We start from the raw sequence: 57,671 nt of genomic DNA, 5'->3' as shown, positions 1-57,671 counted from the left end.
TCCAGCGCTGCTCGATCGGCAGGCCGGCGAGATCGGGAAAGACGCCGTGCAGGACCTGTTCCAGCACCGCATAGTCCGGCGCGTGAGGGCTTTGCGCCTGCGCGGAGGAAAACGACGCGCGGCCGCCTATGACCAGACGTCCGTCGGGGCTGCGGCGGAAATAAAGCACCAGCCGGCGGCTGTCATAAACCGTCTCGCCCCCGGCCAGAATATGGCCGTGCCCGGCCTTCAAGGGGGCGGTGGCGATCTGAAAACTGTTGACCGGCAGCAGCGAGCGGGCGAGGCCGGGAACGAGCGCGTCGCTGTAGGCGTTGGTCGCGACCGCAACCTTGCGGGCCCATAGCCGACCATGCGCGGTGTCGAGGCGCCACAGGCCGCGCGCGCGCGCCAAGGCTGTGGCCGGGGAATGGGGATGGATCGCGGCGCCGGCCTCGCGGGCGGCGCGCGCCATCTCGCGGGTAAGGTCGAGCGGCTGCACGCTGGCGCCGCGCGGATCGTAAAGGCCGCCCGGATAGCGCGTCGTTCCGACCCGGCGGGCGACGTCGTCCGGCCCGAGTTCCTCGACCGCGACGCCTTCCCGTTTCAGGGTTTTGGCGGCCTGCTTCAGGGTGGCGTGCGCGGTGGCGTTGTGGGCGAGGCGGAAGAGACCGGGCTGGCGCCAACCGCAATCGAGCGCCTTGCGCGCGATCAGCGCGCCGAGAAAGTCGGGTGCCTCCTGGCCGAAACGATGCAGTGCGCGCCCAGCCTCGCCGAAGCGCGCGGCCAGCGCCTTTTCGTCGAGCTTGATGCCCGGATTGACCTGACCGCCATTGCGGCCGCTGGCGCCGTGGCCGATTTCGTGCGCCTCAAGCAGCGCCGTCGCCACGCCGCGCTCGGCCAGATGCAGGGCGATCGACAGGCCGGTGAAGCCGCCGCCGACAATGGCGACGTCGACCTCGCGCTCGCCTTCGAGCGCGGGCGCCTCGAATGGCGGGGTGGCCGCCGCGGCAGCCCATAGTCCCTGGGCCGCCGGCCGGGCTGGGGCGCCGGGCACGGCCCTAGCCCTGCCGGACGAAGAAATGTTTGCTCATGGTCTCCTCGACCTCCCAGGTGCCGCGAAATCCCGGCGCGATCAGCGCGGTCGCCCCCGGTTCCAGTGCGATATCGGTGCCGTCGTCGCCGCGAATGCGGCCGCGCCCCTCGAGCACGTTGAGAAATTCCCATTTGTCGTAGGCGATGGTCCAGCAGCCGGGCGTCGATTCCCAGCGACCGCTGGTCATGCCGCCGTCGGTGAAGAAGATCCAGCTCCGCCATTGCGGGTCGCCGTGAAGAATGCGCTCGGCAGCGGGCCTGGTTTCGCGCGGCTCGGTTTCGGCGCGGTCGAAATCGATAATGTGCTTGTTCATGCGGGCAGTACTTCTGACGGTGTTGGGACGGCCGGCGTTCAGGACGCCGGCGGGAACAGGGCACCTTCGGTCGGCGACCAGGAAATCCAGATATCATTGCCCGGCTTGAAGGCGGCGGCGGGCCCCGAGCGTCCCTTGCGCACATGGATGGGGCCGAGCGGCGTGTCCAAGGTGAACCGGATGCTGGCTCCGAGAAATTCGCGCAGCTCGATGCGGGCTTGGAGGAGATTGACATCGGTGTCCGGTCGCTCGCCGGACATCTCGATCGCTTCCGGACGCACCATCAGCACCGCCTGTTCCAGCGCGCCGTCGGTCCTGTCCAGGGCGAGCAGCTCCAATTCCGGCGCCGTACGCGCGCTGACCCTGCGGAAGCGGTCTTCGGTCGCGCCCAGCGACACCGTGATACGGTTGGAATCGCCGACGAAGCCGGCGACGAAACCGGTGTTCGGCCGCTCATAGATCTCGTCGGGCGAACCGAGCTGGCAGATCTTGCCGTCCGCCATCACCGCGATGCGGTCCGACAGCGCCAGCGCCTCTTCCTGATCGTGGGTCACGTAGATGACGGTGACGCCGAATTCGCGCTGGATGCGTTTGATCTCGGTCTGCAACTGGTCGCGCAGGCTGCGGTCGAGCGCCCCCAGCGGCTCGTCCATCAACAAGACGGGCGGCTCGAAGACCAGCGCGCGCGCGAGTGCGACGCGCTGCTGCTGGCCGCCCGACAGCGCGCTGATGCGCCGGTCGGAAAACTGCTCCAGCGACACGACTTTCAAAACGCGCTCGACGGCCTTGCTGATGTCCGCTTCGGCCCATTTGCGCATGCGCAGCGGAAACGCGATGTTGTCGAACACGTCGAGATGAGGAAACAGCGCATAGTTCTGGAACACGACACCGAGGCCGCGTTTTTCGGGCGGCAGGGAAAGAATGTCGCGCCCGTCGATGCTGATGGTGCCGGAATCGGGCTCCGTCAGCCCGGCAACCGCCATCAAAGTGGTCGTCTTGCCGGACCCGCTCAGACCCAGAAGGGTGACGAATTCACCAGGTTCGATCGACAGCGACACGTCGTCGACGGCGACGAATTCGCCGTAGCGCTTGTTCAGTCCCGCGATCTCAACGGCTGCACCGGGCATAGCGTTTCTCCGTCGTTCTACCAGTAGCGTTGCGTTGCGTCGGTCAGAAGCTCGGGCCCGTTCTCGGTGACCAGGATGGTCTCCTCGAAATCGCCGAGATAGCCGTCTTGCGAAATGGTGCGCTCGACCGAGAGCACCATGTTGGGCACGATCTCGCGGCTGACGCCGCGGGCGAGCCAGGGGGCGTCCCAGCCGAGGCCGACGCCGTGGCCCATGGCGGAAAACACGCCGGTGACGGGAAAGCCCATCGCTTCCTGCTTGCCGAGGCCGGCGGCGCCGAGATCGCCGGCGGTCGCGCCCGGGCGTACCGCGGCGATGGTGGCGTCCACGCAGGCCTTGGCCGCCTCCAGAAACTCCACCTGCCGCTTCGACACCGGGCCGATCGCCTTGGCGCGGGCAAGATCGAAGACATAGCCGTTAAGGGCGCCGGAAATGCCGAGCCTGATCCAGCCGCCCTCCTCGAGCTTCTTGTCGGAGCCCCAGGTCGGGAAGTTGTTGCGGGCAAACCGCGACGGATCGCCGCCGACGCCGGAGGCCATGAAGGAATTGTAGAGAACGCCGCCGGCCGGAACCAGCACGTCGAGCCCGGCGGCCACGACCTCGCCGTGCGAGGTGCCGGGGCGCGCGGCCTCCATCATCGCCTCGATCATGCGCGAGCCGAGGCTGGACGCCCGGCGCAGCAGCGCGATCTCGGCCGGCGACTTGATGGCGCGCAGCTCGCCGACGACATCGTCGGCGGCCAGCAGGCTCATGTCCGGCAGCGCCTCGGCAAGTCTGCCGGCCATGGCGAACGACAGCACGTCGCCGCCGACCAGCCCGACCCGCGCCTTGCCGAGCCCGGCGCGCCGCAAGGCCTCGATGGCGCCTTCGACGACGAAGTCGGTGTAGTCGACCGTGCCGTCGTCGAGCCGGATGCGGCCATCGTCGGGAACGTCGATCACCAGTTGCGGGTCGCCGTCGACCGGCAGCACCAGGAAGGTGTGGGCACGTCCCGACCAATTGTCCGCGAAGTCGGGAATGAAGGGAAAATGGGTGTAAAAATTGGTCAGGTAGAACACGTCGGCATAGCGGTCGAGCGTGCCGCCGCCGCGCGAACACACCAGCAACGCGTCGAGCCCTCGTGCTTTGGCTTCTGCCTTGGCGCGCTGCCGGCGGGCGCTGAATTCTTCGGCCGGAATGGTTGGGGTCATGGTCGGTGCCGGATGTCCAGGTTGGCGGAGGGGGCTATCTGCGCTGGACGAGCCAGAACAGTGTCAGGACGACGCAGGAGACGATCAAAAGCAGGCATGAGGCCGCCGCGACGATCGGACTGATTTCGAAACGGATGCCGCTCCACATCTGGACCGGCAAGGTGGTGGCGTCGGCGCCGGCGATGAACAGCGCCACCACGACCTCGTCGAAGCTGGTGATGAAGGCGAAGACCGCGCCGGCGGTGATGCCGGGCGCGAGGATGGGCAGGGTCACGCGCACGAAGGCGGTTGTCGGCGTCGCGCCAAGGCTACGCGCGGCGTCGACCACGCGACGATCGAGCTTTTGCAGGATGGCGGAAACATTGATGATGACGAAGGGCAATGCGAGCACGGTGTGTGCGAGCACCAGTCCGGGGATGCTCGCCACCAGCCCGGCGCGCGCGAACGGCGTATAGAGCGCGGCGGCGGTGATGATGGTCGGGACCACCATCGGCATGATGAAGAAGAAGGTGACGGCGCGGCCGGTCCGGCGCGGCAGCTGGCCGAGACCGAGGGCGATCATGGTGCCGAGCGTCGTCGACAGGGCGGCCGTCAGCACCGCGACCACCGCGCTGGTTCCCAGCGAGCCGATCCATTCCGGCCGTTCGAAGAATTCGCGATACCAGTGCAGCGTGAAGCCGCGCGGCGGGAAGGTGATGAAATTGGTCTCGGTGAAGGAGATCGGCGCCACCGCCAGTGTCGGCAGCACCAGGAACACGCAGACCGCCGCGGCAAAGGCCGTCAGCACAGCACTCGACAGACGTCCGGTCATCGTGTGCCCCACAGGCGGCCGAGGTCGAAGAAACGGTCGCCGATCCAGTAAAGCGTGATCGTGGCCACGAGCAGCACCGTCGACAAGGCGGCGGCGAAAGGCCAGTTCAGCGTGCTGTTGATGTTGAACTCGATGAGCTGGGCGAGAAGGATGTCGCGCGGACCGCCCAAAAGCGCGGGCACGACGAAGAAACCGAGACTGAGCATGAAGACCAGTAGCAGGCCGGCGAGCACGCCGGGCATGGTGAGGGGAAGATAGACGCGTGTGAAGGCGGCCAGCGGGCTGGCGCCGAGCGAGCGCGCCGCGCTCGGCAGGGTCGGGTCGAGACGGCTCATTACCGCGGCCAGCGGCAGCACCATGTAAGGCAGCATGATCTGGGTCATGCCGATCAGCACGCCCGTGGTGTTGTGGACCAGCGGAATCGCGCCGTCGATCAGGCCGATCTCACGCAGCAGGCCGTTGATGATGCCTTGCGGGTTCAACAGCACGATCCAGCCATAGGACCGCACCAGCAGGTTGGTCCAAAACGGGATCAGCACGCAGAGGAGAATGACCGCCTTGCCGAGCGGACCAGACCGGTTGAGCTGATAGGCGAGTGGGTAGCCGAGCAACAGGCACAGCACCGCCACCTGGGTGCTGAGCAGCAGCGTGCGCCCGATAACCCGGACATAGATCGGGTCGAGAAAGACACGCTGGTAATGGACGAATGCACCGGCCGAATCGCTGAAGCTGGTGGCCACCAGGCGGGCGACCGGCCAAGCGAAGAGGATCGCCAGGAAGGCGAGACCGGGCAGCAGCAGCGCGCCGGAGCGCCAGTTCATCGATTTGCCGGGCATTGCGTCCATTTCCGTCGCGTCGGGCGCGGTCGTTTACGAAAGTTTCCAGGCGTTGACCTTGTCGGTCACGGCGGCGAGGTTTTCGCCCCACCATTTCTCGCCCAGAATCACGGCCTTGTCGCGCATTTGCGGTCCGCCGGATAGGGTCTCGGCGCGCTCCTGCGGGATCATGTCGAAGGCTTCCGGCACCACCGGGCCATAGGTGTAGGCCTCGGCAATGGCGGCCTGGGCGTCCGGGGTCAGTGCGTAGGCCAGGAAGCGCATGGCGGCGTCCTTGTTGGGGGCGCCTTTGGGCACCACCATCGCCGACCAAGTGAGGAAGCTCAGCCCGTATTCGATCTCGATCGGCGCGCCGTTGTTGCGCGCATTGAGCGCGCGGCCGTCGGGCACGAGCCCGATCGCGGCCTGGCCGTCAGACAGGTACTGCTCGCCCTGGGCATTGGTCTCGTAGAACAGGATGTGGTCGCGGATCGTGCCGAGCTTGGCCAGCGCGCGGTCGATGTCGAGCGGGTAGAGATCGGCCGGCGCGACGCCGTCGGCAAGCAGCGCGGCTTCCAGATAGGCGCCGTTGGCCTTGGTGTAGAAGGCGCGCTTGCCTGGGAATTTCTCAACGTCGAACACGTCGGCGAAGGTCTTGGGGCCGGGGGCCAGATCCTTATTGTAGGCGATCAGCCGGGAAAACAGCACCTGCGGCACCGAATAATCGGTGATGAGATCCTGGCCTTCCATGATCGGGCTTTTGTCGACGACGCCGAAATCGATCGGCTCGAGCAGGTTCTTTTCCGCCCCGATCCACTGGAAGTCGGGCAGCACCTCGACGATGTCCCATTCCGTGTTGCCGGATTCCACCATGGCCTGGATGCGGCCGTAGCTGTTGCCGGGCACGGAGCGCACGGCAATCCCGGTCTTTTCGGTGAACGGGTCGAACCAGGCCTCGCGCATCGCGGCTTCCCAGGAGCCGCCCCAGGACGAAAAGACGATCTCGCCGTTCTGCTGCGCGCGCAGCACCGCGGGCGCGGCCAGCAGCGCGACACCGGCGCCGCCGAGTTTGAGAACGTCGCGGCGGGTGGGGGTGAACGATTTCGGATTGCGGGTCATGTCTGCCAGCCTCCTTTGGCTTGGAATTGGTAAGTACCATGTAGACCAATTTGAGGGTAAACATCATAAAACAGGCTTGTAAAGAGGAAAAACGAGGGAATGGTTCGCTTGATTTGTGTAAATAGGTATGATTGGTATGTTGGAAGATGGACAACCATACGGAGCACAGGGCGGCGTGACGCAAGGCTGGAGCATCGCTCGCGCGCATTCGCGCGACAATCTTCTCGAGCAGTGCCGGCAGGCGCTCGGCGACGGAAGCCTGCAGCCGGGCCAGCGGCTGCCCAATGAACGCCGGGTGGCGGAAATGTCCGGCCTGTCGCGCTCGACGGTGCGCGCGGCCTTCGACCTGTTGGAACGGGAAGGGCTGATCGTGCGCCATGTCGGGCGGGGAACCTATGTGGCGGAGGATGCGGCCAAGGCCGCGCCGAGCGCCGAGGGAGGGGATTTCAGGCCGGCCGAACTGATGGAATTCCGCCTGATGGTGGAGCCCTCGCTGGTCGAACTGATCGTGGTCACGGCCACCGACGCGCGGCTGGATGCCCTGTCCGCACTGGTGCGCGGCGGGCGCGACGTGCGGCTATGGCAGGAGGCGGAGGAGGCCGACCGGGCCTTTCATCGCGGCCTGTTCGACGCCACCGACAACCGCATCTTTTCCGATCTCGGCCAACGGCTGAGCGCGATGCGCGACAGTCGAAGCTGGATGCGGCTGAAGGAGGGCAGCTTCTCGCTGGAGAAGTGGCAAATCTACCAGCAGGAGCACGAGGTGATCGTGGCGGCGCTGCTCGACCGCAACGCCGAGAGCGCCCGCAACGCGCTCCGCCGCCATCTGGGCGGCGTGCGAGCCAACGCGCAAATGGCGACGTCGGATCTTTAAACCGCTCTCCGGGGACCGGGGTCTTGCATCGGCGGCGCGACGCGCTGCCGCGCGGCGTGCGGATGCGGCTTGCCGCGGCCGGCCCTCGCGTGTCGATGCAAGGCCGGACGCCGGGACAGTCGGGTCCCGGCGCTTTGCGACCGGGCCTCAGTAGCCGAGCGCGCAGCCGTCCTTGCGCGGGTCGGAGCCCCCGAGCAGCGTGCCGCGTTCCCAGTCGATCCAGATCGCCTGGGCGCCGCCGATCGGCCAGCTCGGCGGCTGCACGGTAAAGCCGCGTCGTTCCAGGTCCGGTCCGACCGCCTGGCGCAGGCGCGTCTCGGCCTCGACGGTCGCGGTGCCCGGCAGCGGGAACAAGCGCGGAGCGTCGATCGCGGCCTGGACGTCGAGACCGTGGTCGATCATCAGGCTGAGAAACTGGGCGTGGCCCATGGCCTGATAGTGACCGCCCATCACGCCGAACGGCATGACGGCGCGGCCGTCGCGCGACAGCATGCCGGGGATGATGGTGTGCATCGGCCGCTTGCCGGGCGCGATCGCGTTGCGGTGGCCGCGCTGAAGGCTGAAGCTCTGGCCCCGGTTGTGGAACAGCACGCCCGATCGCGGCGTCATGAGTCCGGATCCATAGGGGTGGAAGATCGAATTGATGAAGCTGACGGCGTTCCGGTCCTTGTCGACGACGCAAATATAGACCGTGTCTTTATGCTCGACCGTGTCGCCGGCGGCCTGCGGGCTCATGGCCCGGTAGCGGTCGATCCGGCGCGCCAGCCGGTCGGCGAAGGCGTCGGACAGGAGGTCGTCGAGCGGCACCGCGGCGGTGCCCATATCGGCCACGTAAAGGTCGCGGGCGGCGTAGGCGAGGCGGGTCGCCTCGACCAGCACATGCAGATTGTCGATCCCCTGCGGGGCACCCGACGGGGCGATCCGTTCCAGGATATTCAGGATCATGAGCGCGACCACGCCCTGGCCGTTGGGCGGGCATTCATGCACCGTCCAGCCGCGATAGTCGGTCTTGATCGGGGTGACATATTCGCCGGCGGCGGACGCAAAATCGTCGCGCGTGTGCAGGCCGCCGCGCGCGCGCAGAAATTCGACCATCTCCTCGGCTACCGCGCCGCGATAAAAGGCTTCGGGGCCCTCGCGCCCGATCGCGGCCAGCGTGTCGGCGAGGGCCGGCTGGCGCTGGACGGCGCCGATGGCCGGCGGCTCGCCGTCGACCAGGAAGGTGGCGCTTGCCGCCGGGTCGGCGGCGATCAGGGCCTGCTGCAACTCGGTGTCGCGGGCAACGCGCGGCGTGATCGCATAGCCGTCGCGGGCGAGGTCGATCGCCGGGGCGAGGATTTCGGCAAGCGGCATGCGGCCGTGGTCGGCGACCAGCCGCGCCCAGGCCTCGACCGCGCCGGGAATGGTGACGGCATGCGGGCTGGCGCGGTCGATGGCGGCGATGCCGGCGTTTTCGTACCAGTCGAGCGTGGCGGCCGCCGGGGCGCGCCCCGAACCGTTATAGGCGAGGGGTTCGGCGCTGCCTGCCGGCGTCATCAGCACGAAACAGTCGCCGCCGATGCCGGTCGATCCGGGCTCCACCACGCACTGTACCGCGCAAGCGGCGACGGCGGCGTCGATGGCGTGTCCGCCCGCCTTCAAAATGTCGAGCGCGGCCACTGTGGCCAGCGGGTGCGAACTTGCCGCCATGGCGTTGCGGCTCGCGGCAAGCGAGCGGCCCGGATTCTCGAAATCACGCATCGATCCTGTCCTTCAGTGCGGCCTCTTCCAGCCGGAAAATGGGTGTGTTGCGCTCGTCACCGGCGCCCTTCCGCGAGTGGCCGGTGTGTCCCGTGCAGCAGCGATTGCGCGTCGACGACCCGTTGCAGGTCGTCACGCGAACGCTGCACGTGCAGCTTGGCGGCGCGGGCGGCGCGTTTCCCGTCGCGCGCGGTGACGGCGGCGACGATCTCCTTGTGCTCGGCGCGTGTCAAATCCCAACGGTCGATCCACAAAACGTCAACCCAGATCAGCAGCGACAGGCGCCCGTAAAGGGCGTTCAGCGTGTCGATCAGGAAGCGTTGGCCGGTTTCGCGAACGATGATCTCGTGGATGCGCATGCCGGTGCGCACCTCCTCGGCGAGATCGTCGAGCGACAGGTGTTCGTGTGCCTCGAAGGCGGCGAGCCGCCGCATCACCGCGTCGAGCTCCGCGATGCCCTTCTCGGTGATCGAGTCGGCGGCCAGGGCGGCGGCGTGGGCGTCCAGAAGCATGCGCAGATCGAGAAGCTCGCCGGCCGTCTTCAGGTCGACGACGGTTACCGTGTAGCCGCGATGCGGCTGGTTTTCCACCAGCCCCTCGATCTCGAGCTTGTTGAGCGCCTCGCGCAGCGGCGTGCGGCTGAGGCCGAGCTTGTCCGACAGCTCGCGTTCGCGCAGCGGCTCGCCGGGCCGCACCTCGCCCCTGAGGATCATGGCGCGCACGCGGTCGAACGCCGTCTGCTTCAGCGTGGCCGGGTTCCTGTCGATATTGCCGGAGCCTTTCATGGTGCGCTCCAATCACGATGGTATACAATTGTCAATCGTTTGGTATTTCATCTGCCTTCCGATCGTCGTGCCTGCGGATCGGTCCGGGCGAACAGACCGGGGCACGGTTGCGAACCCGGTTCGGACAAGGGCGCGACACCGGCGGATTTCCCTTGCCGGCGCGCAGGTTCGCACGCCGCTCGGGCTGCCTCGCAAGGCCTCTTTGCCGGGGTCGCGACTTGCTGTAGAAGCGCTGTGATGTCCGATTTCGCTCAGCCAGTCCGGCAATTCGCCTTTCTGCTCGTCGACAAGTTCTCGATGTTTTCGCTGGCCGCGGCGATCGACACGTTCCGTTCGGCCAACCGGACCATCGGCCGCGATCATTACGGCTGGGTCACCGTGTCGCCGGACGGCGAATCCGTCATTGCATCCAACGGGTTGCCACTGAAGGTCGACTATTCCGTGGTCGACATGCCGCGGTCGGAAATCCTGTTCGTATGCGTGGGGCTGGCGCTCGATTTTCCGGGCAAGAGCAAGGTGCTGGGCGCCCTGCGCTCTTGGGGGCGACGCGGCGGCGCGCTCGGCGCCCTGTCGGTCGGTTCGCATCTTCTGGCCGAGGCCGGCCAGCTCGACGGTTATCGCTGCACGATCCACTGGGAAAACCGGGCCGGTTTCCAGGAGCGGTTTCGCGACATCGAATGCACGGGCAATGTGTTCGAGATCGACCGCAAGCGCTACACCTGCGCCGGCGGCACCACCTCGATCGATCTGATGCTGGAGATCGTGCGGGCCGAATTCGGCTCGAGCCTTTCGAACGAGGTCGCCAACCAGTTCCATCACGAGCGCATTCGCGGCGACACCGACCGGCAGCGCATCGGGCCCGAGCGCGACCTGACCGGCAAGTCGGAAAAGCTGAAGAAAATCGTCGCCATGATGGCGGAAAATCTCGACGAGCCGTTTTCGGCGGTCGAGCTGGCCAAAGGAGCGGGACTGTCGGTGCGCCAGGTCGAGCGGCTTTTCCTGCGCCATCTCAACATGACGCCGGGGCGGTACTATATGCGCCTGCGGCTTGAGCGCGCGCGCGAATTGCTGCGCCAGACCAATCTGCCGATCCTCGACGTGGCGATCGCGACCGGCTTTACCTCGCACTCCTATTTCGCGCAGAGCTACCGGCTGCAGTTCGGCCGGCCGCCGAGCGAGGAACGCCGCACGGCATACTGAGCCGGCCTGTCCGGCCCGTGTTCGGCGGCGCCGAGCGGCGTACGGATCGTTACAGCGACGCTTCGGACCGGCCCTGGGCGCGCTGGATGCGCTTTTGTTCCCAGATCTTTTCCTCAAGCGTCTGCCGTTCGAGATCGGCCGTGCTCGGGGCGCGGGTTTCCACGCCGTAGGGAGAGCCGGCACAGCCGGCCAGCGCGAACGGGGTCAGAAGAAGAAAAAGCATTAGGCGTCTTGTCATGGCGCGGGACACTATCGCCTGCCGGCGGCTTCGACAACGGCAATTTATCCAATGGCCCCGTGTTCGGGCGAGCCCGCGCTCGCACGACGCGCGCGGCCAGTAACGGCTTGCTAACGGTCCGGCTTCTTTCTAGCGTCGCGGTATCAACAATATTGGATTCCCGTTCATGAAGACATTGAAATTGCTGGTTGCCGCCGCTGGGTGCGTGCTGGCCGCCACAGCCGCCGGCGCGGCGGAACGCGCCGTCATCGTCCTCGATGCGTCGGGCTCGATGTGGGGCCAGATCGACGGCAAGCCCAAGCTGGAGATCGCGCGCGAGACGCTGTCCGACGTCCTGGCGACGCTGCCGGCCGAGCTCGAACTCGGGTTGATGGCCTATGGCCATCGCGAGAAGGGCAATTGCGCGGATATCGAGCTGATCGTGGAACCAGCGGCGGGCGCGGCACCGCGGATCGCCGAGGCCGCCGGAGGGCTGCGCTTCCTCGGCAAGACGCCGCTTTCGGCCGCCGTCGAGCGCGCCGCCGAGGCGCTGCGTTATACCGAGGACAAGGCGACCGTGGTTCTGATCACCGATGGGATCGAGACCTGCAACGCCGATCCGTGCGCACTGGCGACCAGTCTCGAGCAGTCGGGGGTGGACTTCACCGCCCATGTCGTCGGTTTCGGCCTGTCGCGCGAGGAAAGGCGCCAGGTCGCCTGTCTGGCGGAAAACACCGGCGGGAAATATATCCGGGCCGGCGACGCCGCCGAGCTGAAGGAGGCGCTGACCGAGACGGTGAGCGCGCGCCCGGACGAAGGCGAGAAGGCCGAGGCACCGCCGGTCGCGTTGCCGGCGGCGAGCGTCAAGGCCCCCGACGAGGCGCCGATCGGCTCCGGACTCACGGTCGAATGGAGCGGGCCGGCGGACAAGAACGATTATCTCGACATCGTGCCGGTGGGCTACGAGGAAACGCGCGGCGAACTCTCCTATGCCTATGTCAAGGCGGAGGAGGCGGCCGTTTTGCGCGCGCCCGGCACGGTCGGCGATTATGTCGTGCGGTATGTCTGGGAAGGGCCGGACAAGCGCCACGTGCTGGCGCGGGCGCCACTAAAAGTGGTCGACAGCGCCGTGGCGCTGATCGCGCCGGCGCGGGTGATGGCCGGGAAAGCCTTCACGGTCGAGTGGAAGGGCCCCGGTACGGCGGGCGACTATGTCGACATCGTGCCCGATGGGTATGACAAGACCGGCGGCGAACTCTCCTACGCCTATACGGAAACCGGCAATCCGGCCCGTCTGAAGGCGCCGGGCAATCCGGGGCGTTTCGAGCTGCGCTACGTGCTGCAGGCGCCGGAGGGCCGCCAGGTGCTGCTTGCCGTGCCGCTCGAGGTGACGGAGGCGGTGGCAAGCGTGGCCTTCCCGGCCGAAGTCGAGGCCGGCTCGGTGCTTTCGGTTTCCTGGAGCGGACCGGCCGCCGACGGCGACTATGTCGACCTGGTGCCGGAAGGGTATGAGCGGACAAGCGGCGAAATCGCCTATTTTTATATCGAGTCTTCCCAAGATGGGGAAACCGGGGAACTGGTCGTACCCGGCAAGCCGGGCCGCTATCAGGTGCGCTACGTGCTTCAGGCGCCGGACGGGCGCAAGGTGCTGGCGCGCCAGGCGCTCGCCGTGACCGGCGTCGAGGCCCGGCTGGAGGCGCCCGGGACGGCGGATGCCGGCAGCGGCTTTGCCGTGACGTGGACGGGACCGGCCCGAAGCGGTGACTACGTCGACCTGGTGCCGGCCGGCTACAAGGAGACGTCGGGCGAACTCGCCTACGCCTACACGGACGCGGCCGGCGACAAGGACGGCAAGCGGGTGAGCGAAATCACCGCGCCGGACCAAGCCGGCGACTACGAACTCCGCTACGTGATGGAAGCCAGCGACGGGCGGCACGTTCTCGCCCGTCTGCCGATCACGGTGCGATAGGCGTCCCGAACCGCGCTGGCGGGCGGCGTATTTGCCGCCCGCCGCGCTCAGAACACGGCGGCGCCCTCGTCGGCGCGCGTCGCCATCTGGCGGAACTGCGCAAAAAGCTCGCGGCCAAGCCCGTGCTGATTGCCGGAAAGGTCGGGCTGCGACACGGGGCGGCGCGCCAGTTCGGCCTCATCGACCAACAGCTCCAGCACGCCGTGCTCGGCGTCGACGCGGATCATGTCGCCGTCGACGATCCTGCCGATCGCGCCGCCGGCAAGCGCTTCGGGCGTGACGTGGATGGCCGCCGGCACCTTGCCGGACGCGCCCGACATGCGCCCGTCGGTGACGAGCGCGACCCGTTGACCCCGGTCCTGAAGCACGCCGAGCACGGTGGTCAGCCGGTGCAGTTCGGGCATGCCGTTTGCCTTCGGCCCCTGGAAGCGGACCACGGCGACGAAATCGCCCTGAAGCGTTCCGGCCTTGAAGGCGGCATTGAGCGCCTCCTGGCTCTCGAACACCCGCGCCGGCGCCTCGATCACGCGGCGCTCGGGCTTGACGGCCGAGGTCTTGATGATTGCGTGGCCGAGATTGCCCGAGAGCACCGTCAGGCCACCGCTGACCTGAAACGGCTTTTCATGCCGGGCAAGCACCTTGTCGTCGCCGCTGTCTTCGGGCGCCGGCTGCCGCGCGACCGTGCCATCGGCGCCCAGGCCGGCCTCGATCGTGTAGGCCCGCAGGCCGCTGCCCCATACGGTTTCGGCGTCTTCGTGCAACAGGCCGGCGTCGAGCAGCTCGCGGATCAGGAAGCCGAGACCGCCGGCGGCGGCGAAATGGTTCACGTCGGCAAGCCCGTTCGGATAGACGCGGGCGAGCAGGGGCACGTGGTCGGAGAGGTCGCAAATGTCCTGCCAGGTGAGCCGGATGCCGGCGGCCGCTGCCATCGCGATCAGGTGGATGGTGTGATTGGTCGAGCCGCCGGTGGCGTGCAGGCCGACGACGCCGTTGACGATCGAGCGTTCGTCGATCATGCGCCCGACCGGCCGGTAGTCGTTGCCGAGCGCGGTGATGGCGAGGGCGCGCTGCGTCGCCTCGCGGGTGAGCGCGTCGCGTAGCGGCGTACCGGGATTGACGAAGGAGGCGCCGGGCAAATGCAGGCCCATGATCTCCATCAGCATCTGGTTGGAGTTGGCCGTGCCGTAGAAGGTGCAGGTGCCCGGGCCGTGATAGGATTTCGATTCCGCTTCCAGCAATTCGTCGCGGCCGATCTTGCCTTCGGCGAAAAGCTGGCGCACGCGCGCCTTCTCGTCGTTGGGCAGGCCCGAAGTCATCGGCCCGGCCGGGATGAAGACCGCCGGCAGGTGGCCGAAGCTCAAGGCTGCGATCAAAAGCCCGGGCACGATCTTGTCGCACACGCCGAGATAGACGGCGGCGTCGAACATGTTGTGCGACAGGCCGATCGCCGCCGCCATGGCGATCACGTCGCGCGAAAACAGCGACAGTTCCATGCCGGGCTGGCCCTGGGTGACGCCGTCGCACATCGCCGGCACGCCGCCGGCGACCTGGGCAACGCCGCCGGCCTCGCGCGCGGCCTGCTTGATCAGGGCGGGAAAGCTCTCGAAGGGCTGATGCGCCGACAGCATGTCGTTATAGGCGGTGATGATCCCGAGATTGGGGACCCGGTCGCCTGAAAGATCGGCCTTGTCGCCGGCGGCGCAGGCGGCGAAACCGTGGGCGAGGTTGCCGCACGACAGCACGGACCGGTTCGGCCGCTGGCCGGCGGCCTCGTCGAGACGGGCGAGATAAAGCTCGCGCGTCGGCCGGGAGCGTTCGCGGATGCGGTCGGTGATCGTTTCGATGGCCCGTGCGGCGGTCATGGCTTCTTGTCCTCGCTGGGTGCCCAATAGACGGTTGGCGGGGTGGTGGCGCGCTCGAAGACGGCGCGAATCGGCGCGCTCGACGCCGGGTCGGCCTGCATGGCCTGCTCGAACACGATGCGCTTGGCCTCGCCCTCGATGTGGAGGGCCAGGAAACGGGCCCCGGCGACGAGCGGCAGGCTAAGCGTCAGCCTGTCTTCGCCGGCACTGGGCGCACGCACCGGCAACACGCGCGCGCTCGCGGCGGGGTCGAGCAGGGTATCGAGATTTTCGGCATCGGGAAAATAGGACGCGGTATGGCCGTCGAGCCCCATGCCGAGCACCACCGCGTCGAGCGGCAGCGGACAGTTGGCGAGGCGCTCGTCAGCCGCCGCCGCGGCCGCCGCCAAATCGGCGGTGCCGGACCAGAGCCCGACGAAGCGGGCCTGTTCCGCCCGATCGCGAAGCAGGGTTTCGCGCACCAGTCGTTCGTTGGAGCGTGCCGCGGTCGGCGGTACAAGCCGCTCGTCGACCAGCGCGACCGTGACGCGCTCCCAGTCGAGCGGCCGTTGCGACAACTGCCGGAAAAACCGTGCCGGCGTGGTGCCGCCGGAGACCGCGAGCGTGGCCCGCCGATTGCTGCCAACGGCCTTGTCCAGATGGCCGGCGATCGTGTCGGCCAACGTTTCGGCCAGCATGTCCGAGGTATCGAACGTCTCGAGACGATAAGGGGCGGGCGGGCGCATCAGTTCGGGTCGTGCCAGGTGCGGCCGTCGCGCTCGATCAGCGCCACCGAGCCGGACGGGCCCCAGGTGCCGGCGGTATAGGCCTGGGGCTCGCGGCCGGAATCTTCCCAGGCGGCCAGGATCGGATCGATCCAGGCCCAGGCCGCCTCGACCTCGTCGCGGCGCATGAACAGGGTCTGGTTGCCGCGCACGACGTCCATCAGCAGGCGCTCGTAAGCATCCGGATTGCGTACGCTGAAGGCTTCCGCAAAACTCATGTCGAGCGGCACATGGCGCAGGCGCATGCCGCCGGGACCCGGATCCTTGATCATGATCCACTGCTTGACGCCTTCGTCGGGTTGCAGGCGGATGACGAGCTGATTGGCGTGCACGCGCCCGGCACCGGATTCGAAAATCGAATGCGGGATCGGCTTGAAGGCGATGACGATTTCGGAGGCGCGCGCGCTCAGCCGCTTGCCGGTGCGCAGGTAGAACGGCACGCCGGCCCAGCGCCAGTTGGCGATGTCTGCCTTGATGGCGACGAAGGTCTCGGTCGTGCTTTGACCATTGCCGAGCTCTTCCTGGTACCCCTTGACCGCGCCGCCGGCCGAGGCGCCGGCCCGGTACTGGCCGCGCACCGTCACTTTGGAGACATTGTCGGCGCCGATCGGGGTCAGCGAACGCAAAATCTTGAGCTTCTCGTCGCGTACCGCATCGGCGTCCATCGATGCCGGCGGCTCCATCGCCGCCAGGCACAGAAGCTGCAGGATGTGATTCTGCACCATGTCGCGCAGCGCGCCGGCGCGGTCGTAGTAGCTGACCCGGTCCTCCAGCCCGACCGTTTCGGCGACGGTGATCTGGACATGGTCGATATGGGCGGAGTTCCACAACGGCTCGTAGAGCGCGTTGGCGAAACGCAGCGCCATCAGGTTCTGGACCGTTTCCTTGCCGAGATAATGGTCGATGCGGAAGATCTGGTGTTCGTCGAACACGCCGCCGATCTGGTCGTTGAGCGCGCGGGCGCTCGCCAGGTCGCGGCCGATCGGCTTTTCGACCACGATGCGCGCATCCGCGCTCACCAGGCCATGCTCCTTGAGCTTGGCGCAGATCGAACCGAACAGCGACGGTCCGACAGCCATGTAGAACACCCTGATCCGGTCGCTGTCGCCGATCTCGCGCTTCAGCGCCGCAAAGCCGTCGCCGCTCTTGGCGTCGACGGGGACATAGCTCAGCCGCTCGAGGAACCGGGCGAGTTCGTCCGGCTCGATCTCCTCGGCCCGGACATGCTCGGTGATCGCCGTACGGGCGAAATCGCGGTATTCCTGAGTGCTGAGCTTCGAGCGCGACGCGCCGATGATGCGCGTGGGCTCGGAAAACTGGCCTGCCTGCTGACGCTGGAACAGCGCCGGCAGCAATTTGCGTTCGGCTAGGTCGCCGGTTCCGCCGAAGGCGATGAAGTCGAATGGGTCGACCGGTATGATCTGGCTGGTCATGCGTCGTAATGGCCTCTCGCATGGTGTGGCGACGGATGCGGTCGCTATAATCTAATCGATTTAAGAAGGCCAGCCCCCGCCCGGCGCCGCTTGGCGCTTGACAGTGCGGGAGCAGGCGGGTTTCACCTTCGGGCGACGGCGCATGCGAGCCAGTGCATCACAAAGCGCGCGCGCCGCAAAGAGGGAGCCGAGCCGATGAACACGCATTTCTCGCGCAGCGTCGCCGAAGGCCTGGCCTTCGCGAACTTCATCGACGGCAGATCGCACGAGGCCGCGTCGGGCAGGCGCATCGAGGTCGTGTCGCCGTCCGACGGCAAGGTGTTCGCCTCGATCCCCGAAAGCGGCAAGGAGGATGTCGACTTGGCCGTGCGCGCTGCCCATCGCGCCTTCCACGACGGACCGTGGAGCCGGATGCCGGCGGTGGAGCGCGGACGCTGCCTGACACGGCTTTTCCGCCTGGTCGAGCAAAACGGCGAAGAACTGGCCGCGCTGGAATCGCGCGATACGGGCAAACCGGTGCGCCAGGGCAAGGCCGATGTGACGGCGACGATGCGCTATTACGAATTCTACGGCGGCGCGGCCGACAAGGTGCATGGCGACACGATCCCGTTCCTTGACGGGTATACCGCGCTCACCCTGCGCGAGCCGCATGGCGTGGTTGCCGGCATCATTCCCTGGAACTATCCGCTGCAGATCCTGGCCCGCGTGGCCGGCGCGGCGCTCGCCATGGGCAACACGCTGGTCGTCAAGCCGGCCGAGGACGCGTCGCTGACGGCGATCCGCATCGCCGAACTCGCGCATGAAGCCGGCGTGCCCGATGGCGTCTTCAACGTGGTTACCGGCTACGGGCACGATGCGGGAGCCGCGCTGTCAGGCCATCCGCTGGTCGACTACGTCACCTTCACCGGCTCGACCTTGACGGGAACCGCGATCCAGCAGGCCGCGGCAGTCAACAATCGCGGCGTGACGATGGAGCTCGGCGGCAAGTCGCCGCAAATCGTGTTCGACGACGCCGATCTGGAGGCCGCGCTGCCGGTGCTCGTCAACGCCATCATCCAGAACGGCGGCCAGACCTGCTCCGCCGGCAGCCGGGTCCTGGTGCAACGCCCGGTCTACGAGGCCGTGTCGCGCGCCCTGGCGGAGCGCTTTTCCAAGCTGACGGCCGGCCCGCACGATGCCGATCTCGACCTCGGCGCGTTGATCAACCCGCGCCAGAAGGAACGCGTCGCCGGCCTGGTGGCGGCGGCCGAGGAGGCGGGTGTGCCTATTCTGGCCCGCGGCTCCGTCCATGCCGATGCGCCGTCTGGCGGCTATTATTTCGCACCGGTTCTGTTCGGTTCGGCGGACCCGGACCACGCGATCGCGCGCGAGGAAGTGTTCGGGCCGGTGCTGGCGGTGATGCCGTTCGAGGACGAGGCCGACGCGGTGCGGCTTGCCAACGGCACCGATTACGGCCTGGTCGCCGGCATATGGACCCGCGACGGCGCGCGCCAGCATCGGGTCGCCAAGCGGGTGCGGGCCGGCCAGGTGTTCGTCAACGGGTATGGCGCGGGCGGCGGCATCGAGCTGCCGTTCGGCGGTTTCAAGAAATCGGGCCATGGCCGTGAAAAGGGCTTTGAAGCGCTTTACGACATGAGCGCCACCAAGACGGTTGTGTTCAATCACGGCTAAGGATGGGATAAATGCCGCGCTAAGCGGGGCGGCATCGCCCGCGACACGGCAAGGGACGCAAGTTAGGAACGGCAATGGCACGTCTGAAAGATAAGGTTGCGGTGATCACCGGCGCGGCGTCCGGCTTCGGCGAAGGCATGGCCAAACGCTTTGCCGAGGAGGGCGCGCAGGTGGTCGTGGCCGACCTCAACGCCAAGGGCGCGGAGCGCGTGGCCGGGGAGATCGGCCAGGCGGCGCTGCCGGTGACGGTCGACGTGTCGCTGAAATCCGACATCGACGCCATGGTGGCCGCGGCGATGGATGCCCATGGCCGTATCGACATCGTGGTCAACAATGCCGGCTTCACCCACACCAATCAGAGCATGCTGGATGTCGACGAGGCGACGTTCGACTTGATCGCGGCGGTGAACATGAAGGCGATCTATTTCGCCGCGCGGGCCGTCGTGCCGATCATGGAAGAGCAGGGCGGCGGCTCCATCATCACCACGGCCTCGACGGCGGGGCTCAGGCCGCGCCCGGGACTGACATGGTACAACGCCTCCAAGGGCTGGGCGGTGACGGCGACGAAATCGATGGCCGTCGAGCTCGCGCCGAAAAACATCCGCGTCAACTGCCTGTGCCCGGTGGCCGGCGAAACCGGCATGCTGGCCCAGTTCATGGGCGAGGATACGCCCGAAAAGCGCGCGCAGTTCCGCGCCTCGATCCCGCTCGGGCGGCTTTCGACACCGCTCGACATCGCCAACGCCGCCCTGTGGCTGGCCTCCGACGAGGCCGCCTTCATCACCGGTGTCGCGCTCGAGGTCGATGGCGGCCGCTGCATCTGATCGCGTGCCCCGCGCGCGGAACCGGACCTTTCCCGAAACGTTTCAGCAAGGCCCCAACGGCAGGAGCACAGCGATTTCATGACCGGGCAACAGATTTTCATCTTCTGCCTGCTGGGCGGCGTGTTCGCCTTTCTGGTGTGGGGCCGTATCCGCTACGATCTGGTCGCCTTCGCGGCGCTGATCATCGGCGTTGCCGGCGGCGCCATCCCGGCCGAGCACGCGTTTGCCGGTTTCGGCCACGAGGCCGTCGTCATCATCGCCCTGGTGCTGATCGCCTCGCGCGCGATGATGAATTCCGGCGCGGTCGAGCTGATCGCGCAATATGTCGTCGATGCCGGGCGTTCGCTCTCCAGCCATATCGGGGTGATGTCGGTGGCCGGCGCCGCGCTGTCGGCGATCATCAACAATGTCGCGGCGCTGGTCATCTTGATGACGCTCGACATGGAAACGGCGAAGAAGGCGGGCCGCTCGGTGTCGCTGTCGCTGATGCCGTTGTCTTTCGCCACGATCCTCGGCGGCATGGTCACGATGATCGGAACGCCGCCCAATATCGTGATCGCGCAGTTTCGCGACCGGGCGCTGGGCGAGCCGTTTTCCATGTTCGACTTTTCCCCGGTCGGCCTGGTGTGCGCCATTGCCGGCATCGCCTTCGTGGCCGGTATCGGCTGGCGGCTGATCCCGCAGCGCATCGCGCCGCAAAAGGCGGGCGAAACGGAAAGCGGGCTGTTCGTCGCCGAGGCCGGATTTCCCGAGGGATCCGAATGGGTCGGGCAAACGCCGCGCGATCTGGTCGAAAAGGCCGACGAGCTCGATGTCGCCATTCTCGGCCTCGTGCGCCGTGGCAAGCGTCTGCCGGGTTTCGCCATGGGCGAGGAAATCCGCAAGAGCGATCGACTGGTGGTCGAGGGCGACCCGAAATCGATCGAAGCCTTCACCGGCGCGGCCAAGCTCGACATCGCCGTCAAACCCAAGGAGGAGGGGCTGATCGGCCGGTCGATGACGCTGAGCGAGGTGATCGTGCCGCAGGGCGCGCGCGCCGTCGGCCGCACCGGGCTCGACATGCGGCTTCTGGCCAGGCGCGGCGTGACCTTGATCGGCGTGTCGCGCCAGGGCACCCGTTTTCGCGAACGGGTGCGCAATCTCACCATCCAGGCCGGCGATGTGCTGCTGCTGCTCGGACCGGAAAACCGGGTCGCCGACGCGGTCGAGTGGATGGGTGCCATGGCGCTGGCCGACCGCAGCCACGCGGTGATCCAGCGCAGCAAGGCGCTGCTGGCGATCGGGATCTTTGCAGCCGCGATCGCCGCCTCGGTGATCGGGCTGATCAGCCTGCCGATCGCGCTCGCGGCCGCGGTGGCGCTTTATGCTTTGTTCAACATCGTCAACGCGCGCGAGGTCTACGAAACGGTCGAGTGGCCGGTCATCGTGCTGCTCGGCTCGCTGATCCCGCTCGGGCTGGCGCTGGAGGAATCGGGCGGCACCGAACTGATCGCCAACGCGATCGTCGCCCAGACCTCGTTCCTGCCGGCCTGGGGCATTCTCGCCGTGCTGATGGTCGTCACCATGACCCTGTCCGACTTCCTCAACAATGTCGCCACCGCGCTGATCGCGGCGCCGATCGCCGTCGGCATCGCCAACTCGCTCGGCGTGTCGCCCGATCCGTTCCTGATGGGCGTGGCGGTCGCGGCCTCGTGTGCCTTCCTGACCCCGATCGGTCACAAGAACAACACCATCATCATGGGGCCGGGCGGCTATCATTTCGGCGATTACTGGCGCATGGGCCTGCCGCTGGAAATCCTGATCATCGTGGTCGCCGTCCCGGCGATCCTGTTCTTCTGGCCGCTTTAGGCACGGGCCGGGGCGCCTTTTGGCTTGACCGCAGGCGAACCCGGCCCGATCCTCGAAAAAAAACGTGGGGTCGGGAAAATCATGCACAAGGTCGCCATCAGCGGCACCGGCATCTTCACGCCGGATCAGGTCATCACCAATGCCGAGCTCGTCGCCTCCTACAATGCGTATGCGACAGGCTGGAACCAGGCCAACGGCGCAGCGATCGAGGCGGGCGAGATCGAGCCCAAACCGATGTCGAGCGAGGCGTTCATCGTCAAGGCGTCGGGCATCGAGCGTCGCCACGTGATCGACAAGACCGGCGTGCTCGACCCGCAGGTCATGCACCCGATCTTTCCCGAACGGGCCGATGACGAATTGTCGATGATGGCGGAGATCGCCGTCGCCGCGGCAAAAAAGGCGCTTGCGCGCGCGGGACGAAACGCTGCCGACATCGACGCGGTGATCTGCGCGGCCTCGAACCACGAGCGCGCCTACCCGGCGGTCGCCATCGAGGTCCAGCAGGCACTCGGCATCGAGGGGTTCGCCTTCGACATGAACGTTGCCTGTTCCTCGGCGACGTTCGGCATCCAGGCCGCCGCGGACATGATCCGTTGCGGCACGGCGCGGGCGATTTTGATGGTCAATCCCGAAATCACGTCCGGCCATCACGAATGGCGCGACCGCGACTGTCATTTCATCTTCGGCGACGTATGCACGGCGGTGGTGGTGGAGCGAGCCGACGACCTGGCCTCGGGCAATGCCTGGGAGGTGTTGTCGACGCGGTGCCTGACGCTCTATTCCAATACGATCCGCAACAATAACGGTTTTCTGCGCCGGACCCGCGTCGGCCACATGGAAGACCGACGCGACATGCAGTTTTACCAGGAGGGCCGGAAGGTTTTCAAACAGGTGGTGCCGGTCGTGGTCGACCTGATGCGCGGGCACTTGGCCGACGAGGGCGTGGAGCCGGCTGACTTGGCGCGGCTTTGGCTCCACCAAGCCAACAAGAACATGAACGATTTGATCGGCGAAAAGGTGCTCGGGCGGACGCCGAGCCGGACCGAGCAGCCCAACGTGCTGCAGGATTATGCCAACACCTCCTCGGCCGGCTCGATCATCGCCTTTTCGCACTATTCGGACGACCTGCCGTCGGGCAGTCTCGGCGTGATCTGCTCCTTCGGTGCGGGCTATTCGGCCGGCAGCGTGATCGTCCGGCGGCTATAGAGCAGCCGACGCGAACCGGGCGTCAGACGCCGCTACGACCAGAATGCCGGCGAAAGCAGCACCAGCACCGCGAGTATTTCCAGCCGGCCGAGGATCATGGCGGCGTCGAGAACCCATTTCGCCGCGCCGGGAAGCGGGGAGAAATTGCCGGCGGGGCCGACAATCTCGCCCAGGCCCGGTCCGACATTGGTCAGGGCGGTGAGGGCGCCGGTGGCGGCGGTCATGAAATCCAGCCCCGTTGCGGCGAGCAGGATAAGGGTTATGGCCCAGGTCACCACGAAGGCGCAGATGAACAACACGGCGGTGTCTTGCATGTCGGTATCGATGCGCCGGTCGCCGTAGCGAACGGTCGCGACGCTGCTCGGGTAGACGAGGTGCCTCAGGCCGGCGCGCACGGTTTCGAACAGGATCAGGAAACGGTAGGCCTTGATGCCGCCGGCGGTGGAGCCGGAGCAACCGCCAAGGATCGTGGCCAGGAACGCACACGCGACGGGAAAGGCGCCCCACAGCGAATAGTCGGCGCTGGCAAAGCCGGTGGTGGTGATCAGCGAGACGAAATTGAAGGCGGAATGGGTCAACGCCTCGAAGGGCGTATAGTCGGAGTGAAGCCGAAGATAGACCGCGACCGCCAGGGTGAAGATCACGCAAAACCCGACATAGACGTAGATCTGGCGGTCGCCCAGCGCCTCCAGACGCCCGCGCAGGACGAGCAGCATCAGGATCGAGAACGGCAGGCCGGCGACGAACATGAAGACCGTTCCCACCCAGATCACGGCGCCGTTGTCGCCGTAATAGCCGAGCGAGGCATCATGGGTCGAAAACCCGCCCGTCGCCAGCGTCGTCATGGCGTGATTGACGGCGTCGAAGCCGGTCATGCCGGCCGCGGCATAAGAGAGCGCGCATAGCAGCGTGAGCACGCTGTAGATGCCGACCAGGGCCAGGGTGAAGGTCGAAAACCGCGCAAAGGGCCGGTCCGCGGTATCGGAGGATTCGATGCGGAAAAACGACAGGCCGCCTATGCGCAGAAACGGCAATACGAACAGCCCCAAGGCCACCACGCCGAGCCCGCCCATCCATTGCAGCAGCGAGCGCCACAAAAGCAGCCCCGGCGGCAGCGCGTCGAGGCCCGAAATCACGGTCGATCCCGTCGTCGTCAACGCGGATACGGATTCGAACACGGCATCGGTCAAGTCGAGACGGATCGAGGCGAGCATGAAGGGGATGGCGCCGATGAGCGCCGAGGTGACCCACAACAGATTGACCAGAAGGAAGCCGAACCGGGCGTTGACGCTGGGAGGGCTCGCCCGGGTGGCCAGTGCGCAGGCGGCTGCCGGCGCGCCGACAAGCAGCGCCGAGGAGACGAAGACCCGCCAGTCGGGATTGTCGAGGAAATAGTCGACGGCCGCCGGCACGAGCATCGCCGCGGCGAAATAGAGCGCGAACACCGCCGCCAAAAAGGCGGAGAACCGAAGCTGCGTTTCCGACATCAGGGGTCTTTCGGATGCCTCGCTCTGGCCGGCCTTCCTCCCGCGGCGGCAGGCCACGTTATTGGCTTATGCGGGCAGCGGCAAGATTGCATCCGCGACGAGAGCCGGGCCGGCGGTGTCCGGTCCGGCCGTTTGTCGGTTAACGATATCTTAACAATTTTCCCGCCAGAGGCGGCGCTTGTATTAGATATGTCGGCAATCGCTTGAATAGTCGGCGTACAGGGGGACGGTCATGATCGCGATAATTCGGCAGCCGCATTTCGTGCGTGCGACCGGGCTTCTCATTGGTCTGGCCGCCGCGATCATGGTGATCCGCCTCGGCACGCTAGGGCAGGGGTATCGGTTTCTGGAAAAGTTTCCGCCCGACTTCTCGACCGTCGGCTGGATGCGCTTTGGCGGTTCGGCGATCGCCGCCTTTCTGATCTATCTGGCGCTCAGACCGGCCCGGCATCAGACGCGCCCCTTCCTGACTGATTGTACCAGCACGCGGGTTGGAAAGCTGTTTGCGTGGGTGAGCCTTGTGACCGTGGCGGCGACGATGGCCGGAGTCGTGCTTATCCCGCAGAGGCTTTATCCGCTGGTGACGGACGGGGCCGTGGTGCAGACCATTTCCGAACTGTTTTTGGCCATCGCGATCGGGCTGGCGCTGTTTGCGGCGGTGCGTTCGCGCACGGTGGCTGCGGCACGGATCGGCATCGTTCCCGCGCCGCTGGTGTTTGCCGCCATGGCGCTGGTGACCTTTCTGATCCTTGGCGAGGAGATGTCCTGGGGCCAGCATTTGATCGGCTGGCAGACGCCCGACACCTTTGCCGGAAACATCCAGAACGAAACCAACCTGCACAATTTCTACACGTATCGCTTCGAGACGGCCTATTATCTGTCGGCGTTGGTGCTGTTTTTTGTTCTGCCCTATGCATGGCCGAAGGTGCCGGGGCGGTGGTTGAAGCCTTTCGCGTTTTTCGTCCCGCCAGCAGGGTTCGTGCTGATCGCGGCGCCGATTTCGGGCCTGTTTTACGAGTATTGGAACGTGGTGCCGATGCAGGTCGCCTTCGCGCTCGGCGTGATCCTGCTTGTCGACTGCGCTTTTGACCGCAGCCGCGGAACGCCCGGCGCGCGCGCCTTCGCGGGGCTGTGGGCGGTGACGATGATCGCTTCGCAGGCCGTGTTTCTGGTTTTCGGCGGGCGGATGAGCGAGGGGCACGAATTGTCGGAGGTTCGCGAGTTTTTGATCTCGCTGTTGATGCTGGCCTATCTGATCTGGATCAGCGGCCGGCTGCTGGCGACGTCGCGCGGGCTGGCATAGGACCAAACGCTCCCGGAATCGGCGGTGGTGCGGCGCCGCCGGTTCGGCTCAGGCCACGACCGCGCGCCGGTACAGATGCCAGGTTGCGTGGCCGAGCACGGGCAGCGTGACGAACAGGCCGAGGAAGAACGGCACGCAGGACAAAAGCACCAGCACGGTCACGGTGACGCCCCAGACGATCATCGTCACCGGGCTTGCCAGCACCGTCTTGACGCTGGTGATCATTGCGGTGACGAAATCGAGTTCGCGCTCCAGCAGTAGCGGGATCGAGATGACGGTGATCGAAAACAGCACCATCGCCAGAACCGCGCCGACCACATGGCCGACCGCCAGGAAGGTCCAGCCTTGCGGCGTGGTGAAGACCACGTCGAGGAACCGCTCCAGCGTGGCGAACGACATTCGTCCCAGGACGAGCGCGACCAAGAGGCGGATCTGATACATCCAGATCCAGAACACGAACAGCATCACGAACGCCATCCATGACAATTCGCGGGTGCGCTGGTGCCAGACCACCGCCAGGATCGCCTTCCAGTCGAGCGGCTGGCCGGCCTCGAGCCGGCGGCTGACCTCGTAAAGACCGACGGCGGCGAACGGTCCGATCAGCGGAAAGCCGATGGCGAAGGGATAGATCATCCACGGCACGCGCCAGATCGTCAGGCCGAGTACGATGACCATGCCGCCGAGCGCGAACACACCGCCGAAGAAAAGCCCGAACAGCGGCGCGCGCGCGAAATCGTTCAGCCCCTGCATCATTGCCGCGCGAATATCCGCACCGGTGATCGCCGCCACCACGGGCATTGCCGGCTTCGCGCCATCGTTCGGACTGGCCATCGTCTCCTCCCGAAAAGCCCCTGTCGCCCAGGCCCGCACCGCCCGGCGCGCCAGCTTCTTCTCTCCCACTGTCGCTTATGACGAAGAGGCCGGCAACCGGCTTTGACCAGGATCAAGCCGGTCGGCGCTTTCGTGTCGCCGGCCTCAGATGCGGTCGCGCAGCGCGTACCAGTTCAGCGCCAGGAACAACAGCGGCGCGCGCATGCGCCGCCCGCCCGGGAAGGGCGGTACCTTCAATTCCTCGAGCAGTCTCAGCCGGTCGCGATTGCCGGCAACCGTCTCGGCATAGAGCTTGCCGGTGAAATTGGACAACATCACCCCGTGACCCGAATAACCGCCCGCCGCGATCACGTTCGGCATCACCTCGCGCACGAACGGCTTGCGCGGCATGGTGATGCCGACAAATCCGCCCCAGGCATGGGTGATCTCGACATCGCGCAGGGCGGGGTAGACCTCGGCGATCTGGCGGCGGATCTGCGCGCCGATATCCTTGGGATCGTCGGTGGAATAGACTTCCCGGCCTCCAAACAGAAGCCGCCCGTCGGCGGAGCGACGGAAATAACGCACCACGAAACGCGAATCGTCGATCGCCTCGCCGCCCGGTATCACCGGGCTGTCGTTGCCGAGGGGGGGCGTGGCGCCGATGAAGGAGCCGATGGGCATGACATGGGCGGCGCTGACCGGCTCGAGATCGCCGCCATAGGCGTTGACGGCGATCAGGCATTTGTCGGCGCTGACGGTGCCGGTGTCGGTGCTGATGGTGACCTTGCCGCCGGCCGTCCGGATGCCGGTGGCCCGTGTGTGTTCATGCAGGCGCGCGCCGGCCCGGCTGGCGACGCGCGCGGTGCCGACGACGAGCTTCAGCGGGTGGATATGGCCGGTTCCGGTATCGCGCACGCCGCCGAAATAGCGTGTCGAGCCAACCCGCCGGGCGGTTTCGTCGGCGTCCATATAGGTCAGATGCTCGTAGCCGAACCGCGCGGCCATCAGGTCTGCATGGGCGCGGTAGTCGTCGACATAGCGCTTCTTGTGGGCGACGGAGAGCTGCCCCGGCCGGTAGTCGATGTCGATTGCGTGTGTGGCGGCGAAGTCGAGCAGATGCGCCTTGGCCTCCTCGGCGAGATCGAACAGCGCCTTGGCCCGCGACAGGCCGAGCTCGGCTTCCAGCTCCTCGGCCCAGGCGCGCTGGCCGGTGCCGAGTTGGCCGCCATTGCGCCCCGAGGCGCCGTCGCCGAAGCGGTGCGCCTCGATCAGGACGACGTCGACGCCGGCCTGTGCCAGATGCGCGGCGGCCGAAAGCCCGGTAAAACCGCCGCCGACAATGGCCACGTCGGCCCGGCAGTCGCCCGCAAGCGGGGCGTAGCGCGGCCGTTCGCCGACGGTCGCCTCGTACCAGGACGAGCCGGGCGCGATGGGTGAGGGGTCGTTCATCGATGCACCTTCGGGCGAGCGGACGCGCGGCCGCCGCGCGGCGGGCGGTCTTTTGGGCGCGGTCCCGTGCGACATCGTGCCCTCATCCTTTCTTTGCGCCTTTCATCGTCACGGCTCACACGGCGACTACACGTTTAAAAGCAGATATTCACGCTCCCACGGGCTGATCACCTCCATGAAGGTCTCGAATTCGGCTTTCTTGATCGCGCCGTAGGTGGAAATGAAGGACGCCCCGAGCATGGTCCGCAAGGCGTCGTCGGCCTCAAGCAGGCCAACCGCCTCGAGCAGGCCGCGCGGCAGGTCGATCTCCTCCTCGTTGGCGGCCTTGCCGACCGGCGCCTCGGGCTCGATCCGCTCGGCGATGCCGATCAGACCGCAGGCGAGCGAGCCGGCGAGCGCCAGATAGGGATTGGCGTCGGAGGAGGGAATGCGGTTTTCCACCCGGCGCGCCGAAGGGTCGGAGCGCGGAATGCGGAAAGCGGTGGTGCGGTTGTCGTAGCCCCAGTCCGTGTTGACGGGGGCCGAGGCCGCCTTGGTCAGCCGCCGGTAGGAATTGACATAAGGTGCCATCATCACCAGCGCGCTGGGCATGTGGCGCTGCATCCCGCCGACGAAATGGCGGAACGCCTCCGTCTCCTCGCCATTCTCGTCGGAGAAGATGTTGCGACCGCTGGACAGGTCGACGACCGACTGATGGATGTGCATGGCCGATCCCGGCTGCCCCTGGATCGGCTTGGCCATGAAGGTCGCGTAGGTGTCATGCTTGAGAGCCGCCTCGCGGATGGTGCGCTTGAACAAGAACACCTGGTCGGCAAGCTCGACCGGATCGCCGTGGCGCAGGTTGATTTCGAGCTGGCCGGCGCCTTCCTCGTGGATCAGCGTGTCGATCTCCAGGCCCTGCATCTCGGAAAAATGGTAGATATCGTCGATCAGCTCGTCGAATTCGTTGACACCGGCGATCGAATAACCCTGGCCGCCGCCGATCGGTCGGCCCGAACGCCCCACCGGCGGGGTCAGCGGATAGTCGGGATCGGGGTTCTTGTGAACAAGGTAGAACTCGATCTCGGGCGCCACAACCGGGCGCAGGCCACGCTCGCCATAAGCCTTGACCACACGTTTGAGCAGGTTGCGCGGCGTGAATTCGACCGAGCGGCCGTCCTGATGGACGAGATCGCAGATCACCTGGGCGGTGGGATCCGATTCCCACGGCACCGCCGAAAGCGTCGACAGGTCCGGCAACAGTTTGAGATCGCCGTCATCGGCCGGGTAGGTGAAGTCGCCGCCATCCTGTGGATAGCCGCCCGAAATCGTGGTCATGAAGACAGCCGACGGCAGGGCCAGCGAGGTGTTGGAGGTGAACTTGCTCGACGGCATCATCTTGCCACGGGCCACGCCGGCCTGATCGGGCGTGATGCACTCGATGTCCTCGATGTCGCGCCAGTCCAGCCAGGCGCCGGCCTCTTTCCAGTTCTTTACGCCGCGGAGATTCTTCAGAAAGGCGGGAGGGCGCTTCTTGCTCGCGCGCCCCGCTGCCCGGACGTCCTTTTTTTGGGGGGGCATCGATCACCAATTATTGCTTGAACGGGGCGACTATAGACGCCGGGCGGGCCGCTAGGGAAGGGCCCCGGCTCGGCGCAGTCAGCTATAGTCGCCATTGCGCGCCCGCACCGCCTCGATCGCCGGCTGGAGCCGGTCGACGGTGATCGGGCGGGCCACCACGATGTCGACGACGGCAGCGCCGTTCGGGGCCTGGGCGGGGTCGGTCGTGGCCGACAGCACGATGACGGCCGGCAGCGCGCGGGCATGGGCCGCACGCTGCGCGGCAAGCCGCTCGAACAGGGCGCCGCCCGCCGGGTCGTCGGCCGGCAAATCGAGAATGACGATCGAGGGCAGGTCGGTTTCCAGGGCGTGGGCGGCCAGTTCCGGCGGTGCGGTTCGTGCCTTCAGCCCGGCCCGTTCCACAATCCTGGAGACGACGACGCCGTTGATCGTCGATCTTCCGATTACCAGGACCGCCGGGGTCTTGTTCGCACTGCCTGCCATGCTGCCACTTCCGTCTTTTCAGTCGTCCGAGCGCATTCGCGTCACCGCCGGCGGAACGGAGGTAAATTCAATGTAGGGTTGTATTTTCGATCGCCAGCTTCATAAGGAAACTGTGTGCCGGTAGGCAAGGCTTTTCTTGATGGTCGCGGTATTTTTAACCGGAACCGCCAAAACGGCGAAGCCGCGCGCCATCGGACGCGCGGCTTGGTTGGTTTCGATGCGGTCCGGCCGGGTGCGGGCCTGACCGCGAGGGGCTCAGCCCTGTCCCTGGGTCACGATCACCGGAATCAGCAAATCGCCCCAATTGCCGGCGCCGCCATGATGGCGCGCGGAGCGGACGAGCTCCACCGAAACGCCGGCCTCGACGGCCTTCATCACCGACTGGTTCAGGCGGTGGAGATCGTTGGCCACCATGCGGATCGCCGCCTGCTGGTCTGTGTTCATGCTGGAAGCCTGTTCCTCGGCGCGTTCCTTGACACGTGTTCTCGGGGCCATCTGCACACTCCTTTTGTATCCTGGCCTCGTTTGCCGTTGGGGCTTGCGGGGCGCGGGCCCCGCAAGCCTTGTCGTTGCGGCCTATTCGGCGGCCGGCTTGAACTGCGCCTGTTCGGTCGAGTCCTTCATCGCCGTCGTAGACGACTGGCCGCCGGTGATGGCCATCGATACCGCGTCGAAATAGCCGGTGCCGACCTCGCGCTGGTGCTTGGTGGCGGTGTAGCCGTTCGCCTCGGCGGCGAACTCGGCATCCTGCAGCTCGGAATAGGCGGCCATCTGGCGGTCCTTGTAGCCGCGGGCGAGCTCGTACATGCCGAAATTGAGCTGATGGAAGCCTGCCAGGGTGATGAACTGGAACTTGTAGCCCATCGCGCCCAGCTCGCGCTGGAATTTCGCGATCGTGGCCTCGTCCAGGTTCTTCTTCCAGTTGAAGGACGGCGAGCAATTATAGGCCAGCAGCTTGTCGGGATGGTGCTTGCGTACGCCCTCGGCGAAGCGCTTGGCCTGGTCCAGGTCGGGCTTGGAGGTCTCGCACCAGATCAGGTCGGTATAAGGCGCGTAGGCGACGGCGCGCGCAATGCACGGCTCCAGCCCGTTCTTGACCTTGTAGAACCCTTCGATCGTGCGGCCCTCGTCGTAATTCACGAAAGGCCGGTCGCGCTCGTCGATGTCCGAGGTCAACAGCGTGGCGGCCTCGGCGTCGGTGCGCGCGATCACCAGGGTCGGCACGCCCATCACGTCGGCGGCCAGGCGTGCCGCGTTCAGGTTGCGGATATGGGCCGCGGTCGGGATCAGGACCTTGCCGCCGAGATGGCCGCATTTCTTTTCCGAGGCAAGCTGGTCCTCGTAGTGAACGCCGGCCGCGCCGGCCTCGATATAGGCCTTCATCAACTCGAAGGCATTGAGCGGCCCGCCGAAACCGGCCTCGGCGTCGGCGACGATCGGCGCGAACCAGGTATCCACCGAAAGGCCTTTGCCCTCCGCCGTCTCGATCTGGTCGGCGCGCTGCAGGGTCTTGTTGATGCGCTTGGCGAGTTCCGGGCCGGCATTGGCCGGATAGAGCGACTGGTCGGGATACATGGCCGAGGCCGTGTTGGCGTCGGCGGCAACCTGCCAGCCGGACAGGTAGATCGCCTTCAGCCCGGCGCGCACCATCTGCATGGCCTGGTTGCCGGACAGCGCGCCGAGCGCGTTGACGAAATCGTCCTCGTGGATGAGCTTCCACAGCCGGTTGGCGCCCATCTCGGCCAGCGAGTGGCGGATTTGAACCGAACCGCGCAGCTTCTTGACGTCTTCGGGCGAATAGGGCCGCTCGATGCCGTCATAGCGGCCTTCGGGGGCGGAGGGGACGAGGTTGTAAAAATCAGTCATGACAAATCTCCTGCCGGCATTTGGCGTTGTATTGAAAGCGGTTTTGGGAGGTCGCGTCCGCTTTCGCATGTGACTTCCTTTACATTGCAGCGCAAAAGGCGCCAGAAATTCATTGATTTATCGGCCAAAAATCGGGAAAACCTGTCTTGCGTTTGACAGAGCGGCCTCGTAAAATTGTAAAAAATGTAAAATCCGTTTGCGGCGTATGACCGTGTCGGGTCTGTAAAATCATTACAAAAGGCATCGCATGGCGGAACAAAAAATCTTTGCCGGCCCGCGTATCCGGCGTATCCGCAACGCCAAGGGCCTGACCCAGACGGCGATGGCGAGCGGGCTCGGCATCTCGCCGTCCTATCTCAATCTGATCGAGCGCAATCAGCGCCCGCTGACCGTCCAACTGATCCTCAAGCTGGCCTCGGTCTACAAGGTCGAGCCGGAAGAGCTGCAGGCCGGCGCCGGCGGTTCGATCGCGGCGCTGCGCGAGGTGTTCGCCGATCCGCTGTTGTCGGACGAACTGCCCGGCGAGCAGGAGCTGGTGGAGATCGCCGAGGCGGCGCCGAACGTGTCGGCCGCCGTCGTCAAGCTCTACCGGGCCTACCGCGAGCAGGCCGGCCGGCTTTCGGACCTGTCCGAGCTGCTGGCGCGCGAGGGACACGCGACCGCGCTGTCGGCCGCGCGGCTGCCGATCGACGAGGTTCACGAGGTCTTCGAGCGCCGGGCGAACCATTTCTTGCGGATCGAGGAGGAGGCGGAGGCGTTTCTGGCCGTGCTCGACGCCGGCGACGATCTTGCCGGTGCGCTGAAAGGATGGCTCAAGCGCGAGCACGGCATCGGCGTGCGCGTGCTGCCGGTGGCGACCATGCCCAATTGGCGCCGGCGCTACGACCGTCACTCGCAGCGGCTGTTCATTTCCGAGCGCCTGTCGCCTTTCGACCAATTGCGCGAAATCGCGGTCGAGGCCTGCGCGATGCGCATGAGCGTTGCGATCGGCGCGGAAATCGAGGCGCTGAAACTGTCCGGCGACGAGGCAAGGCGGCTGGCCCGTTTCGAGCTCGGGCGCTACGCCGCGCATGCGGTGATGATGCCCTATGCCGCGTTCCAGTCGGCGGCGGTGCGCGCACGCTACGACATCGACGTGCTGAAATCGCGCTTCGGGGTTTCCTTCGAGCAGGCGGCGAACCGGTTGACCATGCTGCAGCGGCCGGGTGCTGCCGGCGTGCCGTTCTTCATGCTGGAGGTCGACAATGCCGGCCATCGCTTCCGCAAGGCGGGCGCGCAGGGTTTTCCGCAAAGCCGCTTCGGCGGCGGCTGTCCGAAACTGCCGGTTCACGCCGCCTTCGAGCAGCCGGGGCGTATCCTGGTCGAAGCGGTCGAGATGCCCGACGGGGCGGAGTTCCTGACGATCGCGCGCACGCTGGAAGGCCCGCAGGGCGCGTTCAACGAACGTCCGCGCCGCACGGCGCTGCTGCTCGGCTGCGATATCGGCTTTCGCGAGGAGATCGTCTATTCGGCGGCATTGCCGGCGGCCGCGCCCGCAAGCGCGGGCAAACCCGGCGATGTCGCGGCCATCCCGGTCGGGCCGGCATGTCGGCTGTGCGAGCGTAGCGGATGCCTGGCGCGCGCCGAACCGCCGGTGACGCGTCCGCTCGGGCTCGACGAGATGGTGACGGGGCTTTCGGCGTTCGATTTCCGTTGAGGACCGGCCGGGTCCGCGACGCCGTTACGGGTCGCGTGCCGGCCAGTGCGGGCGCGATCAGGCCGGCTGTTCGGATATCGTGCCGACGATATCCACGATCTGCTCATGCAGCCAGCAATGGGCCGGGTGCCGGTCGTGTCGCCGATGCCAGTAAAGGCGCAGTTCCTGGGCGGGGACGTCGACCGGCAGGGGGTGGAGCGCAAGATCCAGGTGATCGGCGATCGCCGCGGCCATCTGGCGCGGCAGGGCGGCGATCAGGTCGCTGCGGGCAACCGCGACGGCGACGCTGTGAAAATGCGGCAGGGCCAGCATCACGCGCCGGCTGGCGCCGATCTCGGCCAGCGCGTCGTCCACCATGCCCGACATCGTCCCGTCGACGGAGCGCAGCGCGTGCGGCAATCGGCAAAAAAGCGCCAACGGCAACATGTCGCCCGGCTTGACGCCGGCCCTGCCGATCTCGGCATGATCGCGCGCGGCCACGGCGACGAAACTCGACAACAGCACCGGCCGGCTCGACACCCAGTCCGGCATCGCCATGCGCCGTTCCAGCGCCGCGTCGATGGCGTTGTCGCGCAGCAGCCGCTCGACTTCGCCGGTCGCGCTGTCCAAAAGCCGCAGCGCAATGCCGGGCGCGCGCGCCGCGATCCGGGCAAACAGCGGTGGCATCGTTAGCGAGGAAAAGAAATCGGCGCCATAGAGCGTGAAAAGCCGCTCGGCCTTGGACGGGTCGAAAGACGCGTCGCCGGCAAGCGCCTGCTCGATCTGCGCCAGAGCGTCGCGCACCGCGTCGGCCAGCGTTTCGGCGAACGGGGTGGGGACCATGTCATTGCCCCGGCGCACGAACAGCTCGTCCTTGAGCGCATGGCGCAAACGGGCGAGTGCGTTGCTGACGGCGGGTTGGCTCAGGCCGATCGCCTGGCCGGCGCGGGTGGCGCTGCGCTCGCGCATCAACGCATCGTAGACGCGCAGGAGATTGAGGTCGAAGGATGCAAAATTCATAATCGTGATGCACCCCATATCAACATTCAATTTCCCGCCGGCGGCCAGCAAGGGTTATCGTTTGTTATACACCTATGGGGCGCAGGCAAGGAACGGCGCGGCCGATAATCGAGAAACGGTACAGAGCGGTTTGCCGCCGTGCAACACGCGGTGGTTGCCTGCGGCACGCCCCGAGCATGCACGCGCCGATGAAACCCGCTTTTAAACCACAGGATTGAACCATGACCGCATCTTCCGTGAGTTTTCCCGCCGCCGTGCTGATGGGCGTCCTCGGTATTGGCTGGGGCATCTACATGGCGATGACCCACGACCATACGACCATGCCGGCTCACGCTCATCTCAACCTGCTGGGCTGGGTGTCGCTGTTTCTGATCGGGGTGTTCTATCGGCTCCATCCGGCGCTCGACCGCAGCCGCGCGGCTTTGTTGCAGGTTGGCATCTGGATCGGAGCGACGGCGGTCATGGTCGGCGGAATCACACTGATCATGAACGAGAGCCCGATCGGCGAACCGATCGCGGCGGTTTCGTCGATCGTCGTTTTGGCCGACATGCTGTTTTTCGGCTGGTTGGTGATCGGCAATCGGCAGGCCCAAAGCGGCAGCGCGGACATGCCGGTCGCGGCGGAGTAGCCGCGAGCCGAACGCTCATCCGACCGACAGGATCACATTGCCGACAGTGTCACCGCTTTCGACCGCCTCGTGCGCGCGGACGGTTTCCTCCAGCGCGAAGGTCGCGCCGATCGCGTGGCGCAATTCGCCGGCCGCCAGCAAGCGGGTCAATTCGCCGATCGCGTCCCTCCTGACCTCGGGCGGCAGTTCGTAGACGACGAACACCTGCAGCGTCAGACTGTTCCAGAGCATGGCGGGAAACGAAACCGGGATTTCGGCGGCGATGTTGGACCCATAGCAGACAAGCTTGCCGTGGGCGGCCAACACGCCGTGCGGCAGCAGGGCGGCCGTCGCCGACAGATCCATGTCGACGATGCCGTCGGCGCCCCTTCCATCCGTCAGCTCCTGCACCCGCGCCGCGACGTCTTCTGCGCGATAGTCGATCACCGCGTCGGCGCCGGCATCGAGCGCATGATCGCGGCGGGCAGCGGAGGCGGTGCCGATGACACGGGCGCCGCGGCGTTTGGCGATCTGCACGGCGTAATGGCCGACGGCGTTGGCCGCGCCGGTGACCAGCAGCGTCCGGCCGGCGACATCGCCGTTGAGGTCGACGGCGCGTAGGGCCGTGAGCGCGGGAATGCCGAGACAGGCGCCGGCGGGAAAGTCGACCGCGTCGGGCAGGGCTACCGCCTGCCTGTCGGGCACGGCGATGAACTCGGCCGCGGTGCCGAATGGGCGTTTCCATTGTCCGTTCCAGACCCACACGCGTTCGCCCAGACGGCTTTGCGCAACGCCCTGGCCGACGGCCTCGATCACGCCGGCGCCGTCTGAATGGGGAACGATGCGCGGGGCGATCAGCGGCCGTCCGGCCCGGCTCTTGACGTCGGACGGGTTGACGCCGGACGCGGCGAGCCGCACCAGAACCTCGCCGGGACCGGGTTTCGGCGTCTCCATCTCGCCGACGACCAGCACGTCGCGTGCCGTGCCGTTTTTCTCGTACCAGACCGCTTTCACCGCATTTCTCCGAACCTGTCCCTGCCTGCTTTGGCTGCCTACGCTTGTTTCGGCGGCGAACAGCCTCCACACTTCGGCGGCGAAGCACAAGAGGGCGCCATGAACGACAAGCACAAGGCCGTGGTGGCGCGGATAACAGGGCGGGTGCAGGGTGTGGGCTATCGCGCCTGGACCCGGTCCGAGGCCGAGGCGCTCGGCCTGTCCGGCTGGGTGCGCAACGAGGCCGACGGCTCGGTCACCGCGCTGATCGCCGGCGCGCCGACGCGTGTCGAGGCGATGCTGGCGCGACTGCGGCAGGGCCCGCGCCATGCGTCGGTGGCGCGCGTTGCGGTCGAGAATGCCGATCCCGGCGGCATGGACGAGGGGTTTGCGATTTTGGGCTGACGCGCGCATGCGCGGGCGATCCGCGTTTGGCGCCGGCGCGGCGGTTGCGGATCGGCGCAAACGCGATTGACAAATTCGCAGTCGCGCTGGCAGCTTAGGCGACTAGCAACAGCCACACAGGCCAGTCTTGCCCTTTTCCGCATCCGGTACGGCCCCCGCCGGTTCCAAAGCAGCGCCAGCCCAGGCCATCACGGCCGCAGAACCCCGCTCCGCCTCCAGCGCCGTCGATGACGGCGAAGGCTTTGCCTCGGCCGAACACGAAGCCGAATATCGCGCTTTCGTGGAAAAGCATCCCGATCTGGAGGCGGTCGAGTTCCTGCTGGTCGATCCCAACGGCGTCATGCGGGGCAAATGGGCGCCCGGCGATGCGTTGAAGAAGGCCTATCTCGGCGGGGTCAACTTTCCCATGTCGCTGCACGGGCTCGACGTTTGGGGGCGCGAGGTCAACGAGACCGGGCTGCATATCGAGACCGGCGACAAGGACGGCTATTGCCGGGCCACGCGCGGCACGCTGTCGATCGTGCCCTGGGCCAAGCGCAAGACCGCGCAGGTGCTGTTGCAGACCTTCACGCCGGAGGGCGAGCCCTTCCTGGCCGATCCGCGCCAGGTGCTGAAGAAGAAGATCGCCGAGGTCAACGAGAAGGGATTTTTCCCTGTCGTCGCCTTCGAGCTCGAATTCTATCTGCTCGATCCCGATACGGACTGGGACGACGGCATGCCGGCGCCGGTGGGAGCGACCGCCGGACCGGACCGGCTGCGGATGTACGGGCTCGACGACCTGGCCGAGCACGCCGACCTGTTCGACATGATCCGCGACGCCGCGCAGGAAATGGACCTGCCGATCGACACGATCATCAAGGAGGCCGCACCCGGCCAGTTCGAGGTCAATCTCAAACATCGCGCCGACCCGCTGAAGGCGGCCGACGACGTGATCTTGTTGCGCCGCATCGTGATTGGCTGCGCGCGCGCCCACGGGCTCACCGCCACGTTCATGGCCAAACCCTTCCTGGAATATGCCGGCAACGGCATGCATGTGCACGCCTCGATGCTCGACCGCGACGGCCACAACATCTTTGGCGGCGAGGGCGGCCGGGCGCGGCTTGAATCGTCGGTCGCCGGCCTGCTGAAGACGATGCCGGAATCGCTGCTCTTGTTCATCAACACCTGGAACGGGTTCCGCCGCATCACGCCGGGCTCCTATGCGCCGACGCGGGCGGTCTGGGCGGAGAACAACCGCTCGGTGGCGCTGCGCATTCCCGTTTCCAACGAGGACAATCGCCGGGTGGAGCACCGCATCGCCGGTGCGGACGCCAATCCCTATCTGGTGCTGGCCGCCCTGATCCAGGGCATGATCGAGGGCATCGAGGGCGGTCTCGTGCCGCCGCCGCCGGTGGAAGGCAACGCCTATGACGACGACGGGTTGTTTTTGCCCGACGACATGGACGACGCCCTGCAGCTGATGGAAAAAAGCGCCTTTGTCGACCGCGCCCTCGGCCCGCTCCTGTCCAAGGTCTACAAGGATCTCAAGCGTGCCGAAATTATCGCCTTCTGGGGCGAGATCACACCGTTGGAACGTACAACCTATCTTTGATCGACAGCGGAATTTCCCGCTTGTCGCGGTGAAATTTCGCCAATAGGCTTTGAGAAAATCCGGCTCGAAAAAAACCAGGGGCCGGCAGGGGATCAGACAGAGGAGACGTTTTCATGTCACGCAGCATCGCGTTGCTCGCCGCCACCTCGCTTGCGGCCATCCTGTCCTTCGGCGCGGCCGCCCAGGAGCGGACCGTGAATGTCTATAACTGGTCCGATTATATCGACGAATCGATCCTGGAGGACTTCACCAAGGAAACCGGCATCAAGGTCGTCTACGACGTGTTCGATTCCAACGAGATCCTGGAGACGAAGCTGCTCGCCGGCGGAACCGGCTACGACGTGGTGGTGCCGACGGGCACGTTCCTGGCCCGGCAGATCCAGGCCGGCGTGTTCCAGAAGCTGGACAAGTCGAAGCTGCCGAACCTGTCCAATATGTGGGACATGATCGCGGACAGGACGCAAAAATACGATCCCGACAATGCCTATTCGATCAATTACATGTGGGGCACCACCGGCATCGGCTACAATGTCAAGAAGGTGCAGGACACGCTCGGCATCGAGCGCATCGACAGCTGGGACGTGGTGTTCAAGCCCGAGATGATCGGCAAACTCGCCGAATGTGGGGTCCACATGCTCGACGCGCCCGCCGAGATGGTGCCGGCGGCGCTGAAATATCTCGGTCTGGAGCCGACCAGCACCGACGCCGACGACCTGGCCAAGGCGGAGGAGCTGCTTCTGTCGATCCGCCCGAGCATCCGCAAATTCCACTCCTCCGAATATATCAACGCGCTCGCCAACGGCGATATCTGCATGGCGATCGGCTGGTCGGGCGATGTTTTCCAGGCGCGCGACCGCGCCGCGGAGGCCGACCAGGGCGTGGTCGTCGACTACGCGATCCCCAAACAGGGCGCGCAGATGTGGTTCGATCAGATGGCGATCCCGGCCGACGCCAGCAACAGCGAGGAAGCGCATGAGTTCCTCAACTACATCATGCGTCCCGAAGTGATCGCCAAGGCGTCGAACTATGTCTACTACGCCAACGGCAACAAGGCTTCGCAGGAGCTGCTGGAGGAGGACGTGATCGGCGATCCGGCGGTCTATCCCGACGAGGAGACGCTGGCCAATCTCTACACGACCATGCCTTACGATTCGAAGGAACAGCGGCGCATCACCCGCCTGTGGACGCGGGTCGTCACCGGACAATAATCCGCTCACGGCCCCGGTGCCGGGCACCGGGGCCGCAGGGCCTGGTCCGGCGGGGGCATCATGAAGTCACTCGGCAGCATACGCAGAAGTTTCGCGCCCTGGGCCGACGCCTCGGCCAAGCCCTATATCTCGTTCGACAACATCACCAAGAAATTCGGCGACTTCACCGCCGTCGACTCGCTTTCGCTCGACATTTACGAGCGCGAGTTCTTTGCGCTTCTGGGGGCTTCCGGCTGCGGCAAGTCGACCCTGTTGCGCATGCTGGCCGGGTTCGAGGCGCCGACCTCCGGGCGCATCCTGCTCGACGGACAGGACCTTGCCGGCATTCCGCCCTATCGCCGGCCGGTCAACATGATGTTCCAGTCCTATGCGCTGTTTCCCCATATGAGCGTGGAGCAGAACATCGCTTTCGGCCTCAAGCAGGACGGCATGGCGAAAGCCGATATCGAAAAACGGGTCGGCGAGATGCTCAAGCTGGTCAAGCTCGAACAGTTCGCCAAACGCAAGCCGCACCAGCTCTCGGGCGGCCAGCGTCAGCGCGTGGCGCTGGCGCGCTCGGTGGCCAAGCGCCCCAAGGTTCTGCTGCTCGACGAGCCGCTGGGCGCGCTCGACAAGAAACTGCGCGAGGAGACGCAGTTCGAGCTGGTCGACCTGCAGTACGATCTCGGCCTGACCTTCATCGTCGTCACCCACGACCAGGAGGAGGCGATGACCATGGCCGACCGCATCGCCATTCTCGACAAGGGCGAGGTGGTGCAGGTGGCCACGCCGGCCGAGATCTACGAGGCGCCCGGTTCGCGCTTCGTGGCCGATTTCGTCGGCACGGTGAATCTGATCGAGGGCGAGCTGAAGGGACGCGAAAACGGCGTCGCGCGGATCGAGGACGGCCAGGGGCTGACGATCCTGGCCGAGGATGCCGGGGACGCGGCGCCCGGCAACCGGGTCTGGTTCGCCATCCGGCCGGAAAAGATCAAGGTGAGCGCGGCCAAGCCGGACAAGACCGACAGCAACGCGGCCGAGGGCGAGATCTACGACATCGCCTATCTCGGCGATATGACCATCTTTCACATCCGGCTCGACGACGGCCGCATCGTCAAGGCGAGCACCATGAACAGCGCCCGCGTTTCGCAGGAACTGCTGACCTGGCACGACCGGGCGTGGATATCCTTCAGGCCCGATGCCGGTGTGGTACTGACGCGCTAGGAGATGTCGATGAAACGCCTAGCCACCGCCGTCGCGAGCCGCCTGGTCATCCTCATCCCCTATCTGTGGCTGCTGGTCTTCTTCCTGGTCCCGTTCCTGATCGTCTTCAAGATCTCGCTTTCGGGCACGGTGATCGCGATGCCGCCCTACACGCCGGTCTTTTCGTTTTCCGACGGCGTATCGGGTTTTTTCGCCAATCTGGCGCAACTCGGCATCGACAATTACCTTTGGCTGACGGAGGACGCGCTCTACGTCAACGCCTATATTTCCAGCATCGTGATCGCGGCTGTGTCGACCGCGATCACGCTGCTGGTTGGCTTTCCGATCGCCTACGGCATGGCACGGGCGCCGGCCGCACTCAGGCCGACGCTTTTGATGCTCGTCATCCTGCCGTTCTGGACCAGTTTTCTGATCAGGGTCTACGCCTGGATCGGCATCTTGAAACCGGAGGGCCTGCTCAATCAGTTCCTGCTGTGGCTGGGCATGATCGACGAGCCGCTGATCATTCTCAACACCCATACGGCGATCTTCATCGGCATCGTCTATTCCTATCTGCCCTTCATGGTGCTGCCGCTCTACGCCTCGTTGGAAAAGATGGACTATTCGCTGATCGAGGCGGCGCAGGACCTCGGCTGCCCGCCGATCGCCGCTTTCTGGAAGATCACCTTTCCGCTGGCGATACCCGGCGTGGTGGCCGGCTGTCTGCTGGTCTTCATTCCTGCGGTGGGCGAATTCGTCATCCCCGACCTTCTGGGCGGATCGCGTACGCTGATGATCGGCAAGACGCTGTGGAGCGAATTCTTCAACAATCGCGACTGGCCGGTCTCCTCGGCGGTGGCGGTGGTGCTGCTTTTGATCCTGGTGGTGCCGATCATGTATTTCCAGCAGGTCCAGGCGCGCACGCAGGAGCAGGATCGGTGACGGGCTCGTGGACACGGTTCAATATCGTCTCGATCGTCGCCGGATTCGCCTTCCTCTATCTGCCGATCGTGCTTCTTGTGGTCTATTCGTTCAACGAATCCAAGCTGGTCACCGTCTGGGCCGGGTTCTCGACCAAATGGTATTTCGAGCTGTTCAACAATCGCGGGCTGCTGGACGCGGCCTGGGTGACGGCGCGGGTCGCGCTCGTTTCGGCCACGGTCGCCACGGTGCTCGGCACACTGGCGGCGCTGACTTTGACCCGCTACACCCGGTTTCACGGTCGCGTGCTGTTTTCCGGCATGGTGTTCGCGCCGCTGGTGATGCCGGAGGTGATCACCGGGCTGTCGCTGCTTCTGCTTTTCGTGGCGATCGGCCTGGATCGCGGTTTCGTGACCGTGACGCTCGCCCACATCACCTTTTCCATGTGTTTCGTCGCGGTGGTGGTGCAATCGCGCCTGCTGAGTTTCGACCGCTCGCTGGAGGAGGCGGCGATGGATCTCGGCGCGCCGCCGGTCAAGACCTTCTTCGCCATCACCTTGCCGGTGATCATGCCGGCGATCGTATCGGGCTGGATGCTCGCCTTCACGCTCTCGCTCGACGATCTGGTGATCGCCAGCTTCACATCGGGGCCGGGGGCCACCACCCTGCCGATGAAGATCTACAGCCAGGTCCGGCTCGGCGTCACGCCGGAAATCAACGCGGTCTGCACCATCCTGATCGCGATTGTCACCGTCGGCGTGGTCGCCGCCTCGATCCTCAACAAGCGCCGCGAAGTGCAGCGGCAGCGCGACGCGCAGGCCGCGATGCGGTCATAACCGCGCCGGCAAGCATGCCGCCGCGGCGCGGGATCGACACGTTCTAACTGCGTGGCGGGCGCAGCAGATAGATGACGAGCCAGATCGGCACGATCACCATAGAGCCCAAAACGATGTTGGGAATCGCCCAGGCGACGCCGCGCTCGATCAAGGCGAGCACGGATTCGGGCGTCAGGCCCAGATCGGCGAGGATGTCGGCGGCGGTGATGTCGAAAGCGGACAGTCCCGCCCCGGTGATCAGCGAGACCAGCGCGATCTTGAACAGGCCGGACAGCAAGCGAAACACATCTTCCCCCGCGCTTGAACCCGGTTCCCCCGCGCCTAAACCCTGCGCGCCCGTCGCCGCAGCCGCGCCGCCAGCCTTTCAGCCGGTCAATGCCGGCGCGAGTCTAGCGCGATTCGGCGCTGTCAAGAAACGGCGCTGCTATTCGATCGTCTCAACCGGCGGCAGCATCGGCGACACGAAAGGCGCATTCCAGGACCCGCCGACGAAAAAGGCCGACACTTCGCCGGGCGGGCCGGCGTTGCCGGTGAGCTGCCGCGGCGCGACCATGCCCGACAGAGCCAGGCCGCGGCCGACATAAGGCACGATCCCGGTGAGCGAGATGGCCTGTTCCCCCGAGATCGCCTTGGCGACATCGAGGCGGGCAACGCCGTCGGCGACCGTCGCCTTCAGTTCCGCGCTTTCGATCGGCAGGTTTCCATCCGAGACCTCGTCCAGAGGGAAGAAGCCGCTTTGCTTGGCGCGCGCGAGGAATCCCGGCAGGTCCAGGCCGGCGATGGTGCCGGAGCCGAGCTTGACCGAAACGGAGCCGCCGGCCTTGGACAGGAAGTCCTTCCAAGCCGTCACGGTGCTGTCGAGAATGATGGAGACGGTTCCCCTGGCCCGCGGCACGGGCGGGGTCAGCCGCATGGCGGTTTCCACTTGTGTGGTGTCGATGTCGGTGGCGAGAATGCGCAGTTGCGCGGCCTTGCCGCCCGCGCTCGGCTCGATACGCAAACCCGCCTGCACGGTGCCGCCGAAGGCGGTCGCATCGGAGATGTCGAAAGCGGCCAGCCCGTCTTTGACCTGGACCGCGGCGGCGACCTTGGTCATCGACAGCGCGCCGGCCGTGGCCCTGTTGGCCGACAGGCGCAGATCGAGCCCGAGTTCGTGAGCGAAGGAGAGGTCGATCTGTTCGTCCCAGACGATCACTCCGGCCGGGCTCGGGGAAAAGGCCGATAGAAACGTGTAGATGTCGAGCGTCTCAAAGGCGAGCGTGCCGGTGATTGCGGGTACCGGGCCGGTGAAGGACAAATCGATCGCCCCCATGCCGGGATTGCCGCCGAAAACGATCTTGGCGTCCTCGACCTTGAGCCGGCTCATATCGCCGATGACGCGGCCCGAAACCGAGGCCGCGCCGACGGCGCTGCCCGGGGATATTTCGGTTTGCGACCATTCCAGAACCCGGCGCAACGATGGTGAGGACAACGTCGCGGCACCATCGATGAAGCCGCTGTTGGAAAAGGTGACGAGACCGTCATAGTCGAGGGCGAGCGGCGCGGAGGCGAGGGAAAAATCGACGCTGGTATTGCCGCCCGCAAACAGCGCCAGCGGCTGGCCGGCGGTGAATTCGACGGCGACGTTCTCGCCGCGCCACACGCCTTTGGCCGCCAGGGTCATCGCCCGGTCGAGCGACGGCCAGCCGAGACGGCCCGACAGGTCGGAGACGAGCAGTTTTTCCTGTTTGCCGTCCTCATCGGCGACGACGATCTGGCCGTCGACGAATTCGACCGTGCCGAGCGCGTCCTTTGGCATCAGACCGGTATCGGGGGCGGCCGGATTGGCTTCCACGAGCGCCCGCGCGGCGTTGATCGCCCGGGAGATCCGACCGCCGCGGGTGCCGGCCGGCAGCGGAACCGGGCCCTGCGTGCGCTCAAGCCGCAGCCGCGGGCGCACCAGCACCATTTTGGAGAAGGAGACGTCGCCGCCAAGGGCGGCGATCGCGGAGAGGTCGAGCTCGACCCGTTCCGCCTGGAGGATGGGCGGCGCGTCGGGCCTGCCCCATTCCTGGAAGGTGACGTCGGCGAGATCGGCCCGCAAAACCGGCCACACATCGATACGCGGCGTGCCGCGCAGGACGACGCGGTAGCCGGTCCAACTGCCGATTTCCTGGGCGATGCGATTGCGTACGATCTGCGTCGAGGCGACATAGGGCAACGCAGCCAGGACGACGAGCACGGCCACGATGCCGGTGACGACGATCCAGATGCTTCTTCGTGCCCGTCGCGATCGCATTCTCGTCGCTCAACTCCTGCTCTCGCGCCGTCAGCCGTTCGCGCACCGCCCGCTTTGCACGAGGCTCCAAGCCTTTTCAAGCCATTGTGGCCGGGCGATGGCGCGACCCGGGATGGCGCTCACGACGCCTTGCCCTCCTGCGGTGCCCAATGCATAACCGCACGACGACAATTGGAGGATCTCGATGTCTCGGACAGACCCGCTTTGGACCCCATCGCCCGACGCTGTCCGCAGGGCACCCATCATGGCATTCATGGCCGACGCATCCAAGCGTGCCGGCCGGGTCTTCAACACTTATGAGGCCTTGCATGCCTGGTCGGTCGAGGACCGCGAGGCGTTCTGGTCTTTGGTCTGGGACTTTTGCGGGGTGGTCGGCGAAAAGGGCGAACGGGTGCTCGTCAATGGCGAACGCATGCCGGGCGCGGCGTTCTTTCCCGATGCGCGGCTGAACTTTGCCGAAAACCTGCTCGTCAGGAGCGGGGCGGGGGACGCGATCGTGTTTCGCGGCGAGGACAAGGTGGAGCGCCGCATGTCGTGGGACGATCTGCGCGCCCTGGTATCCCGACTCCAGCAGGCCTTCGTCGACGCCGGCGTGAAGGCGGGCGACCGGGTGGCCGCGATGATGCCCAACATGCCCGAGACGGTGGCCTGCATGCTGGCGGCGGCCTCGATCGGCGCGATCTGGTCGTCCTGCTCGCCCGATTTCGGCGAACAGGGCGTTCTCGACCGTTTCGGCCAGATCGAGCCGGTCGTGTTCGTTGCCTGCGACGGCTACTGGTACGCGGGAAAGCGCATCGAGGTCGGCGAAAAGATCGGCAAGGTGTTGGACAATCTGCCGAGCGTGCGCATGGCGCTGGTTGTCGACTATCTCGGCGACGCCGCGCAGATCGCGGCCGGTCTCGACCGTGCGACGGCGCTGGAGGCGGCGTTGCGGCCTTATGCGGCGAAACCGCTTCATTTCGAGCCGCTGGCCTTCTCGCATCCGCTCTATATCCTGTTTTCCTCCGGCACGACCGGCATTCCCAAATGCATCGTGCATTCGGCCGGCGGCACGCTCTTGCAGCATTTCAAGGAGCAGCGCCTGCATGCCGGCATCGGCGAGGGCGACCGGTTCTTCTACTTCACCACTTGCGGCTGGATGATGTGGAACTGGCTTGTGTCGGGCCTGGGACTCGGCGCCACGCTGCTGCTCTACGACGGCTCGCCGTTCCACCCCGACGGCAACACGCTTTTCGATTTCGCCCAGGCCGAGAAGATGACCTATTTCGGGACGTCGGCGAAATTCATCGATTCGGTGCGCAAGGCGGGGCTGCAGCCGATCGACACGCACGACCTTTCCACCGTGCGGGTGATATCCTCGACCGGTTCGCCGCTGTCGCCGGAAGGATTCGACTTCGTCTATTCGGGCATCAAGGCCGACGTGCATCTGGCCTCGATCTCGGGCGGCACCGACATCGTGTCGTGCTTCGTCTTGGGCGTGCCGACGCGGCCGGTATGGAGCGGCGAAATCCAGGGCGCGGGCCTCGGCATGGCGGTCGACGTGTGGGACGATGACGGGCGGCCGGTGCGCGGCGAAAAGGGCGAACTGGTGTGTTCGCGAGCATTTCCGTCAATGCCTGTGATGTTCTGGAACGATGCCGACGGCGCCAAATATCATGCCGCCTATTTCGACCGTTTCGACAATGTGTGGTGTCACGGCGACTTCGCCGAACGCACCGAGCATGACGGGTTCGTCATCCATGGCCGCTCCGACGCCACCCTCAATCCGGGCGGGGTGCGGATCGGGACGGCGGAGATCTACAACCAGGTTGAGCAGATGGACGAGGTGATCGAGGCGATCTGCATCGGCCAGGACTGGGAGGACGATGTGCGTGTCGTGCTGTTCGTGCGGCTAGCCGACGGAGTTGTCCTCGACGAGGCGCTGGAAAAGCGCATCCGGACCAAGATCCGCACCGGCGCCAGCCCGCGGCACGTGCCGGCCCGCATCGTGGCGGTCAAGGATATTCCGCGCACCAAGTCGGGCAAGATCACCGAACTGGCGGTGCGCGACGTGGTGCATGGCCGCACGGTGAAGAACAAGGAGGCGCTCGCCAACCCGGAGGCGCTCGCCTATTTCGCCGGTCTCTCGCAGCTTCAAGATTGAGCGGTCCATGGTAAACGAACGATGAAACCGATATTTACCTAAGTGGAAGAAGTGGTACACTTCGGTAAACATGGAAACGCCCCGGTAAGGTTTTGTTAAGGGGTAGCGCCGATAGTCGTGCGTAACTTGAGGGTGTTGTTCCAGGCCGATCGGCAGGCGCCCGCATTTGCTCAAGTCCTCGCGTGACAGCCCGAATTCCATCAAAGGCGTCCTTTTGGGCGCCTTCTTTTTTTGGCCGATCGGTCCGCGGGTCCCGGATGCCGGGACAGGATCACATCGTCGCGTCGGCATCGCGCATCAGGGCGCGCGACAAAAGCACCACCGGCACCAGCGCAGTGAGGATGATGAGCAGGGCGGCCACAGCGCCGTCCTCCACGACACCGCGCGAGGCGTTTTCGTAGACATGGGTGGCGAGCGTCGAAAACCCGAACGGGCGCAGTAAAATGGTCGCGGAAAGCTCCTTCATCGTGTCGACGAAGACGAGAACGGCCGCGGTTGCGAGCGCCGGCTTCAAGAGCGGAAACAGCACCTTGCGGGCGCTGGCGGCCGGCGTATGCCCCAAGCTGCGCGCCGCCTCGTCGAGATGGGGCGGCAATTTTTCCAGCCCGGAGCGGATCGCGCCTTCGGCCAGAGCCAGGAAACGGACGCTGCAAGCGATGATCACGGCGGCCGCCGTGCCGCTCAGCAACAGCCCGGTCGACACGCCGAGATGGGTGCGTGCGAAGGCGTCGACAGCGTTGTCGAGCCGGGTCAGCGCGAACAGCAGGCCCAAGGCGAGCACGGTTCCCGGAAGCGCGTAGCCGCTGGCCGCCAGGCGCGCCACCGCGCCCACCGCGACGGTTCGCGACAGCCGCGTCGCATTGACCAGAACCAGTGCGATGGCGACCGTGACCAGCGCGGTGCAACCGGCGGTGAACACGCTGGTGACGAAGGCCTGCTGGAGCGCGGGATCGGCGAGTTGGTCCAGGCGCCGGGCCGCATAGCCGCAAAACACATAGGTCGGGATGCCGAAACCGGACAGGACGGGAAAAAGCACCGCCATGGTGGCGAACCATTTGCGTGCGCCGCGCAGTTGCACCCGGGGCGGTCGGGCCTTCATGTGTGTCGCCCTTGCGCCGTGAAAGCGCTGATTGCGCCGCGCCACGCGCTCGGCATAAAGCAGCGCCAGCACCAGGAACAGCATGACGGTCGATATCTGGGCCGCTCCCTCGAGGCTGCCGCGGTTGAGCCAGGTGGTGAAGACGGCGATGGTCAGCGTGTCGGCGCCGAGATATTCGGCCGCGCCGATATCGTTGAGCGTTTCCATCAGGACCAGCGCGCAGCCGGCGATGATGGCCGGCCGGGCGACGGGCAAGAGAATGCGGAAGAACACGCGCGCCGGCGCTGCGCCCAATGTGCGGGCGACGTCGGCGATGTTGCGGCCCTGCATGAGAAAGACCACGCGAACGGTGAGGTAGACATAAGGAAACAGCACCGACGACAGGACGATCGCGGTGCCGGTCGTGGAACGGATGTCGGGAAACCAGTAGTCGCGCGCCGACTGGAAGCCGAACAGGGCGCGCAGGGCCGTCTGTATCGGACCGGTGAACAGGAAAAACTCGCCGAAGGCGTAGGCGGCGAGATAGGGCGGCACGGCAAGCGGGAGAACGAGGGCCCAGGCCAGCAGCCGGCGCAGGGGAAAGTCGTAGGCGATGACCAGCCAGGCGCAGGCGACGCCGATCGTCGCGGTGCCGGCGGCGACCATGGCGAGCAGCGCCAACGTGGTCGCCGTGGCGCCCGGCAGCACGTTCCTGACCAGGTGCGGCCAGTCCTCGCCGGAGCCTGTCAGCGCGATCGCGACCACGATCGCGATCGGCAGGACGGCGAGCCCGGCTATGACGATGGCGGGCAAAAGCGCGCCGATATGCCTGTCGCGGCGGGCGACCGGGGCGGCGACCACATCCTGCGGGACCGTTTGCGCCGTCATGGTTCGCCTCGTCTCCCGCGGCCGGTCCCAAATGTCACGCAGAAAGGGCCGGATCGGCGATCCGGCCCTGCCGCGTCAGGGGCGTTGTGGCGCTCAGCTTGCCGGTCCATCCTGAAATCCGGTCGTGTCGACCAGTTCGGAAGCGGTCTTGCGGTTGTTGGCGATCTCGTCGAGCGGCAGCGAGTCGGGCTTGATGTCGCCGAACCCCTTGACGATGTCGGAGGGCTCCGTGCCGGGGCCGATCGGATATTCGAAGACCTGTTCGGCATAGATCTCCTGGCCCTGGGAGCTCGCCAGGAATTCCATAAGCTTCACGGCGTTGTCCTTGTTGGGCGCATGCTTGGCCAGCGCCATGCCGGAAATGTTGACATGGGTGCCGCGATCCTCGGCGTTCGGAAACAGGACCTTGATCGATTCGGCCCAGTCCTTCTGTTCCGGCTCTTTCTCATTGGTCTGCATCAGGCCGACATAATAGGTGTTGCCGATGCCGAGATCGCATTCGCCGGCATAGATCGCCTTGGCCTGGGCCCGGTCATTGCCGTCCGGCTTGCGGGCGAGGTTGTTCTTCAGGCCCGTCAGCCAGGTCTTGGTATAGTCCTCACCGTGATGGGCGATCATGGAGGCGAACAGCGCCAGATTGTAAGCGTGCTGGCCGCTGCGAATGCAGATCTTGCCCTTCCATTTCGGATCGGCGAGTTCCTCGTAGGTGATGGTGTCCTGCCCGACGCGTTCCTTGGAGGCGTAGACCACGCGGCCGCGCGTCGTCAGACCGAACCAGTGGCCGTCGGGATCGCGAAACTGCTCGGGGATGTTGGCGTTGATCGCCTCCTCGGAGACCGGCTGGGTGATGCCCTTGGCCTTGGCGTTGGACAGGCGGCCGATATCGACGGTGAAGATCAGATCGGCCGGCGAGTTGACCCCCTCGGCCTCGATCTTTTCCTCCAGACCCTTGTTCAGGAACAGCACGTTGGTGGCGATCCCGGTCTGTTCGGTGAAGGCGTCGAGCAGCGGCTCGATCAGGTCCGGCTGGCGATAGGAATAGATGTTGACCTCACCCTCCGCCAGCGCCGGGCCGGCCAGGAAGGTCAGGGAGAACGCGGCGATGCCGGCGCGGCGAAAACGGTCGATCGCATGGGTCATCGAAATCAGGCTCCTCCTGATGGTGGATTGTTCGGTGGCACGGCAAGACAGCGCAGTCCAACCGCCAGTTTCCCTCTATTGAGACAAAGAGACGGCGCCGTCAAGAAAAAACCAATAAAAATCAAGACTTTAGAATTATTCTAAACTAGAATTGTCAAGTATTGGGAATCGTGGCGTTCCTGCATCCATGTTTACGGCGCCGACAAAAAACCCGCGCCTGGCATCGCAGGCGCGGGCGGTTGCAGCCGAAAGCGTGTCGGGCTCAGTCGGCCAGGACGCGGGTGGAGGGAAAGCTGACCTCGACAAGCGTGCCGTCGCCCGGGGTCGAGTGGATGGAGAAATGGGCCCGGTTGGCCTCCACCATCGCCTTGGTCAGCGGCAGGCCCAGCCCAGTGCCGTCGCTGCGTTTGCGCTTCAGCGAATTGATCTGCTTGAAGGGCTTGAGCGCCTGATCGATCTCGGCGCGCGACATGCCCACGCCGGTATCGCGCACGCGCATGACGACGTCGCCGGTCGCCTCGTAGGCGGTGGAGACGATCACCTGGCCTCCGGGCGGGGTGAAGCGGACCGCGTTCGACAGAAGGTTGAGCGCGATCTGGCGAATGCTGCGCAGGTCGGCCACGACGTCGGGAAGGTGGGCGGGATAGCTGGAGCGGATGATGACGCGTTCGCGATTGGCCTGCGGCTGCATCATGGCCACGACCTCGGCGAGCGTCTCGTTGAGCGCTACGGCCTCGTAGGCGAGCTCCTGCTCGCCCGCCTCGATCTTGGAGATGTCGAGCAGGTCGTTGACCAGGTCGAGGACGTGATTGCCGGACCGGTTGATGTCGCGCAGATAGTCTCGATAGCGCTCATTGCCGATCGGCCCGAATTTTTCATCGAGAATCAGTTCCGAAAAGCCGATAATGGCGTTGAGCGGCGTACGGATCTCGTGGCTGACGCGCGCCAGAAAATCGGTCTTCTGGGAGGACGCCGTTTCGGCCAGCGCGCGCGCCTTGGTCAACTCTTCCTCGGCGCGTTTCCATTGCGTGATGTCGCGCATCACGGCGCAGAAGCCGCCGGCGGGGAGCCGGCCGATGGTCATGAACAGCGGAATGAAACGGCCCTGCGCCTCGCGGCCGATCACTTCGCGGCCGTCATTGAGGACGCTGGCCACGCCGTTGTCCGACAGGCCCTGCAGATAGTCGCGGGCCGCCTTCTGGCTCTCGACGGCGAACAGCGACACGAAGGGTTTTCCCGTCATGTCGGCGGCGTCGTAGCCGAACAGCGCTTCGGCCGGGCGGTTGAGCGAGCGGATCGTGCCGTCGTCGTCGATCAAGACGATGCCGTCGGTCGCCGTATCGAGGATTGTGCCCATTTCGGCGACGCGCGCGTCGGACAGCGCGATATCCGCTGCCGGATCCCGCTCGGCCGGCGGCGCGAGCGGCGTAATCGCCAAAAGCAGCGCCTTGCGCTCGTGCCAGGGCACCGACTGGAGATGCGCCCGGACGGGAAACTCGCGGCCGTCCTTGGCGCGCAGCATGGCGGCGCCGTCCTTGTCACCGTCCTGCGTCTCGTAGGGCTCGACGAACAGCGCGCCGAGGCCGCCGGCCTCGTCGAGATCGTCCAGCGAGGCGTAGCCGGTCATGTCCCAGAAGGCCGGATTGCCGAAATGCAGAACGTCGCCGGAATGGACCAGCAGCGCGATCGGCAACTTGGCAAACACCGACACGCCGAACTGGCGCCCCTGGCCGCCGGTGTCGGCCGCGGCGAAAGCGGACGGCAGGATTACGGTCGCCGGCCGGTCGCCGGCCGCCTCGTTTGCCGGTTCCGTTGCCGACGCCGCGTGTGCCGGCCCGTCCTCGGGCGAAGCGGCCTCGTCGGCGGCCGGGCTGTCGGCGTCGTGGGGGAGGGAACCGTCGGAAGGGGCCTTATCGACGCCCGCGGGCACATCCTGATGCTCGAGCCTGACCGCATCGTCTGCCGGCGGCGCGGTTCCGGCGTCGTCGGGCGCAAGGGCTTCGTGCTCAGCGGGCGCGGTTTCGCCGGCGGTTTCCGGCCCGGCAGCCGTCGTCTGCGAGCCGGACGCGGTCGCATCGCCGGCCCGGTCGTCGCGACGCCGCGGATCGTCCGTTCGCGTGCTGTCGTCCTGAGGCCGTTCCTCGGCTGTCTTGCGATCGTCATTGTCGGCGGGAGGTCTGGCTTCGGCCGCAAGACCGTCGTCGTCGGTCTCCGTTGCGGCGCTCTCGCCGGTCACGTCCTTGAGGCGGTTGCCGATCTCGCGGAATGCGTCGTGCTCGCTCGACGACAGGGCGCGCGCTGGCGGACCGGCGCGTCGCGTTTCAAGATGAACGACCTTTTCCTGGCCGTCGGATGCGGGCACCTCCGTGCCGGTCTCGGCCGCCGGTCGGTCCGCCTTGTCGGCGTCGAAAGCGGTGTCGGGTGGGCCGGCCTGCTGCTGCGGCTCGTCTTCGGCGGGCGCCGGGTCTGCGGGTGCGAGACCGCGCGCCTGCGGATCGACCGCCGCGTCGGCCGTGCGGGCGATGCCGAAGCCGCGAAATCCCTCGAATTGGCGCTCGCGTCCGTAGATCGGCAAGGCCGCCAGATCGACGGGAATGTGCAGCGCCGCGCCATCGACCGGCCACAGCACCGTCTTGCCGGACCAGGTGTCGCGCCGCGCCAACAGGCCGGCGATCTCGCCGTCGGGGTCGAGCCCGTAGCGTTCGGTCAGCTCGGAGAAGCTGCGGCCCGTTATGGTGTCGACGGGCATGCGCACGGCCTTGGCGAATTCCTCGGCGATCACGCTGATGCGCCCCTCGGCGTCGGTGCGCCACACGAAGCGCAGCGGAGCGGACGCGTGCAGCGTGTCCAGCAATGCGGTGGTCTCGGACGGCGACAGTTCGGCCGTGTCGTGATCGGCCGCCGCTTGCGGCGGTTCGGGGTCGTCCGGCGTGTCGGGTTCGCTGTTTTCGCCGGTTTCGCCCGGCGTTTGCGCGGGGCGATCCGCGTCGAAATACCACCGGTCGACCTGGCCGCGGCCGTTGCTGCCGCCGCGCCGGTCTTCCGACATCGCGCTCCCGTCCGTTGCCGCGGCCGCGTCGACTGGGCCGGTGTCGCCGGTTGCGGCGAAAAGGTCTCCGGGGCCGTCGTCGCCCGACGGCGGTGTGGCGGTGACGGGCGCTCCAGCCCTTGGCGCGTCGGCGGGCGGAGCTTCGCGTGGGCCGTCGGGCTCCCGCTCTGCCAGCGCCGGCGGATCGCCGGCCTGCGGTTCGGCGTCGTCGACGGCGATCAGCAGATGCAAAGCGGGCGCGTCCGTCAGCCGGGCGATACCGGCTGGAATATTGCCGTTCCGTGCGGCGACCCGGCGCTTGACGAGCCGGTCCCGCTCATCGGCGACCTCGCGCACCAGGTCCGAAAGCGTTGCCGGGGTTATTCCCAGCGTGTCGAAACCGGGCGCGGCGGCGAGCACGGTGCCGCTCTGATCGAGCAGGGCGGCGAAATAGCCGGCTTCGGTGAAGCCCGATATGGCACGCCGCTGCACCGTCTCGGGGTCGTGTGCGGCGGCGGCCGGCGCGGCGGCGGCAAGCAGAAGCGCCAGTTCGCCGTCCGGCAGGTCGAGGCCGGTCGCCAGGAATGTGACCGCCCGGCTCGTGCTTCCGCTCGACAAGCGCAGCGCAAGCGGCCGGTCGCGGCCGATCTCGGGAAAGCCGGGCGTGGCCGCGATCTGGCGACGCTGCGCGACCGTCAGCCCGGTTTCGGCGCCCATGATCGCTTCGATGTCGGGATAGCCGAACAGTTTCGCGCCGGGACCGTTGGCCCAGATCACCTCGCCGATATCGGCGGAAAGAATAGCCAGCGCGTCGCCGGCGGCGAAACGGGAACGGACCTCGTCCAATACTGCAATGTCGATGAACGAGTAGTCGCTGGACGCCATACGCATCAATCCGAATTCGCTGGAACCCGCCCCGGTGTTAAGAGTTCGTTAATAAAAGAGACCTTCGCGAAGGTCCACAATTCGGGGGCCGGTGGCGAGCGGAATCTGGCTGGTTGGTTAACCCGAAATAGTTTCATATTGCGTCGCAGCAATTATGTTGCAATGCACAATGAAAATTGTTATGTGGATCGCAAGCGGCCGCTCCGTTTGTCGTGGGCCGCAATCAATCGAAGAGGAGTCCCTCATGTCGAAAGCCGCGAAAACCGCAGAAACCATCGAATTCCCCACCTTCGACGCCGAGAAGGCGACCGATCAACTCCGCTCGTTCGCCGAAAAGAGCCTCGAGCAGTCGAAGGAAGCCTATGCCAAGTTCAAGGCCGGCGCCGAAGACGCGCAGAAGACGCTGGAAACCAGCTTCGAGACCATGAAGCAGGCCGGCGACGAAGTGTCGCTGAAGGCGATCTCCGCCATGCGCGCCAATGCCGAGGCCGGGTTCGGTCATCTGGAGGCGCTGGTCGGTGCCAAGACCATCTCGGAGCTTGTCGAACTGCAGACCAGTTTCATGCGCAAAAATGTCGAGATGATGGTCGATCAGGCCAAGGACATGCAGGCCGTGTCGTCCAAGGCCGCCGAGGACATCGCCAAGCCGGTCAAGACCGCGTTTGAGAAGACCATGAAGGACATCAAGGCGGCCTGATCGGGAAAACCGGCCGGCGCGCCGCGCCGCCGATCCCTTTGCGGGCGCATTGTCGAAAAAGGCCGGTTCAGCCGGCCTTTTTCATGCGCCCAAACGGCATGCCCACCCTTGCATTCGCCGGAATTTGACCGTATTGCACACCAGCCTTTCGCAAGAGGCGCCGTGCGGTTGTAGCTCAGTTGGTTAGAGCGCAGGATTGTGGCTCCTGAGGTCGGTGGTTCGAATCCACCCAACCGTACCATTTTTCCCCGGTCCGTTCCGGACGCATGGGGGTCCATTTCATCGCGACGACATTGCTAACACTTTCAGGCCGAAAGGATTTTTGGCCTGACCGGTCCGGCGCGCCGTCTCCCGGGCTTCGGCGCGCGCCCGTATTCGGCGCCGCCATAAAGAAAAGGCCCGCCGGGGAGGATCGGCGGGCCTTCTAACGTCGGACGGCGCGGTATGGGAGGAGGAGGATCGCGCCGTCCGCTACCGGCGGGCAGGGAGGAGGAGGCCCACCGGAATTTCGGATCTAAAGGGTTCTGCGCGCCACCACCGGGATCTCGGCGCGGTTGAGGCCGATATCGTGCAGTTCGCGGTCGCTGAGGCGATTGAGCTCGTTCACCGCATGCCGGTAACGGCGCCAATTGCGATAATTGTGGATCAGGCTCACGGCGATTGACCTTTCTGCGTCTCAAATCTGATAGCCGGGAGATAGGTGTGCGCTGCACAAACAAAAGCCCCGTTTGTGCATGGCAGGATTGCGTGCCGTGCAAGCCGGACTCGCCGTGCAAAATATCGCGCCTGGCACATGGACCGGTGCCGGCGTTGGCGCGGCAGGTTTTGTCGGCTCTATTCGAACAGAGACCCCTGGCCGGCCGGGCCCGGTTTTTCACGCGGCAGGTGCGGCTTGCGGGCTTTCGGCCGCTCGCCGCCGACGATCACGGCGTCGGCGGCTGCATCGGCGAAGCGCAGCGACACCTGATCGCCCGACGCAAGCCCGGCGGCGCGTTTGACCGGCCGGCCCTTCGCGTCGCTGACCAGGGCGAAACCGCGATCGAGCACGGATTTGTAGGACATGCTCACCAGCAGGCGCTCGGTGTGGGCGAGGCTGTTCCTGCGCTGCTCGATGGTCAGCGCCAGCGCACGGTCGCGGCGGCGCGCAAGGCCCGACAGGTTCTCGCGGGCGGTTTTGACCCGGCGCAGAAGCGGATCGAGCCCGAGCCGGGCAAAGGCGGCGGCCAGCCCTGTGCGGCGTTCGCGCAACAGCGCGTCCTGGGCACCTGGCATGCGCGTGGCGGCCAGCGCCACGGCCCGGCGGGCCTCGCCAAGCCGCCTTTCGAGCGCGACCGTCGTCAGGCGCAGTCCGCGCAGGCGCAGCCGCTTGCTGTCGACATTGACCTGAAGGCCGCGCCCCAGCCTGGCGGCCGCCTCGTCGAAGCGTCGCCGCGGCAGGGCGAGAAGCTGGTCGGCCGAGGGCAGGGCGCGGGCGGCGGCCCTGAGCGCCTGGCGCTTGCGCTCGCCCGCGCGCGAGATCGCACCGGCATGCCGGGCGGCCAGGCTGGCGAGCGTGGCTTCCAGCTCGGCCTTGACCGGCACCGCCATCTCGGCCGCCCCCGTCGGGGTGGGCGCGCGCCGGTCCGCGGCGAGGTCGATCAGGGTCCAGTCGGTTTCGTGGCCCACGGCCGAGATGACCGGGATCTGCGAGGCGGCGACCGCGCGCACCACCGCCTCGTCGTTGAAGCCCCAAAGATCTTCCAGGCTGCCGCCGCCGCGCGCCACGATGATGATGTCGGGCCGGCCGGCCCCGGGCGGGAGCCCATTGAAGCCGGAAACGGCGTTCGCGACCTCGGGTCCGGCGGTTTCGCCCTGCACGCGCACCGGCCAGACGACGATATGGAGCGGATAGCGATCGGAAATGCGATGCAGGATGTCGCGGATCACCGCACCGGTTGGCGAGGTGACGACGCCGATGACGCGCGGCAGATAGGGCAGCGGCGCCTTGCGCATTTCGTCGAACAGGCCCTCGGCGGCGAGTTTGCGCTTGCGTTCCTCCAGAAGCGCCATCAGCGCGCCGGCGCCGGCCGGTTCGAGACTGTCGATGACGATCTGGTATTTGGACGAGCCTGGATAGGTGGTGAGCTTGCCCTGGGCGATCACCTCCATGCCTTCTTCGGGCTTGATCTTGAGGCGCGAGAACGTGCCGCGCCAGACAACGGCCTCGATGCGGGCGCGCTCGTCCTTGAGCGCGAAATAGGCGTGGCCGGAGGAATGCGGGCCGCGATAGCCGGAAATCTCGCCGCGCACGCGCACATGGCCGAAAGCGTCTTCGACGGTGCGCTTCAGCGCGACGGAAATCTCCGAAACGGTGAATTCGGCCGCATTGGTCGGGGAATCGTTCATGACCCCATTCGCGGGATCGGCCGCCGTCAAGTCAAGCCCGCGCGGACGACGCCGTGCGACCGCGCGGCGGCGGCTGGCCGCATCGCGGGCGTTTTGCTGGTCCTTGCCGGTGCTGCTTGCCGGGCCGACAACCGCGCGCTACCGGTTGGGGACGGTCGTGCCGGCGCGCGGCCGAACGAAGCAAGGAAAAAGGGGTCTGGCATGAGCGAACGCGCCCTGTGGCAGTTGAGTGCCTGTGAACTGGCCGAAGAAATCGCGGCCAGGCGGATTTCGGCCGAGGAAGCCGTGACCGCCAATGTCGAACGCATGCGCGCGCGCAACGGCGCGATCAATGCCGTGGTCGACGATCTCGGCGAGGCGGCGATCGACGAGGCACGCCGGCTCGATGCGACGATGGCGGCGTCGGGCGCACCGGTCGGCCCGCTGCACGGCGTGCCGGTGACGATCAAGGAAAACGTCGACCAGAAGGGCCGCGCGACCCCGAACGGGGTGACCGCGTTCAGGAACATCATTGCGCCGGACGACGCGCCGGTGGTCAAAAACCTGAAAAAGGCGGGCGCGATCGTGATCGGGCGCACCAACACGCCCGAATTCTCCTTCCGCGCCACCACCGACAACGAGCTGCACGGGCGGACGCTCAACCCCTGGGCGGACTGGGCCTCGCCGGGCGGTTCGTCCGGCGGCGCCTCGGCGGCGGTGATGTCGGGCATGGGCGCGCTCGCCCATGGCAACGATATTGGCGGATCGCTGCGGTTTCCCAGCGCGGCCACCGGCGCGACCACGGTCAAGCCTGGTCTCGGCCGGGTGCCGGCCTACAATCCGTCGGCCAAGGCCGAGCGCGGGCTTCTGGCGCAGATCATGTCCGTGCAGGGCGTGATCGCGCGCGAAGTGCGCGACGTGCGCGCCGGG

At 66.2% G+C, this 57,671-nt stretch carries 48 protein-coding genes and 1 tRNA gene (2 of these 49 cut by a window edge); 20 read left to right on the top strand and 29 right to left on the bottom strand.

Features of this window, described 5'->3' with window-relative positions:
• The 7 genes in view from C7T96_RS08470 to C7T96_RS08440 are tightly spaced (at most 38 nt apart) and all read right to left on the bottom strand, a layout consistent with a single transcriptional unit that may run on beyond the window.
• Positions 1–1,033 carry the 5' portion of an FAD-dependent oxidoreductase gene (locus C7T96_RS08470; protein WP_158264329.1) on the bottom strand. 266 nt of this gene lie to the left of the window's left edge, so only the first 1,033 of its 1,299 coding nucleotides appear in the window; the start codon lies at positions 1,031–1,033; its stop codon lies off the left edge, out of view.
• Between the two features lie 4 nt (positions 1,034–1,037).
• Complete coding sequence (locus C7T96_RS08465; RefSeq protein ID WP_106570767.1) at positions 1,038–1,385, bottom strand: cupin domain-containing protein; 348 nt, start codon at positions 1,383–1,385, stop codon at positions 1,038–1,040.
• Positions 1,386–1,423: 38 nt separating this feature from the next.
• The gene (locus C7T96_RS08460) at positions 1,424–2,512 is read right to left on the bottom strand and encodes an ABC transporter ATP-binding protein (RefSeq protein ID WP_158264328.1); all 1,089 of its coding nucleotides are present in this window, start codon (positions 2,510–2,512) and stop codon (positions 1,424–1,426) included.
• A gap of 17 nt (positions 2,513–2,529) precedes the next feature.
• Positions 2,530–3,702 (bottom strand): Xaa-Pro peptidase family protein, encoded by a 1,173-nt coding sequence (locus C7T96_RS08455; protein ID WP_106570766.1) that lies wholly within the window; start codon positions 3,700–3,702, stop codon positions 2,530–2,532.
• Positions 3,703–3,736: 34 nt separating this feature from the next.
• Complete coding sequence (locus tag C7T96_RS08450) at positions 3,737–4,513, bottom strand: ABC transporter permease (protein WP_106570765.1); 777 nt, start codon at positions 4,511–4,513, stop codon at positions 3,737–3,739.
• Complete coding sequence (locus C7T96_RS08445; RefSeq protein ID WP_158264327.1) at positions 4,510–5,349, bottom strand: ABC transporter permease; 840 nt, start codon at positions 5,347–5,349, stop codon at positions 4,510–4,512. The genes C7T96_RS08450 and C7T96_RS08445 overlap by 4 nt, the downstream gene beginning before the upstream one ends.
• A gap of 33 nt (positions 5,350–5,382) precedes the next feature.
• A complete protein-coding gene (locus C7T96_RS08440) occupies positions 5,383–6,447 on the bottom strand; it encodes an ABC transporter substrate-binding protein (protein ID WP_106570763.1) in 1,065 nt (354 codons plus the stop codon).
• Between the two features lie 175 nt (positions 6,448–6,622).
• Between C7T96_RS08440 and C7T96_RS08435 the strand changes: the two genes are divergently transcribed.
• Positions 6,623–7,321, top strand: a complete 699-nt coding sequence (locus C7T96_RS08435; RefSeq protein ID WP_158264326.1) for an FCD domain-containing protein — start codon at positions 6,623–6,625, stop codon at positions 7,319–7,321.
• A 147-nt stretch (positions 7,322–7,468) separates the two neighbouring features.
• Here the strand turns inward: C7T96_RS08435 and ggt are convergent, their stop codons facing one another.
• Positions 7,469–9,061 (bottom strand): gamma-glutamyltransferase, encoded by a 1,593-nt coding sequence (gene ggt / locus C7T96_RS08430; RefSeq protein ID WP_106570761.1) that lies wholly within the window; start codon positions 9,059–9,061, stop codon positions 7,469–7,471.
• Positions 9,062–9,117: 56 nt separating this feature from the next.
• Entirely contained in the window at positions 9,118–9,846 is a 729-nt protein-coding gene (locus tag C7T96_RS08425) for a GntR family transcriptional regulator (RefSeq protein WP_106570760.1), read from the bottom strand.
• A gap of 237 nt (positions 9,847–10,083) precedes the next feature.
• Between C7T96_RS08425 and C7T96_RS08420 the strand changes: the two genes are divergently transcribed.
• Positions 10,084–11,046, top strand: coding sequence for a GlxA family transcriptional regulator (locus C7T96_RS08420; RefSeq protein WP_106570759.1), 963 nt, complete (start codon positions 10,084–10,086; stop codon positions 11,044–11,046).
• A gap of 49 nt (positions 11,047–11,095) precedes the next feature.
• Here C7T96_RS08420 and C7T96_RS23995 read toward each other — a convergent pair whose 3' ends face one another.
• Positions 11,096–11,269 carry a hypothetical protein gene (locus C7T96_RS23995; RefSeq protein WP_158264325.1) on the bottom strand — a complete coding sequence of 58 codons (174 nt, stop codon included), beginning with the start codon at positions 11,267–11,269 and terminating at the stop codon, positions 11,096–11,098.
• A 181-nt stretch (positions 11,270–11,450) separates the two neighbouring features.
• On the opposite strand from C7T96_RS23995, the gene C7T96_RS08415 reads away from it, so the two are divergent.
• Entirely contained in the window at positions 11,451–13,232 is a 1,782-nt protein-coding gene (locus C7T96_RS08415) for a VWA domain-containing protein (protein WP_106570758.1), read from the top strand.
• Between the two features lie 47 nt (positions 13,233–13,279).
• Here the strand turns inward: C7T96_RS08415 and edd are convergent, their stop codons facing one another.
• The 3 genes from edd to zwf are packed head-to-tail and all read right to left on the bottom strand — an operon-like array spanning position 13,280 to position 17,291.
• Positions 13,280–15,094 (bottom strand): phosphogluconate dehydratase, encoded by a 1,815-nt coding sequence (gene edd / locus C7T96_RS08410; RefSeq protein ID WP_106570757.1) that lies wholly within the window; start codon positions 15,092–15,094, stop codon positions 13,280–13,282.
• Positions 15,091–15,819, bottom strand: a complete 729-nt coding sequence (pgl, locus tag C7T96_RS08405; RefSeq protein ID WP_106570756.1) for a 6-phosphogluconolactonase — start codon at positions 15,817–15,819, stop codon at positions 15,091–15,093. The genes edd and pgl overlap by 4 nt, the downstream gene beginning before the upstream one ends.
• On the bottom strand, positions 15,819–17,291 hold the full coding sequence (zwf, locus tag C7T96_RS08400) for a glucose-6-phosphate dehydrogenase (protein ID WP_106570755.1): 1,473 nt from the start codon (positions 17,289–17,291) through the stop codon (positions 15,819–15,821). Before zwf ends, pgl begins: the two co-directional genes overlap by 1 nt.
• A gap of 195 nt (positions 17,292–17,486) precedes the next feature.
• On the opposite strand from zwf, the gene C7T96_RS08395 reads away from it, so the two are divergent.
• The 4 genes from C7T96_RS08395 (at position 17,487) to C7T96_RS08380 (ending at position 22,840) form a co-directional block, all read left to right on the top strand.
• Positions 17,487–18,962 (top strand): aldehyde dehydrogenase family protein, encoded by a 1,476-nt coding sequence (locus C7T96_RS08395; RefSeq protein WP_106570754.1) that lies wholly within the window; start codon positions 17,487–17,489, stop codon positions 18,960–18,962.
• Between the two features lie 74 nt (positions 18,963–19,036).
• Positions 19,037–19,786 (top strand): SDR family oxidoreductase, encoded by a 750-nt coding sequence (locus tag C7T96_RS08390; RefSeq protein WP_106570753.1) that lies wholly within the window; start codon positions 19,037–19,039, stop codon positions 19,784–19,786.
• 78 nt (positions 19,787–19,864) lie between these two features.
• Positions 19,865–21,634, top strand: coding sequence for an SLC13 family permease (locus C7T96_RS08385; protein WP_106570752.1), 1,770 nt, complete (start codon positions 19,865–19,867; stop codon positions 21,632–21,634).
• Positions 21,635–21,715: 81 nt separating this feature from the next.
• Positions 21,716–22,840, top strand: a complete 1,125-nt coding sequence (locus C7T96_RS08380) for a beta-ketoacyl-ACP synthase III (protein ID WP_106570751.1) — start codon at positions 21,716–21,718, stop codon at positions 22,838–22,840.
• A 32-nt stretch (positions 22,841–22,872) separates the two neighbouring features.
• Here the strand turns inward: C7T96_RS08380 and C7T96_RS08375 are convergent, their stop codons facing one another.
• Complete coding sequence (locus C7T96_RS08375) at positions 22,873–24,327, bottom strand: TrkH family potassium uptake protein (protein WP_106570750.1); 1,455 nt, start codon at positions 24,325–24,327, stop codon at positions 22,873–22,875.
• Between the two features lie 232 nt (positions 24,328–24,559).
• On the opposite strand from C7T96_RS08375, the gene C7T96_RS08370 reads away from it, so the two are divergent.
• Complete coding sequence (locus C7T96_RS08370) at positions 24,560–25,630, top strand: hypothetical protein (protein WP_106570749.1); 1,071 nt, start codon at positions 24,560–24,562, stop codon at positions 25,628–25,630.
• 48 nt (positions 25,631–25,678) lie between these two features.
• On the opposite strand, the gene C7T96_RS08365 is transcribed toward C7T96_RS08370, so the two are convergent.
• The 6 genes from C7T96_RS08365 to aceA form a co-directional block, all read right to left on the bottom strand.
• Entirely contained in the window at positions 25,679–26,461 is a 783-nt protein-coding gene (locus tag C7T96_RS08365) for a DUF2189 domain-containing protein (RefSeq protein ID WP_106570748.1), read from the bottom strand.
• 144 nt (positions 26,462–26,605) lie between these two features.
• Positions 26,606–27,892 carry an FAD-binding oxidoreductase gene (locus tag C7T96_RS08360; protein WP_106570951.1) on the bottom strand — a complete coding sequence of 429 codons (1,287 nt, stop codon included), beginning with the start codon at positions 27,890–27,892 and terminating at the stop codon, positions 26,606–26,608.
• Positions 27,893–28,018: 126 nt separating this feature from the next.
• Positions 28,019–29,452: a glutamine synthetase family protein gene (locus C7T96_RS08355; RefSeq protein ID WP_106570747.1), complete on the bottom strand. Its 1,434-nt coding sequence runs from the start codon at positions 29,450–29,452 to the stop codon at positions 28,019–28,021.
• Positions 29,453–29,530: 78 nt separating this feature from the next.
• Positions 29,531–29,935, bottom strand: coding sequence for a response regulator (locus C7T96_RS08350; RefSeq protein ID WP_106570746.1), 405 nt, complete (start codon positions 29,933–29,935; stop codon positions 29,531–29,533).
• Between the two features lie 255 nt (positions 29,936–30,190).
• Complete coding sequence (locus tag C7T96_RS08345; protein WP_106570745.1) at positions 30,191–30,430, bottom strand: hypothetical protein; 240 nt, start codon at positions 30,428–30,430, stop codon at positions 30,191–30,193.
• Positions 30,431–30,511: 81 nt separating this feature from the next.
• Positions 30,512–31,801 carry an isocitrate lyase gene (gene aceA, locus C7T96_RS08340; protein WP_106570744.1) on the bottom strand — a complete coding sequence of 430 codons (1,290 nt, stop codon included), beginning with the start codon at positions 31,799–31,801 and terminating at the stop codon, positions 30,512–30,514.
• 247 nt (positions 31,802–32,048) lie between these two features.
• On the opposite strand from aceA, the gene C7T96_RS08335 reads away from it, so the two are divergent.
• Positions 32,049–33,497 carry an XRE family transcriptional regulator gene (locus C7T96_RS08335; protein ID WP_106570743.1) on the top strand — a complete coding sequence of 483 codons (1,449 nt, stop codon included), beginning with the start codon at positions 32,049–32,051 and terminating at the stop codon, positions 33,495–33,497.
• A 57-nt stretch (positions 33,498–33,554) separates the two neighbouring features.
• Here the strand turns inward: C7T96_RS08335 and C7T96_RS08330 are convergent, their stop codons facing one another.
• A complete protein-coding gene (locus C7T96_RS08330; protein ID WP_106570950.1) occupies positions 33,555–34,496 on the bottom strand; it encodes a LysR family transcriptional regulator in 942 nt (313 codons plus the stop codon).
• A 221-nt stretch (positions 34,497–34,717) separates the two neighbouring features.
• Here C7T96_RS08330 and C7T96_RS08325 point away from each other — a divergent pair, with 221 nt between their 5' ends.
• Positions 34,718–35,125, top strand: a complete 408-nt coding sequence (locus C7T96_RS08325; protein WP_106570742.1) for a hypothetical protein — start codon at positions 34,718–34,720, stop codon at positions 35,123–35,125.
• A 15-nt stretch (positions 35,126–35,140) separates the two neighbouring features.
• Here C7T96_RS08325 and C7T96_RS08320 read toward each other — a convergent pair whose 3' ends face one another.
• Positions 35,141–36,118, bottom strand: coding sequence for an NADPH:quinone reductase (locus C7T96_RS08320; protein ID WP_106570741.1), 978 nt, complete (start codon positions 36,116–36,118; stop codon positions 35,141–35,143).
• Between the two features lie 99 nt (positions 36,119–36,217).
• Here C7T96_RS08320 and C7T96_RS08315 point away from each other — a divergent pair, with 99 nt between their 5' ends.
• The 6 genes from C7T96_RS08315 to C7T96_RS08290 all read left to right on the top strand — a co-directional run bounded on the left by C7T96_RS08315 (position 36,218) and on the right by C7T96_RS08290 (position 42,240).
• Positions 36,218–36,502, top strand: a complete 285-nt coding sequence (locus C7T96_RS08315; RefSeq protein WP_106570740.1) for an acylphosphatase — start codon at positions 36,218–36,220, stop codon at positions 36,500–36,502.
• A 280-nt stretch (positions 36,503–36,782) separates the two neighbouring features.
• Positions 36,783–38,093, top strand: a complete 1,311-nt coding sequence (locus tag C7T96_RS08310; RefSeq protein WP_238719887.1) for a glutamine synthetase family protein — start codon at positions 36,783–36,785, stop codon at positions 38,091–38,093.
• A gap of 113 nt (positions 38,094–38,206) precedes the next feature.
• Positions 38,207–39,301: a polyamine ABC transporter substrate-binding protein gene (locus tag C7T96_RS08305; protein ID WP_106570739.1), complete on the top strand. Its 1,095-nt coding sequence runs from the start codon at positions 38,207–38,209 to the stop codon at positions 39,299–39,301.
• Between the two features lie 60 nt (positions 39,302–39,361).
• Complete coding sequence (locus C7T96_RS08300) at positions 39,362–40,504, top strand: ABC transporter ATP-binding protein (RefSeq protein ID WP_106570738.1); 1,143 nt, start codon at positions 39,362–39,364, stop codon at positions 40,502–40,504.
• Between the two features lie 9 nt (positions 40,505–40,513).
• Complete coding sequence (locus C7T96_RS08295) at positions 40,514–41,425, top strand: ABC transporter permease subunit (RefSeq protein ID WP_199190434.1); 912 nt, start codon at positions 40,514–40,516, stop codon at positions 41,423–41,425.
• Positions 41,422–42,240, top strand: a complete 819-nt coding sequence (locus C7T96_RS08290; RefSeq protein ID WP_106570736.1) for an ABC transporter permease subunit — start codon at positions 41,422–41,424, stop codon at positions 42,238–42,240. Before C7T96_RS08295 ends, C7T96_RS08290 begins: the two co-directional genes overlap by 4 nt.
• A 43-nt stretch (positions 42,241–42,283) precedes the next feature.
• Here the strand turns inward: C7T96_RS08290 and C7T96_RS08285 are convergent, their stop codons facing one another.
• Together C7T96_RS08285 and C7T96_RS08280 are read right to left on the bottom strand one after the other, a co-directional pair.
• Positions 42,284–42,526, bottom strand: a complete 243-nt coding sequence (locus C7T96_RS08285) for a DUF6460 domain-containing protein (protein ID WP_106570735.1) — start codon at positions 42,524–42,526, stop codon at positions 42,284–42,286.
• Positions 42,527–42,664: 138 nt separating this feature from the next.
• A complete protein-coding gene (locus tag C7T96_RS08280) occupies positions 42,665–44,518 on the bottom strand; it encodes an AsmA-like C-terminal region-containing protein (protein WP_106570734.1) in 1,854 nt (617 codons plus the stop codon).
• A gap of 184 nt (positions 44,519–44,702) precedes the next feature.
• On the opposite strand from C7T96_RS08280, the gene C7T96_RS08275 reads away from it, so the two are divergent.
• The gene (locus tag C7T96_RS08275; protein ID WP_106570733.1) at positions 44,703–46,661 is read left to right on the top strand and encodes an acetoacetate--CoA ligase; all 1,959 of its coding nucleotides are present in this window, start codon (positions 44,703–44,705) and stop codon (positions 46,659–46,661) included.
• 271 nt (positions 46,662–46,932) lie between these two features.
• Here C7T96_RS08275 and C7T96_RS08270 read toward each other — a convergent pair whose 3' ends face one another.
• The 3 genes from C7T96_RS08270 to C7T96_RS08260 form a co-directional block, all read right to left on the bottom strand.
• On the bottom strand, positions 46,933–48,627 hold the full coding sequence (locus C7T96_RS08270) for an iron ABC transporter permease (protein WP_106570732.1): 1,695 nt from the start codon (positions 48,625–48,627) through the stop codon (positions 46,933–46,935).
• Positions 48,628–48,720: 93 nt separating this feature from the next.
• A complete protein-coding gene (locus C7T96_RS08265) occupies positions 48,721–49,767 on the bottom strand; it encodes a Fe(3+) ABC transporter substrate-binding protein (RefSeq protein ID WP_106570731.1) in 1,047 nt (348 codons plus the stop codon).
• 262 nt (positions 49,768–50,029) lie between these two features.
• Complete coding sequence (locus tag C7T96_RS08260; RefSeq protein ID WP_106570730.1) at positions 50,030–53,680, bottom strand: histidine kinase dimerization/phospho-acceptor domain-containing protein; 3,651 nt, start codon at positions 53,678–53,680, stop codon at positions 50,030–50,032.
• 244 nt (positions 53,681–53,924) lie between these two features.
• Between C7T96_RS08260 and C7T96_RS08255 the strand changes: the two genes are divergently transcribed.
• Positions 53,925–54,377: a phasin gene (locus C7T96_RS08255; RefSeq protein ID WP_106570729.1), complete on the top strand. Its 453-nt coding sequence runs from the start codon at positions 53,925–53,927 to the stop codon at positions 54,375–54,377.
• 164 nt (positions 54,378–54,541) lie between these two features.
• Positions 54,542–54,618 (top strand) — tRNA-His (locus C7T96_RS08250).
• A gap of 273 nt (positions 54,619–54,891) precedes the next feature.
• On the opposite strand, the gene C7T96_RS08245 is transcribed toward C7T96_RS08250, so the two are convergent.
• Entirely contained in the window at positions 54,892–55,032 is a 141-nt protein-coding gene (locus C7T96_RS08245) for a DUF1127 domain-containing protein (RefSeq protein WP_106570728.1), read from the bottom strand.
• A gap of 179 nt (positions 55,033–55,211) precedes the next feature.
• Entirely contained in the window at positions 55,212–56,762 is a 1,551-nt protein-coding gene (xseA, locus tag C7T96_RS08240; protein WP_106570727.1) for an exodeoxyribonuclease VII large subunit, read from the bottom strand.
• A gap of 201 nt (positions 56,763–56,963) precedes the next feature.
• On the opposite strand from xseA, the gene C7T96_RS08235 reads away from it, so the two are divergent.
• Positions 56,964–57,671 carry the 5' portion of an amidase family protein gene (locus tag C7T96_RS08235; protein WP_106570726.1) on the top strand. It continues 714 nt past the right edge of the window, so 708 of the gene's 1,422 nt are visible here — the first part of the coding sequence; it begins with the start codon at positions 56,964–56,966; its stop codon lies beyond the right edge, outside the window.

It is taken from the genome of Nitratireductor sp. StC3, assembly GCF_003015025.1.
GTDB lineage: Bacteria > Pseudomonadota > Alphaproteobacteria > Rhizobiales > Rhizobiaceae > Mangrovimarina > Mangrovimarina alexandrii.
This window is presented reverse-complemented; position numbering and strand designations above follow the sequence as displayed.

Excerpts from the sequence above, each read along its gene's own strand:
- C7T96_RS08465 (WP_106570767.1), bottom strand. The coding sequence starts at position 1,385 with ATGAACAAGCACATTATCGATTTCGACCGCGCCGAAACCGAGCCGCGC.
- C7T96_RS08460 (WP_158264328.1), bottom strand. The coding sequence starts at position 2,512 with ATGCCCGGTGCAGCCGTTGAGATCGCGGGACTGAACAAGCGCTACGGC.
- C7T96_RS08455 (WP_106570766.1), bottom strand. The coding sequence starts at position 3,702 with ATGACCCCAACCATTCCGGCCGAAGAATTCAGCGCCCGCCGGCAGCGC.
- C7T96_RS08450 (WP_106570765.1), bottom strand. The coding sequence starts at position 4,513 with ATGACCGGACGTCTGTCGAGTGCTGTGCTGACGGCCTTTGCCGCGGCG.
- C7T96_RS08445 (WP_158264327.1), bottom strand. The coding sequence starts at position 5,349 with ATGCCCGGCAAATCGATGAACTGGCGCTCCGGCGCGCTGCTGCTGCCC.
- C7T96_RS08440 (WP_106570763.1), bottom strand. The coding sequence starts at position 6,447 with ATGACCCGCAATCCGAAATCGTTCACCCCCACCCGCCGCGACGTTCTC.
- ggt (WP_106570761.1), bottom strand. The coding sequence starts at position 9,061 with ATGCGTGATTTCGAGAATCCGGGCCGCTCGCTTGCCGCGAGCCGCAAC.
- C7T96_RS08425 (WP_106570760.1), bottom strand. The coding sequence starts at position 9,846 with ATGAAAGGCTCCGGCAATATCGACAGGAACCCGGCCACGCTGAAGCAG.
- C7T96_RS08420 (WP_106570759.1), top strand. The coding sequence starts at position 10,084 with ATGTCCGATTTCGCTCAGCCAGTCCGGCAATTCGCCTTTCTGCTCGTC.
- C7T96_RS23995 (WP_158264325.1), bottom strand. The coding sequence starts at position 11,269 with ATGCTTTTTCTTCTTCTGACCCCGTTCGCGCTGGCCGGCTGTGCCGGC.
- C7T96_RS08415 (WP_106570758.1), top strand. The coding sequence starts at position 11,451 with ATGAAGACATTGAAATTGCTGGTTGCCGCCGCTGGGTGCGTGCTGGCC.
- edd (WP_106570757.1), bottom strand. The coding sequence starts at position 15,094 with ATGACCGCCGCACGGGCCATCGAAACGATCACCGACCGCATCCGCGAA.
- pgl (WP_106570756.1), bottom strand. The coding sequence starts at position 15,819 with ATGCGCCCGCCCGCCCCTTATCGTCTCGAGACGTTCGATACCTCGGAC.
- zwf (WP_106570755.1), bottom strand. The coding sequence starts at position 17,291 with ATGACCAGCCAGATCATACCGGTCGACCCATTCGACTTCATCGCCTTC.
- C7T96_RS08395 (WP_106570754.1), top strand. The coding sequence starts at position 17,487 with ATGAACACGCATTTCTCGCGCAGCGTCGCCGAAGGCCTGGCCTTCGCG.
- C7T96_RS08390 (WP_106570753.1), top strand. The coding sequence starts at position 19,037 with ATGGCACGTCTGAAAGATAAGGTTGCGGTGATCACCGGCGCGGCGTCC.
- C7T96_RS08385 (WP_106570752.1), top strand. The coding sequence starts at position 19,865 with ATGACCGGGCAACAGATTTTCATCTTCTGCCTGCTGGGCGGCGTGTTC.
- C7T96_RS08380 (WP_106570751.1), top strand. The coding sequence starts at position 21,716 with ATGCACAAGGTCGCCATCAGCGGCACCGGCATCTTCACGCCGGATCAG.
- C7T96_RS08375 (WP_106570750.1), bottom strand. The coding sequence starts at position 24,327 with ATGTCGGAAACGCAGCTTCGGTTCTCCGCCTTTTTGGCGGCGGTGTTC.
- C7T96_RS08370 (WP_106570749.1), top strand. The coding sequence starts at position 24,560 with ATGATCGCGATAATTCGGCAGCCGCATTTCGTGCGTGCGACCGGGCTT.
- C7T96_RS08365 (WP_106570748.1), bottom strand. The coding sequence starts at position 26,461 with ATGGCCAGTCCGAACGATGGCGCGAAGCCGGCAATGCCCGTGGTGGCG.
- C7T96_RS08360 (WP_106570951.1), bottom strand. The coding sequence starts at position 27,892 with ATGAACGACCCCTCACCCATCGCGCCCGGCTCGTCCTGGTACGAGGCG.
- C7T96_RS08355 (WP_106570747.1), bottom strand. The coding sequence starts at position 29,452 with ATGCCCCCCCAAAAAAAGGACGTCCGGGCAGCGGGGCGCGCGAGCAAG.
- C7T96_RS08350 (WP_106570746.1), bottom strand. The coding sequence starts at position 29,935 with ATGGCAGGCAGTGCGAACAAGACCCCGGCGGTCCTGGTAATCGGAAGA.
- C7T96_RS08345 (WP_106570745.1), bottom strand. The coding sequence starts at position 30,430 with ATGGCCCCGAGAACACGTGTCAAGGAACGCGCCGAGGAACAGGCTTCC.
- aceA (WP_106570744.1), bottom strand. The coding sequence starts at position 31,801 with ATGACTGATTTTTACAACCTCGTCCCCTCCGCCCCCGAAGGCCGCTAT.
- C7T96_RS08335 (WP_106570743.1), top strand. The coding sequence starts at position 32,049 with ATGGCGGAACAAAAAATCTTTGCCGGCCCGCGTATCCGGCGTATCCGC.
- C7T96_RS08330 (WP_106570950.1), bottom strand. The coding sequence starts at position 34,496 with ATGAATTTTGCATCCTTCGACCTCAATCTCCTGCGCGTCTACGATGCG.
- C7T96_RS08325 (WP_106570742.1), top strand. The coding sequence starts at position 34,718 with ATGACCGCATCTTCCGTGAGTTTTCCCGCCGCCGTGCTGATGGGCGTC.
- C7T96_RS08315 (WP_106570740.1), top strand. The coding sequence starts at position 36,218 with ATGAACGACAAGCACAAGGCCGTGGTGGCGCGGATAACAGGGCGGGTG.
- C7T96_RS08305 (WP_106570739.1), top strand. The coding sequence starts at position 38,207 with ATGTCACGCAGCATCGCGTTGCTCGCCGCCACCTCGCTTGCGGCCATC.
- C7T96_RS08300 (WP_106570738.1), top strand. The coding sequence starts at position 39,362 with ATGAAGTCACTCGGCAGCATACGCAGAAGTTTCGCGCCCTGGGCCGAC.
- C7T96_RS08295 (WP_199190434.1), top strand. The coding sequence starts at position 40,514 with ATGAAACGCCTAGCCACCGCCGTCGCGAGCCGCCTGGTCATCCTCATC.
- C7T96_RS08280 (WP_106570734.1), bottom strand. The coding sequence starts at position 44,518 with ATGCGATCGCGACGGGCACGAAGAAGCATCTGGATCGTCGTCACCGGC.
- C7T96_RS08275 (WP_106570733.1), top strand. The coding sequence starts at position 44,703 with ATGTCTCGGACAGACCCGCTTTGGACCCCATCGCCCGACGCTGTCCGC.
- C7T96_RS08270 (WP_106570732.1), bottom strand. The coding sequence starts at position 48,627 with ATGACGGCGCAAACGGTCCCGCAGGATGTGGTCGCCGCCCCGGTCGCC.
- C7T96_RS08265 (WP_106570731.1), bottom strand. The coding sequence starts at position 49,767 with ATGACCCATGCGATCGACCGTTTTCGCCGCGCCGGCATCGCCGCGTTC.
- C7T96_RS08260 (WP_106570730.1), bottom strand. The coding sequence starts at position 53,680 with ATGGCGTCCAGCGACTACTCGTTCATCGACATTGCAGTATTGGACGAG.
- C7T96_RS08255 (WP_106570729.1), top strand. The coding sequence starts at position 53,925 with ATGTCGAAAGCCGCGAAAACCGCAGAAACCATCGAATTCCCCACCTTC.
- xseA (WP_106570727.1), bottom strand. The coding sequence starts at position 56,762 with ATGAACGATTCCCCGACCAATGCGGCCGAATTCACCGTTTCGGAGATT.